Raw genomic sequence first — 56405 nt, 5'->3', positions numbered from 1 at the left:
AGCCAGGCCGGCGGCCGGCTGCGGATGTCCCCGGGCTCCAGCGCACCACCGCGCCGCCCGGCCAGCAGGCCCATGGCCAGCGGGCTGCGGTTGACGCTCGCCAGCTCCAGCCGCTCGCACAGTGCCACGAGCTCCGGGGCGTCCTGCAGGACGTTGAGGGCGTGCTGGACGGCGGTGCAGTGCGGGCCCTCGGCGAAGACGGCGGCCCGCGCGGGGTCGTCGGTGCTCCAGCCGTAGGCGCGTACGAGCCCCTCGCGCACGAACTCCTCGCAGGCGTCGCGGAGTTCGGCGGCGCGTGCCGGGTCGGCGTCGGAGAGGTGCAGCTGGTACAGGTCGACGCGGTCGGTGCCGAGGCGGCGCAGGGAGGCGGTGAGGGCCCGGCGGGCGTACTCCGGGGTGTCGTCGGTGCCGGTGAGGGTGCGGGTGCCGGCGTCGAAGACGTTGCCCCACTTGGTGGCGAGGACGACCTCGTCGCGCCGCTTGCCGAGGGCCCGGCCGAGGATCTCCTCGCTGTGCCCGGTCCCGTAGGAGTCGGCCGTGTCGAAGAAGGTGACGCCCAGGTCGAGCGCCCGGCGGACGGCCCGTACGGACTCGTCGTCGTCCACCTTCCCCCAGCCGACGGGCTGCCCGTCGGCGGTCCGGTGCTCGCCCCCGACGGCCCAGCACCCGAAGCCGAGCGCGCTCACCTCGATGCCACCGCGTCCCAACGTCCGTGTCGTCATGGCGGGGACGCTAGGGGTTGGAGTGCACGCGAGCACAAGCCCCGCAAACGCCCGTTACGCCTGCCCGGTCTCGAACCGTGTGATCCGCCCGTCGTCGTCGACGGTGAAGTTCCACTTGGTCCGCATCTCGCCCCAGGCGTCGTTGCTGTAGCGGGCCAGCAGGGTCCGGCCGCCGTCGGACTCGTTGTCGACCTCCATGTGGCCGTGCGAGGAGAAGATCTCCCGGTCGATCCACTCGGCGAGGTCCCGGTCGGAGCCGTCGTCGGCCATCGTCGCGCCGGGCGCGAGCAGGGACATGAAGCCCTCGCGGTCGTGCGAGTTGACGGCGTGCACGAACGCCCGGACGGCCGGGTCGCTGAGCTTGGCTGGCTGAATCGTCATGGCGTCAGGCTCACACCGCTCCCCCGGTCCCGCCACCCGAACGGCAGCCAGGACGAGCCGCCCGGCGCCGGCGGTGCGAGGGTGGGAACGCGGGAGGGGACCTGTCCGCCTGTCTGCTGGGGAGTCACCGTGACCTGTTACGACCGACGTGATCTGGGCCTGCTGCTGCTCCGGCTGGGCACCGGCGGAGTGCTGGCGGCACACGGTACGCAGAAGCTGTTCGGCTGGTTCGGCGGGCACGGCATCGAGGGCACCGGCCAGTTCATGGAGTCCGTCGGCTACACGCCCGGCAAGGCCAGCGCCACGGCCGCGGGGCTGGCGGAGACGGGCGGCGGCGTGCTGCTGGCGCTGGGCCTCGCCACCCCGGCGGCGGGCGCAGCGGCGGCCGGGGCGATGGCGGGGGCCGCCGCGGTCCACATGCCGAACGGCTTCTTCGCCCAGGAGGGCGGCTACGAGCACGCGGCGAGCCTGGGCCTGACCGCCGCCGGACTCGCCGTCACCGGCCCGGGCCGGCTCTCCCTCGACCACGCCCTCGGGCACGTCCTCGACCGCGGCTGGATGGTCCCGGCCGCCCTCGGCGCGACGGCGGCGGCGACGGCCGTGGTGGTGGGGGTGCGGAACCGGCGGGTGCGGCGCCGGCAGGAGGGCGAGCAGGAGGTCCTGTTCGAGGAGTGACGGGGCGCCAGGGAGCCCTGTCCGCGGAGGACTGATCGACATGGCCGCCGCCCGCACCCCCTTCCTCGACCAGGGGCAGTCGCTCAACCTCTTCCTGGAGACGCCGACGATCGGCAAGCTCTCCTCCATGTACGCCTACGCCTGGAAGTCCGGGCTGAAGACGACGTACTACCTGCGCTCGCGCCCCGCCACGCGCATCGCCCGCGCCGCCCAGGCCACCGTCCCCGCCCAGATCGCACCGGACCCGGACGCGATCGCCTGCTCCCTGGAGAACCCCGAGGCCTGCGAGGCCTGCCAGTAGGTGCCGCGCCCGCCCGTCGTCCGCCGCCCGTCGTCAGGAGGCGAGGCTGCCGCGGTCCTCGCGGGCCTCGGCGGCGTGGGCGAGGGCGTCGAGGAGGCCGGCCAGAGCCGCACGGGTCGGCTCGTCGGTGACCCGGCCGTCGGTGATCCTCAGGGTGGCCTGTGGGATGCGCAGCTCCCGCGGGATCACCCGGGCGTCCATCGCGGCGAGCGTCTCGGCGAGCCAGGCACGCGCCCGGTCGCCTCCGGTGATCGCGGGGGACGCACTGGCCAGGGCCACCGGCTTGCCGGCGATCTCGCCCCCGCCGACCAGCCACTCCAGGGCGTTCTTCAGTACGCCCGAGGTGCCGTGGGCGTACTCCGGGGTGACGATCAGCAGTGCGTCGGCCGCCCCGACCGCGGCCCGCAGCCCGGCCACGACCGCCGGGAGCGCGGTCTGCTCGACGTCGGCGTCGAAGAAGGGCAGGCGGTCAAGTCCCGGGTCGACGGCGAGTTCGCGCGGCGGCAACGTCAGTTCCGCCGCCGAGCGCAGCACGGCCGCGTTCAGCGACCCGGACCGCAGACTTCCGCACAGACCGAGGATCTTCACGCCGGCCAGCCTACGTTCCCGCAGCCAAGGGCGGCCGGGGCGGCGGCAGACGAGTCGGGCTGTACGCCGGGTTCTCCAGAAGCACCCTTCCGACTCCTTCCCGGTCTCCCCGGTCGAGCCGCGGTGGGGATGCCTGCCTCCATCGGAGCCAGGTACACGAAAGCCAGCGGGCCCAGGTGGCGTCCATGTCCTTCACGAGACGACCCCACGTGCCACAGCAGACCCATCACCCAGACTCACCCCGACGACCGGTCGGACCCAGCGCACGGCTGGGCCTTCGCAGGCCCCCGGCTGCGGCAGATCTCATGGCCAGCGCCAGCCGCAGTCACCAGCACCGCGTCCCCGGAGTCACGCCGGCACGCGCGCGAGGTGCTCGCCGCGGATCCGCCGCTACAACGCCGACACGGACGTACCGCACGGCGACATCGTGGCTCTTGCCCTCGACACACGGCTCCTGCCAAGGGCTACCCAGGACTGGCGCGTCTGGCGGTAAGCGGCCTTGGGGAGTCATCGGTTGTCTGTGGGCGGGACGGTGATCAGCGGTCGATAGTGACCGGCGGGATAGGGTTCACCGATCATTTCACCCTCTGCTTCCACCCACGCGTGGGCAGCGAAGGGACTGGTACGGACGCCGGTGCACCAGGTTGGCCACACGCCCCTGCTACGACAGAGCAGAGCGGTGGCGATGGAACGCTGGAGGCAGGCTTGCCCTGCGCAGCGCATGCTCACAGCAACTACGTCTCGGAGCGCCTTCCCCGTTTGTTCGGCCGTCGCGGGCTCGGCACCGCGCCGTGCATGCTCCAGAACCCATCGAAGGCGGCTCGGACGCAACCTCGCCAGCAGCCTGGAGATCGCGACGATGAATAGCGGCCACAGACGTCGATGCAGCGGCAGGCGTGGGCGCCGCGAAAGAGCCACGGGGATACTCATGGGCCCGTTTCGAGTAGGCGGGCCGCAGTCAGCTGCTCAGCGAGCCGAACGACGTCACGACTGGCTCGATCTTTTTCGATTTGATACCGGCCGGACAGGACAGAGGCGATGTGATCGACGTTGCTTCCCTCCAGCAGGCTCTGTAGAACGTATGCTCCTGAGGAGTTGAGCTGCCAATACCGTCCAGTTCGCTGATGGAGCAGGACAACACCGTCATCCGTGTCGGTGGTAGCTACATCAGGATTTAGGCGCAAGGCCATCGGTGCTCCTGAGGGTGATGCGTCGTCGGGTGGATCGGAACCAGATTTCACAGCCGAGGAGGTGCTCGACGGCGATATACATCGTGTTGTCGGCCTGAGGTGTCAGTAATGCCGTTCGCAGCCCGTCCGCGTCGATCAGGCCATGCGCGGCCAAAGCTGAATCGGAGAAGATCTCCAGAATCGCCGGGAGGTTTCGACGCCAGCCGGTGTACATGTCCCTACTGAACTCGCCTTTGGTGGAGCGGTCCAGCACCGCATCGGGCACAAGTCCACGCATGGCATCGGCCAACAACGGCTTGTAACGCCACGGCATGGCTCGTTCATGAAGCCGGACGGCCAGAGCTGCCTCTACGACACGATCGTCCAAGTAAGGCATGTGCAGGGGAACACGGGCCTCGGAGTACAGGTGCGCCAATTGTTGGTATGCGACCCCTGTGGTGCGCAGCGCGACGAGGAACTGATGCTGGCCTCGGTCCGGCGCCAAGGGGCGAGCGCTCGCCGCTGCGCGGCGCAATCCGTCACGCGCAGCGGCTACAGCGCCCTCGGTCACCCAGTCGGCGGCGCGCAAAGGCGTGAAGCCCCAGCCCAGAGGGGGATATCTCGGTGACGACAGTGGCTGCCGGAGGTTGTCCGCCTGAGCCGACCACCATGCCGAGACATCACCGCTGTCGGCCAGTTCGGCGACTGTTGCACCAAAAGGCCAACGACTCAAGGCGTAATGACCGCGCAGGTGCCGAAGCCCAGTCCAGGGCCTTCGCCTCAGCAGTCTGTGCAGGTAGCCGGGAAATTTGAAGAAAAGCTCGTCGCCGCCATGTCCGGCGATGTGCAATCGCGATCCGTGCTCGGCCAGCAGGTCGGCCGTATAGCGCATTCTGGCAGTAGTGCGCGCGAAGAGGTAGGGCTGCTCCGTGTCAACCAGTGCCTCCGGGTCAGCGAAGACATCCGGGAGCTGGCTCTGCGGCACGATCAGATGCTGCGCCTGTGGCAAAGACTGTGCGGCATGCCCGGCAAAGAAGGCGTCGTCGTTCCCCGCGTCAGCCTCACCCCAGCGAAACGTGATCAGGTCCGGGGTCCGCCTGGACGCCAGAAAGCACAGTGACGTCGAATCCATCCCACCGGACAGGTCTGCGCTCAGCCGGCCACTGGCGGGACGGCGAGTCATGGTTGCCGTGATCAATGCCTCCCGCACTGCTTCGGCTCCCTGCTCCAGCGACTGCTGCGGAACCGGGGGCCGCCACCAGCGGACTTCACGGGCGCCACGAGACTCCATGACCAGGTAGTGATCCGGGGGCACCGTCGCGATGCTCTCCCACATGCTCCGCTCACCCAGTGGCGGCGGCAACAGGCCACCACAAGCCACGCGGACTGCAAGAGCCTGGTCGTCAACCTTGGCACCCGTCATCGCAGCCAGAGTCGCGGCGGAATCGGAGGCGATCGGCAGCCCACCGAACCGTGCATGAAAAACACGCCGCAAACCGGTGACGGCACCTTGAACTCGTACGTGTCGTCGAACTGCGGCGATGAGGTGAAAACTTCCTGGTAGCGCTCGAGCCAAAGCGTCGATGTCCGCAACATCACCTACTCGCCCGGCCAGTTCGGCCAGCCGGGCCGTGGTGACCGGGCAGAACCCGATCACCACGACTTGCACTGAGCCGACCTTTGCAACGAGCACCTCACCAGGCGACCACTGACCGATGAGCCATGGCCGCCCGGAAGGATACGCCAACACTTGTGGCGCCTCGAACGGAACCGAGACACCGGAAGTCCGCGCATCAGTCACGTCCGGCAGAACGATAAACCCAGTGCGCACCGACATGAATCGGCCTTACGAGAACAGCTGGCCAGCTGCGTCCGGGTAGCGGAACCCGAAGCCCAACGTGTCCTCGGAAAACTCGCCGACTTCCACGAGGGCCGGAGGCTCATACAGGTCCACAATGACCTGCTCTTCCGTCTTCTCCATTACACACCTCCTGTTGTGAAAACACACTCCGAACGTGAGTGCGCTTTCACAACAATCTACCGGCATAAGCGTCTCGGAAAACCATCTTTTCGGTCGGCCGCCATGGGGAATCAGCCAGGAAATCAGCCCACATTCTCGGCAGTGCGGGCCGGCAGGCGCCGACCGGGATGAAAAGAAGTGCGGAACTCGAGCAGCTGGCGGGTCATCACGGTCAGCTGGTCCTGGACATGGGGGTCGTCGCACCGTCCGTCCGGGCCGAACGACGTCGCCGTGCTGTTGACCGCGACGCCGATCGGCGTCGGCCAGCCGCGCAGGGCGTGGGTGATGTCGCGCAGCGTCGCCAGGGTGGCGACGGCGCCCTGCCAGCCCTGGCCTACGGCGATACAGCCCACGGCCCGCCCGCTGAGGTACGGGCGGCTGTCGTGGCGCAACTCCTCCAAGTGGTCGAGGGCGTTCTTCACCAGCCCGGAGACGGTCCCGTGGTAGGCGGGGCTGGCGATCACCAGGGCGTCCGACTCGGCCACCTCGCGGATCAGCGCGCAGGCACGCCGGTCCGTCACCGCCGCGCCCGGCTGGTACAGCGGCATGGCGAGCTCCGGGCCGCTGATCAGCCGTACGTCGGCGCCCATGTCCTTCGCTGCGTCCAGGCAGACATGCAGGGCCCGTTCCACCGTCGACCGGACACCGGACGAACCGCCGATCCCCACGATCCTGATTCCCTGTTGCACGCGACACCTCTCGACATGGTTGGCAGCTGCTGCACGCCCTGCGGCGGCGGTGGGGGCGTCCGGCACCGGTCTGCGCGCCCGCGGGTGACGGGGTGCCCCACCCGCTGTTCGGTGAACGGGTCAGAGCTGTGGCTGCAGGAACTCCGAGAAGCGGAGGGTGATCCCTTCGAGCTGGTCGGTCACCCGCGGCGGAGGCTGCGTGGCGTCGGCCGTCACCAGGCAGTGGACGAAGACGGGGGCGGGCGGGTTCGCCAACTCCTCACGGAGCGTTCTCGCCAGCTCTTCCTCCGAGTCCACGGTGTGGATGCGGGTGAATCCGCTCGCCCGTGCCCACCCGGACAGGTCCACGCAGCGGCCGGGCGAGCGCTGGCCGCCGGTCGAGGCGTACACACCGTCGTCCAGCACGAGCTGGATCAGCGGCAGGTCCGGCTGCGCACCCGCCATCACGAGTCCGACGGGGTTCATCAGAAGGCTCCCGTCCCCGTCCACCACCAGCGTGGTCCGGCGGGAGGACATGGCGACACCGGTGCCGAGCGACAGGGCCAGCCCCATCGAGCCCGTCATGTAGAAGTGGTTGCGGCGCTCGGCTGCGGCCCCGATGCGGGAGATGTACCCGGTGGTGAACACGGTCGGCAGGTCGGGAGCGGCGGCCAACGCGACCGTGACGGCCGCGGTCTTGGTGAGGGCCATCGGGCTACACCTTCCAGGCGAACTCGTCCGGACGGACCAGGAGCGCGAAGGGCAGGCGCTTGTCGCGCACCACCGTCGCGGCCTGTTCCACCTGCCGGGCGGCGCCCTCGCCGGTCAAGTACTCGTAGCCGATGCCGAGGCCGTCCAGGACGGGCTCGGTGAGCCGGCCCATCGCCAGGTTCTCGGTGGTCGTGTCCGGCGCCGTCCCCCGCATGCTGACCACCAGCAGCAGGGGGATCCGGTACGGCACGACCAGTGAGCCGAGCGCGTTGACCGACTGCCCGAAGCCGGAGTTCTGCATCAGCACGACCGGGAGGGCGCCCGCCAGGCTGGCCCCGGCGGCGACGCCGACGGCGTTGTCCTCGCGTGCCACGACGTGGTAGTCGGCGCCGGCCTCCAGCAACGACAGCAGGGGGGCCAGTACGCCGCACGGCGTACCGAAGTACGGGCCGAAGCCGTTCGCCGTCAGCGCGTCGTACACCGCGGCCTCCGTACCGGCCGGGCGCTCGGCCCGGAGTGTTTCCGTTGGCATGTGCGTCTCCTTGGAACTAGTCACGTGTCCGTCATGCCGAGCCGCTCGGCCACCCCGGCGCCCAGCCGCCGCGCCTCGTCCAGGTGGTCGCTGGTGCCGAGGACCTCCCAGCGTTGCAGCGCCAGCGGCACGTTCCCCTCCCGCCACAGCCGGCCGTGGAAGGCGGCGAGGTCGAAGGCCGCCCCCTCGCGCCGGGCGCAGGCGGTCAGCAGGTCGAGCACCTGGGCCTTGCCCGCCAGATAGCTCAGACCCAGCCCCGGCCGGCCCGCGTAGAAGGCGGTCTCCTCCCACGCCGTACGGCGATCCACCGGGACCAGGTCGGCGAGGCGGTCGGCGGCCTGGTCGAGCGTCAGCTCCCCCAGCGCGAGTCCGAGATCGACCTCCACCCGCAGCGCGCGCAGCCGCATCGCGTTCACCACGAACCGCCGGCTGGCCGGGGCGTCGTCGAAGAGGCCGGCGAGCAGGGCGAGTTCCTCGGTGTGGAAGGCGACGCCCTCGTTCGCGGCCGAGTCGTAGTAGTGGCGTCGCACCGGGTTCTCGTGCCGCTCGGACAGCGCGAGCTGCCAGGCGTGGACGCCCTCGTGGACGATGCCCACTCGCGGGTCCCGGGCCTCGGCGAGCTGGAAGTAGGGCAGGTCCGGCCGGGGTTCGGGGAGGTAGCGCACCGCGTCCCGGCCGTCTTCTGCCCGGGCGGCCGTATAGTGCTGGACGCCGAGCCACGTCAGCGGCTCCAGGTGGGCCGGCAACGGCAGATTGCGGTAGTGCCGGAGGTCTTCGGGCAGGTTCACGATGCGTTCCTTTCGCAGGAACGCCCGGACGTCGAGCTCGTCCGCCCGCTGCCGGCGGATCTGTGCCGCCGTGTCGGCCGGCAACGGCCGGGCGGCCGGTTCGCCGTTGCGGTGCAGTACGGCCTCGGCCGCCGCCGCGCGGGCGTACTCCCGGCGGCCGAGGTCGCGCAGCTGCTCCACCGACCAGGGCAGGAGCGCGACCCGGTGCAGGAAGAAGCGGAACGCCTCGGGGCCCGGACTGAACGCCTCGGTGCAGGTGGGCAGCGTCTCCCGCAACCACTGCCGGTAGTCGGCCAGAGCTCGCCGCGCGGCGCCCGACGCGGCGGCCAGGTCGGCTGCCAGGGCCGGGGGCTGCGGCCCGGCGAGCGCGGCGATCGCCGTGCCCAGCGCCTGGTCGGCGGAGCCGAGCAGCCCCAAGGTGTGCTCGGCGAGCGGCGCGGCGGCGTGCCCGGCCAGGTTGAGCCGGCCCTGGGCGAGGATCTCGGGCACCCGGGCCAGCCGGGCCGCCACCACCCGTGCCTGCGGTTCCTCGGCGGCGTCCGGCCGCAGCAGGTGGTGGTAGACCGGCAGCAGGGCCTGGTCGAGGTAGAACCCCGGGTTGCGCTGCCAGTCCCGCAGGAGGTGCAGCTCCCAGTGGACGCGGGCCAGCGCCGAGCCGATCAGCTCGCCGTCCACCCGCACCGGTACGGTCTGTGCCGACAGGTCGAGGGCGCGGTGGCGGCGGGCGAACCCGGCCAGTGCCCGGCTCCGCTCGGCGACCGCCTCCGGTGACCAGTCGGGCAGCCAGCCGTCCGGGCGCTCGACCCGGTTGAGGTCGTCGTAACAGTCGGGCTGGGTGACCTCGCGCCACGCCCAGAACTCCTCGGCCAGCCCTCGCAGAGCGGCCGCTGCGCTGCTCATCAGTGGTCTCCCCGGACGGTGGTCAGGACGTCAGCGTCACGTCGTAGGCGCGCATCCAGCGGTCGACCTCGATGAGCGGCAGCAACAGGTGCAGGTTGTCCGCCATCGTCATCATCTCGGTCCGGCCCTGGGCGAGTGCGCGCACCTTCGGCAGGTCCAGCAGGGCGGCCAGTGGCGAGGAGCCGTCGTCGAGGACCCGGTCGAGCGCGGCGCGTACGGCCTTGGCGTGGGCCGGTGAGAAGGTGGCGGGATAGGCACTCTTGCGGCGCCGCAGCACCTCCTGCGGGAGCAGGTCGGCGACGGCGGCACGCAGCAGGCTCTTCTCCCGCCCGTCCGCCACCTTCATCTTCCACGGCACGTTCCAGACGTATTCCAACAGCGTGTGGTCGCAGAAGGGCACCCGTACCTCCAGCCCGAGCGCCATGCTCATGCGGTCCTTGCGGTCCAGCAGGTACAGCAGCGGGCCTTGCAGGCTGAGGTAGAGGACCTCGCGCATCCGGGCCTGGAGGCCGGATTCGCCGGTCAGCCGCGGCACCCTGGCGCGCAGCGTGGCGTAGCGGTCCCGCTCGTCCTCCTCCGGGCGGATCCGGGCCCGGACGTCCGCTGCCAGGCAGTCGGTCAGCCGGGGCGCGTTGCCGAGCCATGGGAAGGTGTCGCCCCACACGGTGGCCTGGTCGAAGAACCAGGGGTATCCCCCGAAGACCTCGTCGGCGGCCTCGCCGGAGAGCGCGACCGTGGAGCGCTCCCTGACCGCCTGGAACAGCAGGTACATGGAGGCGTCGAACTGGCCGAGGCTGGGCAGGTCGCGGGCGGCCAGCGCGGCCGGGACGACGTCGGCGAGCGCCTCCGGGTCCAGGTCGATCGACGTGTGGTCGACGCCGATGTGCGCGGCGGCGGCCAGCGCGAACGGGGTGTCCTGCTCCGGGCGCAGCGCCGTGGCGCGGAAGTCGTCGGCGGCACCCTGGAAGTCCACCGAGAAGGAGCGCAGTCCCGGCGCGTGGTGCCGGGCCGCCAGGGCCGTCACGGCCGAGGAGTCCAGGCCGCCGGAGAGCAGGGTGCACAGCGGCACGTCCGCGACCAGCTGACGGGCGACGGTGTCCTCCAGGATGTCGCGGACGCGGCGCACGGTGGTGTCCTCGTCGTCGTGGTGCTCCTGGCTGACCAGCCGCCAGTACGGCGCCTCGTGCGCCCCCGAGCGGTCCACCCTGACCAGGTGCCCGGGCTGTACCTGGCGCAGGTCGGTGTAGGGGGTCTCCCAGGGCATGGAGAGCCTGGGGTTGAACAGGATGGGGAGTTTGTCCTCGCTGGTGCGCGCGGTGAACAGCGGGTTGGCCAGGATCGCCTTGGGCTCGGAGGCGAAGAGGACGCCGCCCCGGTAGGCGTGGTAGTAGAGCGGTTTGACGCCCAGCCGGTCGCGGACGAGGAGCAGTTCCTCGCGGGCGGCGTCCCAGATCGCGAAGGCGAACATGCCGGTGAGCCGGTCGACGAAGCCCGTCCCCCACTCCAGGTAGGCGCGCAGGACGACCTCGGTGTCGGAGGCGGTACGGAAGTGGTGGCCCCGGGCCCGCAGCTGGTCCCGCAGCTCGCGGAAGTTGTAGACCTCGCCGCTGTAGGTCAGCACCACCGGGGCCTCGCTGCCGCGCCGCTGCGCGGTCATGGGCTGGACGCCGCCTTCCAGGTCGACGATGGCGAGGCGGCGGTGGCCGAGGGCCGCGTGCGCCGAGAGCCAGACGCCGTCGGCGTCGGGTCCACGCCGGTGCAGGGTCGCGGTCATGGCCTCCACGGTCGGGCGTTCGGTGGTGAGATCGCGGGTGAAGTCGATCCAGCCGGCGATGCCGCACATCGTGGCCTCCTTGTTGGCGGGTCGGTGGGGGTCAGGAGAGGGTCGGCTGTCCGGTGAGGCTGCGGCGGGGGGAGCCGGGCAGGCCGGCGAGGAACTCGTCGAGGTCGACGGTCCGGTGACCGCTCACGCCGGGGCATTCCCAGCGCAGGTCGGTCCGGGCCGACCGGTCCTGATCGTGGAAGTAGACGGCCTCCAGGCCCTTCCCGGCGCCGAACGTCAGCGCCGGGTTGGCGGTGAGGAGGTCCCGGACCTGCGGGGTGTCGCGCAAAACCCGCAGCACCAGCCGCTTCTCGCGGAAGTGGTTGCCGGGCAGCGCGACTTCGGGGTGCATCTTGCGCTTGAACTGGAAGATGCCCTTGCTCAGGAAGGGTTCGCAGCCGGAGAGGTCGACGCGGGTCAGTCCGTGCTCGGCGGCCCACTGCAGGATCAGCACGTACATCGCCATGTACGTGCCCGAGCGGTAGGGCTCCTCGCCGCCGGCCTCGACACCGGCCAGTCGGATGACCAGGGTGCTGCCCTCCTGGCGGCACAGCATGCCCGCGACCCGTCGCCCCGACTCGCACAGGAAGAACAGCACCCCGCGCCGGAAGAGGCAGACGAGGGCGCTCTGCCGCTCCTCGGATCGGGCGGCGTCCCGGTGCCGGTTACGCATGGTCGGCCGGTGCATGCCGTCGTAGAAGAAGTGGAAGTCGGCTTCCGAGGTGGCGACCTCCAGGGTGCGGGCGCGGGAGCGGAGCTCGCGGGTGTGCTGCTGGCGGGCCTTGCGGGAGAGCCGCTTGAGGACGTCCTGCGGATCGGGCCCCACCGGCACCGACAGGTTGATCCGGAAGGGCAGCAGCAGGCAGTGGCGCGGTGGCCGTCCGGGGGCGTCGCGGCGCAGCACGCCGACCGCGAGCAGGTCCGCGTCGGGCGTGGCTCGGCCGCTGGCCAGCTCCGCCCAGGTGGTGCGGCGGCGGCTGTGCTGCGAACCGGTGCCGCGGCGCTGTTCGAGGAAGGGCAGCACGTGGGTGAGGCCGTGCGCCAGCCCGCCGTAGGCAAGGACCGGACCCTGGTCCGTCGGCCGGGAGACGGTGACGGACGGACGGGCGATCGTGGCGGCCAGGCCGTGCGCGCGGACGAGGAGCGGATCGGCGCTGTTGTTCCAGGTGTAGCGCCAGTTCGGTGGAATCACCCGTGCCTCGCCCCGCTTCCGGGGAGCAGGCGGTGGGCGGGCGGGGCCGGTCGGGGCGCGCGGTCGCGCGGCGCTCCCGCGGCCCCGCGGACGGCGGGCTTCGACGTCGTGGTGTGCATCGCTGTCGGCTCCGAATCCGGCGGCTACGCGTGCGCGGCCGCGAGGACGGCCCGTGCGAGGCCGTCGACGGTGTCGGCACGCGTGAGGTGCTCCTCGCGCAGCGCGGGCAGCAGCTCGTCGCTGTAGTAGCCGGAGGCGTGCACCACGACCTCGGTGTCCGGCGCCAGCAGGCCCCGCTCCCGGGAGAGCAGCACCCCGGTGAGCGCCTTGACCAGCGACCATTCGCGGATCAGGGCCGGGTCGGCGGCGATCTCGATGCCGGCGGCGGCGGCCAGCGCCCGCACGCGGTCGAAGTGCTCCAGGCACTCACGGCGGGAGACGACGATCCCGCCGCCGCCGTGACGGGCGACGATCTCGTTGACCTGCGCGCGGGTGGGCGGCTCCTTGGTGTAGAAGGTCGGGTCGATCACCTCCCGGGGGTCGTCGGTGACGGCCGGGAACTCCGCCGCCGCGTCCTGGCGCCACGCGCCGGCCGTCTCGTCGTACGAGTAGTCCGGGAGCTTGGTGCCGAGCAGGCTGGTCACCATGTCGGCTGTGGCGAGCTGCTGGACCAGGTAGAAGCCGGGGTGCCAGGCGGGCGCGGGGCGCCCCGGCAGTCCCTCGGTGAGCAGCTGGTGCCCGAGGTGGTATCCGAGCAGCCCGAAGGCGCTGGACACGGCGTGCACATGCACCCGGGGCGCGGAGTCGGCGGTGATGGGCAGCAGCTCCGCCTCGGCGAAGGCGCGCGCGGCATCGGCGATCCGGTAGTTGTCGAGGTCCAGGGTGTACCAGACGCGGAAGCCGGTGGTGTCCAGGATCTCGGCGGCATGCCGCCGTACCACCTCGTTGCTGAGCTGCTTGACGTCGGCCGGCTGTCCGACCCGGGCCAGGACCACCGGGTTGGCCGCGCGCAGCGCCTGCTCCCCGGTCAGCGCGCAGTCGCGCAGCTTGCTGCGCGAGGCCTCGGGGGCGAGCATCACGATGCGCAGCTCGTCCGGGGTGGCAAGCCCGGTCGCGTGGGCCCGGGCCACGGCGTCGCGCAGGGCCGTCCCCTTGTTGCCGGAGGTGGGGGTGAACAGCAGGACGCGCTCGCCGGTGCGGCGGATGTGGGCGGCGGCGCGCGCGATCATGAGCAGCGACGCCATGGTCTTGGTGGTCCTGGCGCCCGGGTTGCGCATCAGGTCGAGAATGTGGGTCCGCGACTCCACCTGTGTCAGCCCGATGTCGGTGACCTCGGTGAACGCCGCGAAGGAGGGGTGTTTCCCGGTGAGTTCCAGGGGGATCTCGGCCGCGGTGGTGCGCTCGGCGTCCACCTTGCGGGCGGCGGCACGGATTTCTTCGAAGTACCGGTCGAGCGCGTTGTGCACGACCTGGCCGGCGCCGGCCGTGCGGCCCGTTGCGGACGTGGCGGAGGACATGGCGGATCCACTCCTTCTGGAGAAACTGTCGGGTACGTGTGTCGCTGGGTCGCTCAGGCGCCTGGTCTCCGGGTGCGCGGCAGACGGTCAGAGGTCGGCGGCCGACTGCGCGGTGATCTCCGCGACGACGGCCTCCTCGACCGCCTGCGCGAGTCCGCGCACGGTGGGTGCATCGAACAGGGCGCGGACCTCCAGGTCCACGCCGAAGGCCTGCCGGACGCGGGAGATGATCTGCATCGCCCGCAGCGAGTCGCCGCCGAGGTCGAAGAACGTGTCGTCGATGCCGAGCCGCTCACGCTCCAGTGCCTCCGCCCAGATGCCGTGGATGATCTCCTGCTGGGGGTTCTGCGGGGGGACGAGTCCGGCGCGCGGGTCGAGCAGGTCGTCCGGCGGGGGCAGGGCGGCGCGGTCCACCTTGCCGTTCTTGTTGAGCGGCAGGGCGGCGATCGGGACCATCGTGCCGGGCACCATGTACGACGGCAGCCGCTGCCCGGCGAACTCACGCAGGGCGGCGCGGTCGGGCAGCGCGCGGCCCGGTGCCGGAACCAGGTAGGCCGTCAGCTGCCAGGTGCCCTCGGCGGACTGCCGGGCGACGGTCACCGCGTCCTGTACGTCCGGGTGGAGGGTGAGGACGGCGTCCACCTCGGCCGGCTCCACCCGGTGCCCGCGGATCTTCACCTGGCCGTCGATCCGCCCGATGAACTCCAGCCGGCCGGTTGCGGGGTCGCGCCGGACCAGGTCGCCGGTGCGGTACATACGGCTGCCCGGCGGGCCGTAGGGGTCAGGCAGGAACCGTTCCGCCGTCAGGTCGGGCCGGCCGAGGTAGCCCCGGTTGACCCCGGTGCCGGCGATGTGGAACTCGCCCGGTTCACCGTCCGGGACGGGCTCGAGGTGTTCGTCCAGGACATGGCCGCGCACCCCGGGGACGGGCCGGCCGAGCGGCGGGCTGTCGGGCCAGTCGGCGAGGTCTCCGGTCAGGGTGCAGGCGGTGGCCTGGTGCGTCTCGGAGGGGCCGTACTGGTTCTCCAGGACCGTGCCGTCCAGTGCACCGAGGAACCGCCGCACGTCCGGGGTCAGCCGCAGCGGCTCACCCGCCGCGACGATCTCGGTCAGCACCAGCCGGCCGGCCAGTGCGGGTTCCTGGAGAGCGGCGCGCGCCAGCTGCCGCAGGAACGCCGGTGACAGATAGATCCGCTGGACCTTTTCACGGGCCATCAGGTCGAGCAGCGCCACCGGGTCCTGCCGGTGCTTCTCCTGGACGAGGACCAGCGAGCCGCCGCTCAGCAGCGCGCCGAAGATCTCCTGGAGCGAGACGTCGAACCCGAGCGAGGTGAACTGCAGGAACACCTGAGGCCCGGGCAGCCGGGCGACCGCCCAGTCGGCGACGTTCGCGATCGATGCCGAGGTCAGGCCGATGCCCTTGGGGCGGCCGGTGGATCCGGAGGTGAAGATGACGCAGCGCAGGCCTTGTGCGGGCAGGCGCCGGACGGGCCGGGTCTTCGGGCACGCGGCCAGCTCGGCGGCCAGATCCTCGTACGGCAGTACGGGGAGCCGGGCGTCCTGGAACGTCCGGGCGAGCGCGCGCTCGGTCAGCAGCAGCAGGGCCCCGGAGGCGGCCAGGTTCTCCGTCAGCCGCTGGGCCGGGTGGCCCGGGTCCATCGGCTGGAAGGCGGCGCCGGTCTTCAGGGCCGCGAGCATGGCGACGAACGCCTCCGGGCGGCGGCTCATGCAGATACCGATCACCGTCTCGGGGCCGGCGCCCCGGCGCCGCAGGCAGTGAGCGAGCCGGTTGGCCCGGGCGTCCAGTGCGCCGTAGCCGACGCGGTGTTCACCGGCCACGATCGCGAGGTCGCCGGGCCCGAGTCGGGCCCGTTCTTCGAAACGCTCGATGATGTCCAAGGCGGCTCCTTGTCGCGGATGCGGCGATAGTCCCCGGGGCCTCGCGATCGCGTCCCACTCGATCACCTCCACCGCTCACGGGCGGGGTTGATCGTTTTCAGCATCAGCACCGCGGGGTGCCGGAGGCAACGCCAACTGAACGAAGTCAGCGGCACTTTCTCCGCCGCGCCGCTGCCTGCCGCGGCCGTCGCGGGTGGTGGAAGCCGGACTGCACGAAGTGTTCCCGGGCTTGCCCGAAGATGCTTGCCCGTACGGCGCACGGCTGTTGATGATCTTTCAGAGGCAGCGGCCGCCGGCGCGGCCGGATGCCGACACCACCGGTCGCGGGAGGACGCCATGTTCAAGGTCGTGGTCAATCACGAGGAGCAGCACTCCATCTGGCCCCAGGACAGGGAGACTCCGGCCGGCTGGACCGAGGTCGGGGTGGCCGGCAGCAAGGAGGAGTGCCTGGAGTACATCCGCGGCGCCTGGCCCGACATCACCCCGCTGAGCGTCCGCCGGGCCCTCGCCGACTCCTGAGCACGGCCCGGGTCCCCCCGGGGAAAGACAGGCCCCAGCCGCCGTATCCAGTCCACAGGGACCGTGTCCCGGTCGTACGTTCGGAGAGGCAATGACCGTCGAGCACCCACCGCGGCTCTCCGCCGCCCAGGCCGAGCTGCTGGCCCGCCGGCTGCGCGGCGCGGCCGGGGGCGGCGCGAGCGAACCGACCGCCCTCACCCGGCGAGCCCGCGACGAGCGCCCCGTGCTGTCGTTCGCGCAGCAGCGGCTCTGGTTCCTGGAGCAGATGCACCCGGGCTCGATCGCCTACATCACGGCCGACACCGTCTACCGCGTCCGGGGACCGCTGGACGTGCCCGCCCTGCGTCAGGCGCTGCGGTCGGTGGCCGAGCGCCACGTCACGCTCCGCTCGCACTTCGCCGACGACGCAGGGCAGCCCTACGTCGTGGTCGGCGCGGCGGACCGCATCACCCTCCGGGTGGTCGACCTGGCCGGCCGCGCCGACCCGGCGGCCGCCGCCGAGGCGTACCTCGCGGACGAGCTGCGCACCCCCTTCGACCTGGCCACCGGACCGCTGCTGCGCACCACCCTGCTGCGTCTCGGCGAGGACGACCACATCCTGGCCGCCGTCGTCCACCACATCGCCTTCGACGGATGGTCGATCGGGGTCTTCGAACGCGACCTGGCCACCGCGTACAGGGCCGTCCGCACGGGCGAGGCACCCGGCTGGGCCCCGCTGCCCGTGGACTACACCGACTACGCGGCCTGGCAGCACGAGATGCTCACCGGCCGCCGGGCCGAGGGTCAGCTGGAGCACTGGCGGCAGGCCCTGCGTGGTGCGCCCACCACCCTCCAGCTGCCCACCGACCGTCCGCGTCCGGCAGCCCCCGGCTACCGGGGCTCCGTGGTGGCCTTCACGGTGGGCGAGGAGACCGCCGACCGCCTGCGGGCCCTCTCCCGTGCGCAGGGCGCGACGCTGTTCATGACCGCGCTGGCCGCGTACCAGGTCCTGTTGTCCCGTCACACGCACAGCACCGACTTCCTCGTCGGCTGCCCGTCCGCGGGCCGCACCCGGCCCGAGGTAGAGGAACTGGTCGGCTTCTTCGTCAACACCCTGCCGGTCCGGGCGGATCTGACCGGTGACCCGACCGTCCGCCAGCTGGTCGACCGGGCGCGCGCGGCCGCTCTGGACGCGTTCGCGCACCAGGAGCTGCCCTTCCAACGCATCATCGAGGAGGTCGCCCCGCCCCGGGAGACCAGCCACAACCCGCTGGTCCAGGTCTGGTTCGACGTGTCCGCCCCCGGTGCCGGCCTCCGGCTCGACGGCGCCGAGGTGGAGAGTGTCCGGCCTCGCCGCCCCTCGACCAACTTCGACCTCGCGCTGCACCTGACGGAGTCCGGGTCGGGGCCGCTCACCGGCGAACTCGTCTACGCCACCGACCTCTTCGACGAGGCGACCGGACGCTCGCTCGCCGCGCAGTACGTCCATGTGCTGGAGGAGGCCGCCCGGCACCCGGACCGCCCGGTGGCGGACCTGCCGCTGGTCGACGCCGGGCGGCTGGCCGAGCTGCTCGACACCTGGAACGACACCGCGCGGCCCGTCCCCGAGGGCACGGTCACGGACGCCTTCGAACGCCAGGTCCGCCACACCCCCGACGCCACCGCCCTGGTCGAGGGCGACCGGCGGCTGACGTACCGCGAACTCAACGCCCGGGCCAACCGGCTCGCCCACGAACTGCGCGCCCACGGCGTCCGGCCGGAGCGGACCGTCGGTCTGCTGCTGCCGCGTGGCACGGATTTCGTGGTGGCCCTCCTCGCCGTGCTCAAGGCCGGGGGCGGCTACCTGCCGCTCGACCCGGCGTACCCGGCTGACCGGATCGCCTACCTGCTGCGCGACGCCTCGGCCGGGACGGTCGTCACCGACCAGCGGCTCGCCGGCCTGCTGCCGGCCGGCGTCCCCGCCGTGCTGCTGGAGCCGGACGGCTTCGGGCAGCACCCGTCGACCGACCCCACGCCGCTCGCCACCGGCGGCAGCCTCTGCTACGTGATCTACACCTCGGGCTCCACCGGCCGTCCGAAGGGCGTCGCCATGGCCCACGCGCCGCTGCGCAATCTGATCCAGTGGCAGATCGAGCGGACCACCGTCACGGGGCCCACCCTCCAGTTCTCCTCCCTGTACTTCGACGCCTCCTTCCAGGAGCTGTTCACCACCTTCCTCACCGGCGGCTCGCTGGTACTGATCAGCGAGGAGCAGCGCCGCGACCCCCGCCAGGTGCTGGCCGCCGTCCGGGCGCACGGCGTCCGGCGGCTGTTCTGCCCGCCGATGGTGCTGGAGCAGCTCGCCGTCCAGGACGCCGCGGAGGCGGCGGCGCCACCGCCGCTGAAGGAGATCGTGACGGCGGGCGAACGGCTCACCCTCAGCAAGGAGATCCGCGCGTTCCTGGCCCGGATGCCCGGTGTCGTCCTGGAGAACCAGTGCGGCCCCACCGAGACGCACGCGGTCGTCGCTCACCTGATGACCGGGCCGCCGGAGGACTGGCCGACGAACCCGCCGATCGGCCGGCCGATCGCCAACACCCGCGTAGATGTGCTGGACGAGCGCATGAGGCCGGTGCCGGTGGGGGTGCCCGGCGAGCTGTACGTGACCCGGCCCTGGCTCGCCCGGGGCTACGTCGGCCGGCCGGACCTCACCGCCGAGCGGTTCCTGCCCTCCCCGTACGCGACCGGACCCGGGCAGCTGATGTACCGGACCGGTGACCTGGTCCGGTGGCGCCCGGACGGCACGGTGGAGTTCCTGGGCCGGGCGGACGACCAGGTGAAGATCCGCGGCTACCGGGTCGAGCCGGCCGAGGTGGAGGCCCGGCTGCGCGAACTCCCCGAGGTCGGCGAGGTCGCGGTGCTCCCGGTCGAGGTGGCTCCCGGCGACCGTCGGCTGGTCGCCTACCTCACCACGATCGGTGGCTCCGCGCCCGGACCGGCCGGGCTGCGGGCCCTGCTGGCGAAATCCCTCCCGGACTACCTGATCCCCTCCCACTTCGTGACCGTTCCCCGGCTGCCGCTCACGGCGACCGGCAAGCTCGACCGCCATGCCCTGCTGCGCACGGAGCTGCCCGCCCCGGAGCAGGGCACGGAGGCCGGTTCCCGGGCGCCGCGCGACCCCCGGGAGGAAATCCTCGCGGGACTGTTCGCGGAGGTCCTGGGGCTGCCGAAGATCGGCGCCGAGGACGACTTCTTCGCGCTCGGCGGGCACTCGCTGCTGGCGACCCGGCTGATCGCCCGGATCCGCTCCGCCTTCGGGGCCGAGCTTGCGATCCGCGACCTGTTCCGGACGCCGACCGTGGCCGGTCTGGTGCACCTGCTGGAGGCGTCCCGGCCCGCCCGGCCGGCGCTCGTCCCGGCCGCACGGCCCGCCGTACTGCCGCTGTCCCCCGCACAGCGGCGGATCTGGTTCCTGAGCCGGACCGGCCAGAGCGCCGACTACAACTCGCCGTTCGCGCTGCGGCTGCGCGGCCGGCTCGACGCCGACGCCCTGGCCGCGGCCCTCGCGGACGTGGTCGCCCGGCACGAGGCGCTGCGGACGGTCTTCCCCGACCACGACGGCGACCCGCGCCAGCACATCCTCCCGGCAGGTTCCGTGCCGTCGCTGCTGGAGCACGCCGAGTGCCCGCCCGGCGATCTCGACCGGCTCCTCGCCACCTTCGCGGAACGGGAGTTCGACCTGGCCGCGGAGCCTCCGCTGCGCGCGGCCCTGTACCGGGCGGGCCCCGAGGAGCACGTCCTGGCGCTGGTGGTGCACCACATCGCCACCGACGGCTGGTCCCTGGGCGTCCTTCTGCGGGACCTGTCCACCGCGTACACCGCGCGCGTCGTGGGTGAGGAGCCCCGGCTGCCGGCGCTGCCCGTGCAGTACGCGGACTTCGCGCTCTGGCAGCTCGGCCTGCTGGCCGAGGAGCAGGACCCGGACTCCTCCGCCGCCCGGCAGTTGTCGTTCTGGCGGGAGCGGCTGGCCGGCCTGCCGACCGAGCTGGAGCTGCCGTACGACCGGCCCCGGCCCGAAACGGCCGACAACTGCGGTGGCATCGTGCCGCTGACGCTGGACGGCGAGCTGCACGCCCGGCTGCTGCGACTGGCCGGCGCCCACGGCTGCACGCTCCTGATGGTGCTGCACGCGGCCCTGGCCGCGCTGCTGTCGCGTCTCGGGGCCGGCACCGACATCCCGATCGGGGTTCCCGCGGCGGGCCGCGGCGACGAGGCCCTGGACGACCTGGTCGGTGTCTTCGTCAACACCCTCGTGCTGCGCACAGACGTCTCCGCGAACCCGACCTTCGCCGAGCTGCTGAGCCGGGTGCGGGATGCCGACCTGGCCGCGTACGAGCACGCCGACCTGCCGTTCGAGCGGGTGGTCGAGGCGGTCAACCCGGACCGTGCGCTGGCCCGCCATCCGCTGTTCCAGGTCGTTCTCCAGCTGGACGGGAGCGTGACCGACGGCCTGGTGCTGCCCGGTCTGGAGGTCGTCGAGGAGCCGGTCCGCTTCGAGGTGTCCAAGTTCGACCTGCGCATCGCCCTGACCGACAGCGTCGACGCCGACGGGGCCCCGGGGGGCCTGCACGGCGTGCTGGAGTACGCCGAGGCACTGTTCGACCGGGTCACCGCCGAGGCCTTGGCCGGCCGGCTGCGCCGGATGCTGGAGCAGCTGGCGGCCGACCCGGACCGCCGGATCGGCTCGGTCGACCTGCTGACGGCACAGGAGCGCCGGCGCATCCTGGTCGACTGGAACGACACCGCCGCGGACGTGCCGGAACGGACGGTGCCGGAGCTGTTCGAGCAGTGCGCACGCGAGACCCCGGACGCCCCGGCCGTGCGCGGTGGCACCACGGTCCTCAGCTATGCCGAGCTGAACGAGCGGGCCAACCGCTTCGCCCGCCATCTGGCGAGCCTGGGCATCGGGCCGGAGCGGCTCGTCGCGGTGGCCCTGCCACGCACCCCGGAGCTGGTGGCGGTGCTGCTGGGCGTGCTCAAGGCCGGGGCGGGCTATCTGCCGCTCGACCCCGAGCAGCCGCCCGAGCGGCTGGCCCGCATCGTCACCTCGGCGGCGCCCGCGCTGGCAGTGACCACCACCGCGCTCGCGGAGCGCCTCCCCCCGCTGACCCGGCTGCTCCTGGACGAGCCGGACAGTGCGGCCGCCGTGGACCGGCATCCGGCGGCCGACCTGGACCCGGCGGAGCGCACCGCTGAGCTGACCGCGGCGACCACCGCGTACGTCATCTACACCTCCGGCTCGACCGGCGAGCCCAAGGGCGTGGTGATCGAGCACGGATCGCTCAACCTGTACCTGGCATGGGCCCGGCACGCCTACCCGGCGATGGCCGGGCGGGCGCTGGTCCACTCCCCCGTCGCCTTCGACCTCACCGTCACCGGACTGTGGGGGCCGCTGACCTGCGGCGGCTCGCTCGAACTCGTGACGCTCGACGACGAGCCGGCCGCGGTGGAGCAGCCGACCTTCGTCAAGGCGACCCCCTCGCACCTCGGCCTGTTCCAGATCCTGCCCGAGACGTACGCTCCCACCGGTCAGCTCGTGCTCGGCGGCGAGTTGCTGCTGGGCGCGGCGCTGGACGAATGGCGCGCCGACCACCCCGGGGTGACCGTGGTCAACGAGTACGGGCCGACCGAGACGACGGTGGGGTGCGCCGAGTACCGCATCGAGCCGGGCGACCGCGTACCGGCCGGCGGCGTCACCATCGGCCACCCGATCTGGAACACCCGGTGGTACGTGCTGGACGACGCGCTGTCCCCGGTCCCGGCGGGCGTGGTCGGCGAGCTCTACATCGGCGGAGGGCTGCTTGCCCGGGGTTACCTGAACCAGCCCGATCTGACGGCGGCCCGGTTCCTGCCGGACCCGTACGGCCCGCCGGGCGCCCGGATGTATCGCACCGGGGACCTGGTGCGCTGGCGCCACGACGGGCAGGCGGAGTTCGTCGGGCGGGTGGACGACCAGGTCAAGGTGCGGGGCTTCCGGGTGGAGCTGGGCGAGGTCGAGGCGGTGCTGTCGACACTGCCCGGGGTGGCGGCCGCGGCCGCGACCGTGCTCGGCGGCGACCGGCTGGTGGCCTATCTGGTGCCGGCCGCGCCCGAGGGCCTGGACACCGAGTCGGTGCGAGCGGCCGCCGCCGGTCTGCTGCCCGCGTACATGCTGCCCTCGGCGTACGTCCTGCTCGACCGTCTGCCGCTCACCGCGAACGGGAAGCTGGACCGCCGGCGGCTGCCCGCACCGAAGACACCCACGGCCGGCGCCGGCCGGGCCCCGGAGACGGAGCTGGAGAAGGCGCTCTGCGGCCTGTTCGCCGAGGTACTCGGCCTGCCACACGTGGGCGTGGACGACGGGTTCTTCGCCCTGGGCGGGCACTCCCTGCTCGCCGCCCGGCTGGTCACCCGGATCCGCTCCGCTCTCGGCCTGCGCGTCGGCGTCCAGGACCTCTTCACCGCGCCCTCCGTGGCCGCGCTGGCGGCCCGCCTCGCGGCCGGCGTCCACCAGGATTCACTGGCACCCCTGCTGACGCTGCGTGCCGGCCGCCCGGAGCAGCGGCCCCCGCTGTTCTGCATCCATCCGGGGGCCGGCATCGGCTGGGTGTACGCGGCGCTCCTCGACCGGCTCGACCCGGACCAGCCGGTGTACGCGGTGCAGGCACCCACACTGCGGCCGGACGGGACGGCGGCCGCGAGCGTCGCCGAGCTGGCCGCCGGTTACCTCGTGCTGATCCGGCAGGTCCAGCCGTCCGGCCCCTACCGGCTGCTCGGCTGGTCGTTCGGCGCGCTCGTCGCCCACGCCATGGCTGTCGGCCTCCAGGAGCAGGGTGAGGAGGTCGAGCTGCTCGCGATGCTCGACGGCTACCCGCCGGAACCGGACGCCACAGCGACGGAGCCGGCCGACGGGCCCGATCCGCTCGCCGAACTGCTGCGCTCACTGGGGCAGTCGGTGGCCGAGTCGCCCGGCGAGCGGTTGACGGTGGCCGAGTTCATCCGGCTGACCGGGCAGGGGGACGGCCCGCTCGCCGGCCTGGACGGAGAGACCATCTCCGCCATGGCCCGTACGTTCATCCACCACGCGACGCTGGGACGGGCCCACCGGCCGGGCGTGTTCCGGGGCGGCGCGGTTTTCTTCCACGCGGCGGCCGACCCGGACTCGGGGGACCCCCGGGCCTGGCGCCGCTTCCTGTCCGAGGACCTGGAAGTCCACCCGGTCGACTGCGTGCACGGCGTGATGATGCACCGGCGTCCGGCGGAGCGGATCGGCGCCGTGCTCGCGGACGAACTACGCCGGCCGCGGGCCTGACGCCCACTCGTACTCGCTTTCCGGCTATTGCGGAGGAGAGGAAGCATGTCCAAGACAGCACAGGCCACGCCCGCGGAGGCCGTCCGCGCGATCCCCGCCGCGGCGGCCGCGGAGATGGCCGACGTCAGCCGGCAGCTGGTGTCGGCGGCCGACCGGATCGACGACGTCGAGTGGGTGGCTGCGGCCCGGTCCGCGTGGGCGGAGCTGCCGGCCCTGTACCGCCGTGAGATCGGTGCCTTCCGCCGGGACTCGGGGCCGGCCGGCGCCGTCGTCCTGCGCGGGCTTCCGGTGGACGAGCAGGAGCTGCCGGCCACCCCCACGGTGAGCGGCTCGATCCAGCGGACGGCCACCGTCCCGGCCGCGCTCCTGGTCATGACGGCGTGCGGGCTCGGTGATCCGGCCGCCTTCCTGGCCGAGAAGTCCGGCGCGCTGGTGCAGGACGTCGTGCCGGTGCCGGGCCAGGAGTACTTCCAGGGCAACGCCGGCTCCGTCGACCTGATGATGCACAACGAGAACGCCTTTCACGAGCACCGCCCGGACTTCGTGATGCTGCTCTGCCTGCGGGCGGACCACGAGGGGGTCGCCGGGCTGTCCACCGCCTCGATCCGCGAGGCGCTGCCGAATCTCCCGGACCGGACCCGCGAGTGCCTCCGGCAGCCCGAGTTCAGCACCCAGCCGCCGCCGTCCTTCGGCTCGCCCGACGGCGGGGCGGTCCGGCACCCCGTGCTGACCGGGGCACCCGACGATCCCGACATCCAGGTGGACTTCGCGGCCACGTCCGGCCTGACCCCGGCCGCCCGGGAGGCGCTGACGGACCTGTCGGACGCGCTGGCGGCCGTGGCCCGGACCGTCCGGTTACGCGCCGGGGACCTCGCCATCGTCGACAACCGGGTCTGTCTGCACGGCCGCAGCGCGTTCCGCCCGCGCTACGACGGCCGGGACCGCTGGGTCCAGCGCACCTTCGCGCTGGCTGACCTGCGCCGCTCCCGGTCCCACCGCGCGGACGACGGCCATGTGCTCGTCCGCTGAGGCCCCTCGTGGAGAGAGGAACCATGGAATCCCCCGCGACTCCACCCACCCCTTCCGGTCCGCTTGAGCTCACCGAGCTGCTGGCGGCGCTCCGGGCGGAGGTCCACGACGACACCAGTGGCCGCCCCAGCGACACCGTCCTGGCCGCGCTGCACGCGAGCGGTGTGCTGAGACTGCCCGTCCCGGCCGGGTACGGGGGGCTCGGGGCCGACTGGCGTGAAGCCAACACCGTGATCACCGCCCTGGCCCGGGCCGACGCCTCCGTGGGGATCATCGTCTTCCTGCATTACGCGGCTGTCAGCCGCATCGTCGCCTACGGCTGCGAAGAGCAGCGCCGGCGGCTGCTGACGGCGGTCTCCCACGAGGGCCGGATCTTCGCCTCGTCCTGGAGCGAGCCCGGCTCGGATGCGGCCAAGCAGAAGATCGCGACCACCGCGGAGCGACGGGCGGACGGTGCCTGGGTGCTCAACGGCGCGAAGACCTTCACCACGGGCGCGGGGGTGGCCGATTTCTACCTGATCCTGGCCCGCACCGGTGACCAGGGACAGGCGTCCGGAAGTTACGGCCGGACCGACCAGGGCATCTTCGTGGTCGACAGCACCCGGCCCGGCTTCACCGCCGACGGGGTGCTGGACCTGTCCGGCATGCGCCGTTCGGCGACCGGTCTGATCCGCCTGGACGGTTACCTGGCCGAGGACGTGGACGTCCTGATCCGCTCCGGCGACACCCCGGCGGTCATCGGCCATCCGCATGCCCTGGGACTGACCCTCGGCGCCGTCGCGCTGGGTATCGCCGAGGAGGCCCACGACATCGCGCTCGACGTCGGACGCCGGCGTTCCCTCCTGGACAGCCCGCTCTACCGGCACCACGTCTTCGAGCTGGGCTCGCGCCTCGCGGCCGTTCGGGGAGTGGTGGATGCGGCCACCGGGACCCCCGGAGACCGCAGCAGCCCCGCCCTGACGGCCAAGGTGTTCGCCTCCGAGACAGCGGAGTCGATCTGCCGGGGCGCCCAGGAGCTGGCCGGCAGCGCCGCGTTCTCGCGCGGTCACGTGCTCAACCGGCTCGCACAGGACGCCCGCGCGGTCACCCTGATGGGCCCGCCCAACCACCTCTGCCGCGAGCTGGTCGCCTCCCGGCTGGGGGGACGATGAGGGTGCCGCGGCCGGACGGGGTGCGGATCGGCGCCGTCGTGCTCCCGGAACACACCTGGCCGCAGGCCCGGGAGATCTGGCTGGAACTGGAACAGCTGGGCCTGCACCACGCGTGGTCCTTCGACCACCACTCCTGGCGTTCGCTGAGCGACGAGCCCTGGTACGACTCCCTGGCCGTGCTCTCCGCGGTGGCCGCCGTGACCGAGCGGATCCGGCTGGGGACGATGGTGTCCACCCCGAACTTCCGGCACCCGGTCGTGGTGGCCAAGCAGGTGATGACCATCGACGAGCTCTCGGGCGGCCGCTTCGTGTTCGGGATGGGCGCCGGCGCGCCGGGTGCCGACGCCCGCCTGCTCGGCGGCGAGGACCTGTCACCGACGCAGCGCGCCGACCGCTTCGCCGAGTTCGTCGGCCTCTCGGACGAGCTGCTGCGCAACCGGGCGACGACCTACCGAGGCGCGTACTTCAGCGCCGAGGAGGCCCGGATGGTGCCGGGCTGCGTGCAGCGGCCGCGGGTGCCGTTCGCCATCGCGGCGGCGGGGCCGCGCGGCATGCGGCTCGCGGCCCGGCACGGCCAGTGGTGGGTGACCATCGGCGACGCCGGCCGCCCCGGCGAGAGGCCGGAGGAGGAGGCCTGGCAGCTGCTGGCCCGGCAGGTGGCCCGGCTCGCGGAGACCTGCGAGAAGACCGGGCGGGAATTCTCGGATATCAGGCGTCTGGTGAACGTGAGCCGGATCGTGAAATCACCCTATTCGTCGCCCGAGCAATTCGTGGACCTCGTAGGGAGGTGCCAAGAAATCGGATTCACCGATGTCGTGGTGAACCATCCGCGTCCCAGCGGTGTCTTCAGTGGAAGCAGGCCAGATTTCCTCCGCGCGGCCTCCGCCGCCTTGAGCGCCTTCGAGTCCTAGCCGAACGAGGGGGCGGCCGCGACCCGGCTGCCCCCGTCCGCGTGTACTCCCCGAAGCGGACACCTGCGACAACGGCCGAGTGTATCGAACGGATGACACAGATCCGGTTCCCGTCGGCCGGATGTCCTGAACACGACCATGACGCCTTAAACCCCGTTGATTTTCGCTGACAGGGCTACCTAGGGTGCGGATCGTTTCAGTGGTCAAGCAGTTGCCGCCCGTACGCGTGCCGGAGTTGCCGGCCCACCGGCGGCGACCCGGCACGGGGAGGCGCGACCTTTGCACGTCGAAATCTTAGGACCGCTCTACATGGGGAACTCCGGGCAAGGCCCCGATTGCGCGCCCAGCGCGCCGAAACCGCGCCAGCTGCTCGCACTGCTGGCACTGAACGCCAATCAGTTCGTCCCCACCACCACGTGCATCGACGAACTCTGGGGGGCGGACCCGCCGCGCAGCGCCGTCACCACGCTGCGCACCTACGTCATGCGGATCCGCCGCGCCCTGCAGACGGCCGGCACAGGGGAACGGCCGCCGCACGGCATCCTGCGCACCCGGCAGCACGGGTACCAACTGCTCCTCGGCCGTACCGGTCTCGACCTGTTCCGGTTCGCCGACCAGGTGGACGAGGGCAAGCGCGCACTGCTGAGCGGGGACCACTGCCGGGGAGCCGAGACGCTGCGCGACGCCCTCACCCTGTGGAAGGGCTCACCTGTCGTCGACGTGCAGGCCGGCCCGTTCATCACGGCCCACCAGGCCCGGCTCCAGGAACAACGGCTCAGCTGTGTCGAGTTGCACATCGAAGCCGAGCTCCAGCTCGGCCTGCACCACGAGTTGATCAGCGAACTGACCGGCCTGACCGCCGAATTCCCCACCCACGAGAACCTGCACGCCCAGCTCATGCTGGCCCTGTTCAGGTCGGGGCGACAAGCCCAGGCACTCACGGTCTACCGGCAGCTGTGCGCCGTGCTCGCCGAGGAGCTCGGCATCGAACCGTCCCGACGCCTGCGCCAGCTGCACAGGGCCATCCTGCTCGCGGACCCCGCTCTCGACCCGCCTCACCGGCCCTCGGACGGGCTACCGCAGACACTCGACCTAGCGGGTTGCCGCCTCGACTGACGCCGGCAACCCCGCGTCGGCGCCCGGCAGCCGCCTGAGCAGCCCGTAGGCGTGCGCCGCCGAGACCAGCGTGACATGGTGGTGCCAGCCCCGGAACGACCGCCCCTCGAAGTGACGCAGGCCCGACAGCTCACTCAGGCGCTGGAGGTCCCGGCCGGCCCGGGAGCTCAGCCCCAGCAGTTCCAGCAGGTCGGCGGACCGAGTGCTCTCCACATTGGTGACCCACGCCGACTCCACGCGATCCGACTCCGCGCCCCAGCCCACCACGACCTTCCGAGTGCGGCGCGGCAGACCGACACTTCGCACGGCGCCCGTCCCCACGGGATCGGGCAGCAGGACGGTGCTGTAGCGCGAGCGATGGCCCAGGCCGCTGCGCCAGTGCTGGGCCGGGGTCCGGGCGCTCCCGGCGCAGGCCAACCGCTCCCCCACCGTGACCACCTCGCCGGAGGGCAGCCGCGCCAGCGGCGTGGCGCTGTCGACCCGGACCACGTACCGCAACCCGCGGTTCTCCAGGCCGCGTATCAGCGCGGTCGCCGACGGGCTGCGGCTCGCGTCCACGACGACGGGCAGCGGCCGCGCGTGCCAGCCGACGGCCAGCTCGTCCAGCGCGTCGAACAGGTGCTCCCAACGGGAGCGGTGACGCTCCTCGTCGGGCACTCGGCTGCGGGCCCGGCGCTCACGATCGGTGTCCCACGAACGCGGCAGCATCAGCCGCCAGTTGACCGGTACGGTGCCGGCCGGCCCGACCGCCAGCACCGCCAGCCCCAGCTGGCAGTTGAGCACCCGCCCCAGCGTCTGGGAGAACTGCTTGTCCACCCCCACCGAGCTGCGCCCGCTCTTCGGCAGCACGGTCTCCTCCACCACCCAGGCTCGGGGCGCCAGCGTCGCGTCGACCACCTCGGCGATGCGCTCGCGCACCGGCTGCCAGTCCCAGGAACTCTGATTCACGAACTGCTGGAGACTCTGGTCGGCACGCCGCCCGAGCAGCCGCTCGGAGATCCGGCGCACCGACTTCCGGCCGGGTACCTCGACCAGGCCGCGCACGTACACCTCACCCCAACGGCGCTGGTCGGCACGGGACATCGAAGTGAACAGGAAGGCACAGAACCGAGACAAGTCATCGCTCGAAGTCAGCACCTGCCCAGGCTGCGCGGTCCGGATGGAAGCCGGATGGAAGCGATGTTGAAGCTTCGTGCACTGCCTACTGCCGGGCGGGAACGGCGTCCTGGTCCCGGTTCTTCCCCCCGCCCGCCGTCGTCCCCCTGCGCAGTCCGGGCGCCAGCAGCAGGGTCGTGGCCAGCGATGCCGCCGCCGTCACCACGATCCCGGTGGCCGGTGACGTCAGCTCGGCCACCGAACCGGCCACCGCCGCTCCGAGCCCTTGCATGGTGAGCATCCCTGAGCTGTGCAGGCCCAGAGCCTGCCCGCTCAGCTCGTCGGGTGTCAGTGCCATCAGACGGTCCTGGAGCAGCAGCCCCGACGCGTACCCGAGGGTGGCGACCGTGACCAGCACCAGGGCGACCGGCAGGCCCGGATGCAGCGCGAACAGCAGGTAGGGGGCGGCGAGCAGGACGCAGAGCGGGACGGCCAGCCGGTCCCGCCACCGAGCGGACAGGAAGCGGCCCGCGACGACGTCGCCGGCCAGCATTCCGACAGCGCCGAGGGCGAAGAGCAGGCCGGCGTCGTCGGGCGAGTACGGGACGTAGAGCGACTCCACTCCCACGATCAGGCCGTTGGGCACCCACAGCGCGAGGTAGACGTACCGCCGGGGAAGCGAGGACCAGAGCCGTGCGTTGGTGCGCCAGGTCTCGGCGACCGACGTCCGCCCGGCTCCCCGCGGCGGCCGACTGCTGAGCCCCCAGCGCGCCACCACGGCGGCCAGCAGATACAGGGCCGCGGACAGGAGCAGCGTGCCGCGCGCCGAGAGCACCGTCACCAGTGCGCCGCCGGCCGCGAATCCGCAGATCTGGATGATCCCGAACGACATGTTGAGCATGGACCGCCCGATCAGGTAACCGTCCCGGGTCAGGATCTCGTTGAGCAACCCGTACCGCACCCCGCCGCTGACCGACCCCGCGACGCCAAGCCCCAGCAGCACCACGAACATCGCCCAGACCGGCAGGCCGGGGATCGCCTGCAGGGCCGTACCGGCACCGAAGAGCAGACTGAGGCCGGTCATGGCTGCGCGCGGCGGCAGCCGGTCCGCCCCGGACAGCACGGTGGCCGCTCCCACCATGTGGGCGAGCGCGGGGGCGAACATGGCCAGGGAGGACAGGAGAGCCGAGCCGGTCCGTTCGTACACCAGGATGCCGAGGGCCAGACCGCTCACCGTCTGGGCTGCCGTCTGCCCGGCCGCGGCGAGGAAGAGCGGAGTGAACTCCTTGGTGACGAAGAGCTCCCGATAAGTACGCATGGCGCAGAGTCTCTCCGGCATCATCGACGAGTCGTTAGACTTTCGCGGGGAGGCGAAACGATGAGCTGGTGGCGGGTCGACACGGACACTCTCGCCGGGAGCCGGTTCGCCACTTCTCCCCTGGCTGAGGCGCTGGCTGCTCTGAAGACCCTGCACCGCGGCCACGCGGCCCACCTCGGCGAGCGCCAGTGGCTCGACACCCACCTCGCCGGTTACCGGGCCCGCCTGGCCGATGACCCGGTCACGGCCGCCTTGGTCGAGGCGGCGCTCAGACGCCGGTGGAACGCGACTTTCCTGACCCCCACACCCCTCGGCGGAAGCGATCCCGCTTTCGCCGAGGAGTTGGAGCAGATCCGCAGCGTTCCGCCCGCCGTGGTCCTGGCCGACCTGGCGGAGTCGCTGAACGGCTCGCTGCCGGCCCTCCTGCGCCGCGACGACCTGGCCCAGCGGGCCGCAGACCTGCTGGAGTGGGTGTGGGCGGAGACCATCCAGCCCTCCTGGCCCCGCCGCAGGCGGATCATCGAAGCCGATATCGTGGCCCGCACCGCCCGCGCCGCCCTGCACGGGTGGGCCACCGCGTTGAACGAGATGCGCCCGGGAATGCGCTGGCTCGGGGACGACCGTCTTCAGACCACCGTCTGCGACAGCCCGCCGCTGGAGCTCTCCAGGGTGCAGCTGATGTTCGTCCCAGTCACCTTGAACCAGACCTGGGTCTGTTGGGACGTCCCTGCGGCCGGCGGTCGCAACGCGTATCCCGTCAGGCGGTACGCGGTCGTCTATCCCTGCTCGGGAGTCCTGGCCGACGACGAGCGCCGTGCGGCTCCGAAGGCCCTGGCCGCGCTGCTCGGCCCTGCCCGGGCCGAACTGCTCACCCTGCTCGACGCACCGAAGACCACCACCCAGCTGGTGGCTCTCACCGGCCTGCCTCTGGGGTCGGTGGGCCGGCATCTGCGGATCCTGCGCGAGGCCAACCTGACCCAGCGGCGGCGCGCGGGCCGCTCGGTCCTCTACTTCCGCACCGGGGCGGCCCAGGTCCTCATGGCGGCACAGTTCTCCGGGGCCGGCGGTCTCTGACGGAGAGGATTCTCCTACTGCAGGTCGATTTCTCGATTCCTGGCCGCCGGCCCGGATGCGACCCGGCCGATCTCTCCACACCGAGGAAGGGGCACCTGACCTGCGAAAACGTAGTGTGGCAGACGAGTCGGGCTGTACGCCGGGTTCTGTTCCCCGGGTTCCTCGCGGAGCCCGGGGCGACGGCCATCCATCCAGGGCCGGCGTCGCCGCCGGCCTCGTAGGGTCTGCCCGTGGACTCGGGCGGGCAGCCCTCGATCGTCGCCGTGCCCACCGCCGTCCGCCGACGGTATGACATACCGTCACTTGTGCGGCCCCAGCCACCCGTTGACGCTTCCCGACCCCTCACGCACCTCCCCGCAGGCGACCGCGTGGCCCTACGGCCAGACGTGCCGCACCGGCCGTCGCGCACCACCCCGCCCCTGCACGGCATCAGCCCTTCAGGCCGGCCCCGTCTCCGTCCCGGTCACCGCGGCCCCGGCCTCCGGCATGCTCAGGGCCTTGCGGACGACATCGTCGTGGAAGCCGCGGATGTGCTGCTCCACCAGGTCACCGGCGCGCTCCACGTCGCCCGCCGCGATGGCGTCGTAGATCGCGTGGTGGTCCGCCCGCAGCCGGGCGGCGATCGGCTCCCAGTCGGCGATCCGGTGGAACGCGGTGAGCAGGGTGCGCCGTACGGCGTTGCGGACGGCGACGGTCATGTCCGCCATCAGCCGGTTGCCCCCGGCCTCGGCGATGGCGACGTGGAAAGCGGTGTCGTGGTCGTTGAACAGCTCGCGGGTCAGGGCCTTGTCGTCCATGCGGATGAGCGGTTCCCGGATCCGGGCCAGGTCCTCCTGGCTGGCGTGGCCGGCGGCGAGACGGGCGCTGGAGCGTTCGAGCGTGGCGCGGGCCTCCACCACGTCGTCGAGGGGGAAGTTCGCCAGCGCCATGTGCAGGCGGAGCAACTGGGTGAGGCCGTTGCTCGGCATGGCGGTGATCACGCTGCCGGAATCCGGCCCGGTACCCACGCGGGAGCGCAGCACCCCCTGCGCCTCCAGGATCCGCAGGGCCTCCCGGACGGCCGCCCGGCTCACTCCGAGCAGCTCGACGAGCTCCCGCTCCGGCGGCAACCGGTCGCCGACGCTCAGGTTGCCCGCCAGGATCTGGTCCTCGATCCGGGCCAGCACGAGCTCGAAAGTGCGGGAACGCGGTACCGGCTCCCAGGCCGCACTCGGCTCCGCCATGGAAAGCCCTTTCATCCCGTTGAGGCAACACCCTTCCTTCTGATCATAGCTTGAGGCGCCCGATCTTTGGTCTGACCACAGCAATTTTCTGCCTTCCACCCTCTGGACACCGGTGACGGAATGGTGTCAGCGTGGAGGAGCCAAAGCATGGTCTGACCAAGCTCCGATGTGTTGCGAGGACTGCATGTACCAGCCGGATCTCTCCCCTCTCATGGACAGCCTGGCGCTCTCCGCTCTCGTCGCCGCCCTGCCCCTGCTCACCCTCTTCCTGCTCCTCGGCGGGCTGCGACTCAAGGCGCACTGGGCCGGACTCGCCTCCCTGGCCGTGGCGCTCATCGTCGCCGTGGCGTGCTACGGCATGCCCGTCAAGCTCGCGCTGCTGTCGACCGGTGAAGGCGCGGCCTTCGGTCTCTTCCCCATCATGTGGATCGTGGTCGCGGCGATCTGGCTCTACCAACTCACCGTCGTCACCGGCCGTTTCGAGGACCTGCGCCGCGCCTTCGGACTGATCAGCGACGATCCCCGGGTCCAGGCCGTCATCATCGCCTTCTGCTTCGGCGCCCTGCTCGAAGCCCTGGCGGGATTCGGCGCCCCCGTGGCGATCACCGGCGTCATGCTCATGGCCGTCGGCTTCGCGCCCGTACGGGCTGCGCTCACCGTGCTGGTCGCCAACACCGCGCCCGTCGCCTTCGGCGCGATCGCCATTCCCATCATCACGGCGGGCAACCTCACCAAGATCCCCTACACGGACATCGGTGCCTACGTCGGCCGGCAGACCCCCGTCGTCGCCCTGTTCGTGCCGCTGCTGCTCGTCCTGCTCGTCGACGGCCGCCGCGGACTGCGTCAGACCTGGCCCGTGGCGCTGGTGTGCGGCGCGGTCTTCGCAGCCACCCAGTTCGTCACCTCGAACTACATCTCGGTGGAGCTGACCGACATCATCGCCTCGCTCGCGGCCCTGGCGGCGGTCGTCCTCTTCCTGCGCGTGTGGCAGCCCGCCGGTGGCGAGCAGGCCAGAGCCGCCCTGCTGCGGGAGCGCGACGCGGAGCGGGGCGACGGCGCAGGCCCGGACGACGCTGTGCCGTCGGGCGCCCCGCGCGAGGAGGGCGGGGCCGGCGCCACGCGTCCGGTGCCCACCGCCACGGCCACCATCGAGCGACCGGACAGCGGAGCCCGGGTGGTCATGGCCTTCCTGCCCTACCTGATCGTGATCGCCGTCTTCTCCCTGGCGAAGCTGTGGACCCCCGCCAAGGAGTACCTGGCCACGACCGATCTCAAGCTCGGCTGGCCGGGTCTGGACGGGCACGTCCTCACGGCGGCGGGGCAGCCCTCCACCGCCACCGTCTACACCTTCCCCTGGCTGTCCTCCCCGGGCACGCTGCTGCTGCTGTCCGGTGTGCTGGTCACCGCTGTGTACCGGGTGAGCCCCCTCGTCGCGGTCCGGGAGTTCGGCGCCACGGTGGTCAGGCTGCGCTGGGCCCTGCTCACCGTCGCCTCCGTGCTGGCCCTCGCCTACGTGATGAACCTGTCCGGCCAGACCATCACGATCGGCACCTGGATCGCCGGTGCGGGCGCCGCCTTCGCCTTCCTCTCGCCGATCCTCGGCTGGCTGGGCACCGCCGTCACCGGCTCGGACACCTCGGCCAACGCGCTGTTCGCCACGCTCCAGCAGACCGCCGGGCACAAGGCCGGGCTCGACCCGACCCTGCTCGTCGCGGCCAACACCTCCGGCGGGGTCGTCGGCAAGATGATCAGCCCGCAGAACCTCACCATCGCGGCCACCGCGGTCGGCCTCGTCGGCCGGGAGTCGGTGCTGTTCCGGGCCGCCATCAAGTGGAGCCTGCTGCTCCTGCTGGCCCTGTGCGTCCTGGTCCTGCTGCAGTCCAGCCTGCTCGCCGGGATGCTCCCGTGAGCGCCGCCGCGCCCTCGTCGACCGGAGGAACCATGCGGATCGCCCTGTTCGTCACCTGCCTGACCGACACGCTCTATCCGGAGACCGGCCAGGCGGTCGTGAGGCTGCTGGAGCGCCTGGGCTGCGCGGTGGAGTTCCCCGCCGGCCAGACCTGCTGCGGCCAGATGCACTTCAACACCGGCTACCAGCGGGAGTGCGTGCCTCTCGTGCGCCGTTTCGCCGAGACCTTCGCCGGCTACGACGCGGTCGTCACCCCCTCGGGCTCCTGCGCGGCCATGGTGCGCGAGTACCACGGGCGGGTCGCCGAGGTGGCCGGGGACACCGGGCTGGCCGCGGCGGTGCGGGACACGCCGGCCGTCCACGAGCTGTCGGAGTTCATCATCGACGTCCTCGGCGTCACCGATGTCGGCGCCTACTTCCCGCACCGGGTCACCTTCCATCCGACGTGCCACTCACAGCGCATGCTCGGCGTGGGCGACAGGCCGCTCAGGCTGTTGCGGGCGGTACGCGGCATCGATCTGGTCGAGCTGCCGGCCGCCGAGCAGTGCTGCGGGTTCGGCGGCACCTTCGCCCTGAAGAACCACGACACCTCGGTGGCCATGTGCGCGGACAAGGCGCGGCATGTGCTGAGCACCGGAGCCGAGGTGCTGTGCGCGGGCGACAACTCCTGCCTCATGCACATCGGCGGCGTCCTGTCCCGGCTGCGTACCGGGGTACGCACCCTGCACCTGGCCGAGATTCTCGCCGCCACCGAGGAGGACCAGGCAGCGGCCGCCCCCTCCCGGTCGCGGCTCGCCCCGCACTCCGGGAAGCCCCGGCAGTCCCCTCGTACCGCGGAAAGGAACACCCCATGAGCGGCCCCACCTTCCTGGGCACGCCCGCCTTCCCGTCGGCGGCACGCACCGCGCTCGCCGACACCCGGCTGCGGCACAACCTCGCCCACGCCACCACCACCATCCGCCACAAGCGCGAGGAGGCGGTGACCGAGGTGGACGACTGGGAGGCGCTCCGCGAGGCCGGACGTGCCGTCAAGGAGCGCACCCTGCGCCACCTGGACCACTACCTGCTGCAGTTGGAGGAGCGGGTCACCGCGGCGGGCGGCCAGGTGCACTGGGCGCGCGACGGCCAGGAGGCGGCACGGATCGTCGTCGACCTCGTCCAGGCCACGGGCGAACGGGAGGTCGTCAAGGTCAAGTCGATGGCCACGCAGGAGATCGGCCTGAACGAGGCACTGGCCGACGCGGGCATCGCCGCGTACGAGACCGACCTGGCCGAACTGGTCGTCCAGCTGGGCGAGGACCGGCCCTCACACATCCTGGTGCCGGCCATCCACCGCAACCGGGCGGAGATCAGGGAGATCTTCCTGCGCACCATGGGGGAGCACGGCCGTGCGGCGCCGGCCGATCTGGGCGACGATCCGCGGGAGCTGGCCGAGGCGGCCCGCCGGCATCTGCGGGAGAAGTTCCTGCGCGCCAAGGTCGGGGTGTCCGGGGCGAACTTCCTGGTGGCCGAGACCGGCACCGCGGTCGTCGTGGAGTCCGAGGGCAACGGGCGGATGTGCCTCACCCTGCCCGAGACCCTCATCTCCGTCGTCGGCATCGAGAAGGTCGTTCCCACCTGGCAGGACCTGGAGGTCTTCCTCCAGCTGCTGCCCCGCTCCTCCACCGGCGAGCGGATGAACCCCTACACCTCGTCGTGGACCGGCACCACCGCGGACGACGGGCCGCGCGCCTTCCACCTGGTGCTCCTGGACGGCGGCCGTACCGACACGCTCGCCGACCCGGTCGGACGCCAGACGCTCAACTGCATCCGCTGCTCGGCCTGTCTGAACGTCTGCCCCGTCTACGAACGCGTCGGCGGGCACGCCTACGGCTCGGTCTACCCCGGCCCGATCGGTGCCATCCTCACCCCGCAACTGCGCGGCACCGCGGCCGAGGCCGACCGCTCGCTGCCGTACGCCTCGACGCTGTGCGGAGCGTGCTACGAGGTCTGCCCCGTCAAGATCAACATTCCGGAGGTCCTGGTTCACCTGCGGGCCCGAGTGGTCGACGAGGGCCGTACCCGAAAGGTGCCGAGTCCCGAGCGGCTGGCCATGGCCGCGGCGCGCTCGGTGCTCTCCAGCCCGTCCCGGCTGGCGGCGGCGCAGCGCGCCGCGGCCGCTGCCGGGCGGCTGGCCAGCCACGACGGCCGGATCAGCCGGCTGCCCGGCCCCGCCTCGGCGTGGACCGAGGCACGTGACGTACCGGCCCCGGCCCGGGAGAGCTTCCGGGCCTGGTGGAGGAGGACACACCGGTGAACGCGCGGACAGAAGTGCTCAGTCGTATCCGCCGGGCGCTCGCGGACGTCCCCGAAGGGGAGCGCCCCGAGGACGTACCCGTCACCCGTACCTACGCACGAGGCGGTACGGCGGCCGCCGGTTCCCCGGAGGTGCTGGAACTGCTCACCACGCGGCTCGCCGACTACGGCGCCTCGGTGCGACTGCTGACCGAAGAGGAGGCCCCCACGGCCATCGCACAGATGCTGAGCGCCCGCGGTGCCGCATGCGTCGTGGTGCCACAGGGCTTCCCCCCTGCCTGGTTGGCCGCACTCGGCCCGCACCGGGTGCTGGACGACCGTCCGCAGGTGCCCGTCCGCGAACTGGACCGGGTCGACAGTGTGGTCACGACCGCAGCCGTCGCGATCGCCGAGACCGGCACCCTCGTCCTGGACGGCGGTCCCGGACAGGGACGACGCGCTCTGACCCTGGTGCCCGACCACCATGTGTGCGTGCTGCGAGCCGAACAGGTCGTGGCCTGCGTTCCCGAGGCGCTGGCCCGCCTGGATCCCGTCCGGCCGCTGACGTTCGTCTCCGGACCCTCGGCGACCAGCGACATCGAACTCGACCGGGTGGAGGGTGTGCACGGACCGCGCACGCTCCACGCCCTCGTCGTCGTGTGACCCTGCGTCCGTCATGACAGGAGTTGTCATGCCTGCCCGAAACCGAGAACCGCGCCACCACGCTGCAGTGCCGTCCGACGTCACGGAGCCGCGCCCGCAGCACCCCAGCGCCCTCGCCGTCTGTGCCCTGCCGGCCGAAGAGGAGGCGGTGTCGCAGGCGAGAGCCTTCGTGGGGATGCAGTTGACGGCATGGCGGATCGGCGAGGAGGTGGTCGACGCGGCACGCCTCGTCGTCTCCGAGTTCGTGACCAACACGGTCCGGCACAGCCCCTCCGCCGACGTCAGCCTCCGGCTCACGCGTGCCCGGGCCGGCGTGTGGATCGAGGTCTTCGACAGCGGCACATGGCGCCCTCCGGCCACCGGTGGCCCGTACGACGATCTGTCGGAGGGCGGCCGGGGACTGATGCTGGTGCAGGCGCTGAGCCGGCAGTGCGGTGTGCACCGCACGGCGTACGGCACGTGTGCCTGGGCGACCATGTCGGAGCATCCGCCGGGGGGACGGCGGGCCCGCACAGGGGGCCGCCGCGCTCCGCGAACCACACCGGCACCACCACCGCCCCGAACGCCGGCCCGGCCGTGACGTCCACCGCCCGGCCACACCGCTCCGGGCCACGGCCGCCTCCCGCGAGAGCCGAGGGGCAGACGAGTCGGGCTGTACGCCGGGTTCTGTTCCCCGGGTTCCTCGCGGAGCCCGGGGCGACGGCCATCCATCTAGGGCCGGCGTTGCCGCCGGCCTCGTGCGGTCTACCCGCGGACTCGGGCGGGCAGCCCTCGATCGTCCGCGCAGGGACACCGGGGTGTCCCCTCTTGACCTTGCTCCGGGTGGGGTTTACCTAGCTGCCCAGGTCACCCTGGGCACTGGTGGTCTCTTACACCACCGTTTCACCCTTACCAGGGGCCGGAGCCCCGGGCGGTCTGCTTTCTGTGGCACTGTCCCGCGGGTCACCCCGGGTGGCCGTTAGCCACCACCCTGCCCTGTGGAGCCCGGACGTTCCTCGGGAAGCCCCCTAGGGGGACTCCACGCGGCCGTCCGCCCGGCTCGTCTGCCGTGCCGACCATGGTACCCGGCGGGAACCGGGCCGCGGACCGGCGGCGGTGGCCAGGACCGAGCCGGCCAGGATGAGCGCGAACGCGGCCAGCACCGGCAGGGTCAGCGGCTCGTGCAGGAACAGCGCGCCCGCGGCCACCGCGACCGCCGGGTTGACGTAGGTGATCACCGTGGCCCGGGTGGGGCCGGCCTCCCGGATCAGCTCCAGGAACGCGACGAAGGCCACCGCGGTGCAGATCACGCCCAGTCCGGCCAGCGCGGCCAGCACGGTGGGCGCGGGCACGGCGGACGGGCGGGTCAGCGCGGCGGCGGGGGCGTAGACCAGGGCGGCCAGGGACAGGCAGGCGGCGGTCAGGTGGAGGGAGGGGACCTCCTTGAGGCGGCGGGCCGCGATCAGCGGCGCGGTGGCGTAGCCCAGGACCGTCAGCAGGACCTCCAGCAGGGAGCGGGCGTCGCCGCCGGTGAGGTGCGGCAGGGTGAGGACCGCCACCCCGGCGAGGCCCAGGGCCAGGCCCGTCACGCGGCGGGCGCCGAGGTGTTCGGTGTCGCCGAGGAGCCGGGCCAGGACCACGCCGACGATCGGCACACCCGCGATCAGCAGGCCCGCCGTCGAGCTGGACAGGTGCCGCTCGGCGTCGGTGAGGGTGAACCAGGGGATCATGATCTCCAGGACCGCGAAGGCCAGCAGGGGCCGCCAATGGGTCCGTACCGCCGTGCCGAAGCCGCCTTGGCGCAGGGCGAACGGGAGCAGCAGGAGCGCCCCGAGCGCGCACCGCGTGAACACCACCACCGGCGGGGACACCGCGTCCACCGCCACCTTGATCATCAGATAGGGGATGCCCCAGACCACTCCCATCAGGGAGAACAGGAACCAGCCGCGTGCAGTCATGCGGCCGAGTGTCGGCCCGCCGGTCCGGGCCTGTCTTGAACGCTGTTGCGATAGGCCGCCGGGGTCACCCCGAGCACCCGGCGGAACCAGCGGGTCAGGTGCGCCTGGTCGGCGAAGCCGACGAGGGGGGCCACCTCGGCGGGGCGCAGGCCGCTCTCCAGCAGGACCCGCGCCTTGGTCACCCGGTGCTGGGCGAGCCAGGCGTAGGGGGGTATGCCCATCGTCGTACGGAAGGCGCGCAGCAGCTGGTAGCGGGAGAGGCCGAGGTCGGTGGCGAGCAGGGCCAGGGAGGGCGGGTCGGTGAGTTCGTCGGCGAGGCGGTCGCGGACCGTGCGGGCTATGGCGTCGGCGCCGGGGACGCGGTCGGGGGCCGGTCGCGCGGTGGAGTGGCGCCGGGCGAGGGCGGTCAGCAGCCAGGGCAGGACGGACTCGGCCTGCAGGGGGTCGGGGCAGGCGCTCAGTTCCGTGTGGGCGGTGCGCAGGACCGTGGCCAGCGCGGGGTCGTCGACGAGGGGTTCGCGGAAGTGCGGCAGGCCGCCGAGGGTGCCGTCCGCCAGCAGGGACGGCTCGGCGTACAGGGCCCGGTAGGCGTAGCCGTCGGTGGCGTTGCCGGGGCCGCCGGTGTGCATCTCGCCGGGTTCGAGGACGACGATCCGCCCCGGTCCGGTGCGGATGTGGCCGCCCCGGTAGTCGATGATCTCGGAACCGCCGACGCAGACCCCGATGGTGTACTCGTCGTGGGCGTGCGGGGCGTAGACGTGCCGGCGGAAGCTCGCGGTGAGCAGGTCGAGCGGGGGCCCGCAGCGGCCCAGCCGGGCCCGTGTCCACCGTGCCTGTTCCCCCATCGGACCCTCTCCTCCGTGCCGCCTCCGCCCAGGGTGCAACGCCGTACGACCCCGCTTCCATGCCCAGGGGCCGGACCTGCGGCTTCCGGCAGGCGCGGGTCGGAACGGGGCGGGCGGTACGCCGTACCCTGGCGCGGAGGTCAACGTGAGGAGTACGTGGTGCTGGTCCTGCTGCCGCCCTCGGAAGGCAAGGCGAACTCGGGCGAGGGCGCCCCGCTGGAGCTCGGGTCGCTGTCCCTGCCGGGGCTGACCGCCGCCCGGGAGGCGGTGCTCGGGGAGCTGGTGGAGCTGTGCTCCAGCGACGAGGAGAAGGCCCGCGAGGTGCTGGGGCTGAGCGAGGGCCTGCGCGGTGAGGTCGCGAAGAACGCCGGGCTGCGCACGGCCGGCGCCCGTCCCGCCGGGGAGATCTACACCGGTGTCCTCTACGACGCCCTGGGCCTGGCCACGCTGGACGCGGACGCCCGCCGGCGCGCGGCGGACTCGCTGCTGGTGTTCTCCGGGCTGTGGGGCGCCGTGCGGGTGACGGACCGGATCCCCTCCTATCGCTGCTCGATGGGCGTGAAGCTGCCGGGGCTCGGTGCGCTGGCCGGGCACTGGCGGGCACCGATGGCCGAGGTGCTGCCGGCGGCGGCCGGGGCGGGGCTGGTGCTGGACCTGCGCTCCTCGGCGTACGCGGCGGCCTGGCGGCCGAAGGGCGAGGTGGCCGGGCGGACGGCGACGGTGCGGGTGCTGCACGCGCCGACCCGGAAGGTGGTCAGCCACTTCAACAAGGCGACGAAAGGCCGGATCGTCCGCAGCCTGCTGACCGCCGGCGCCGTGCCGGAGGACCCCGCCGCACTGGTGGCGGCGCTGCGGGACCTGGGGTACGCCGTGGAGGCGGAGGCACCCGGGAAGGCGGGGAAGGCGTGGGCGCTGGACGTGCTGGTGGACGAGATCCACTGAGCCGCCCCCGCTTGCGTTGCAGCATGCGCAACGCTCATTGCGGGTGATGCAGCCGCTGGGCACGATGAGGTCATGACCTCGCCGCTGCCCTCCTCCTCGGCTGCCTCCGTCCTGGATCTCGCCCCCGTCGTGCCCGTCGTGGTGCTCGCCGACGCCGCCGACGCCGTACCGCTCGCGCGGGCACTGGTGGCGGGCGGGCTGCCGGCGATCGAGGTGACCCTGCGGACCCCGGCGGCGCTGGACGCGATCCGGGCGATCGCCGAGGGGGTCCCGGAGGCCGTGGTCGGGGCGGGCACGGTGATCACACCGGAGCAGGTGGGCGCGGGTACGGCGGCCGGGGCGCGGTTCCTGGTCAGTCCCGGCTGGACGGAGGCGCTGCTGGCGGCGATGCGCGGGTCCGGGGTGCCGTTCCTGCCCGGGGTGTCGACCACCTCGGAGGTGGTCGCGCTGCTGGAGCGCGGGGTGCGGGAGATGAAGTTCTTCCCGGCGCAGGCGGCGGGCGGTACGGCGTACCTGAGGTCGCTCGCGGGGCCGTTGCCGCAGGCCCGGTTCTGCCCCACCGGCGGGATCGGCCCGCAGACCGCGCCGGAGTACCTGGCCCTGCCCAACGTCGGCTGCGTGGGCGGGAGTTGGATGATCCCGGCGGATGCGGTGGCCGCCGGGGACTGGGGCCGGATCGAGCGGCTGGCGCGGACCGCGGCCGGGCTCAGGGACGCAGGTGAGAGGTGTCGTTGAACAGCCGTACGCTCGCGTTGCCGTCCGCGTAGTACGCCACCGCCGACAGGGAGGCCGCCGAGAGCTCCATCCGGAACAGCGACTCGGGCGGGGCGCCGAGGGCGAGCCGGATCAATGTCTTGATCGGGGTGACGTGCGTGACCAGCAGGACCGTACGGCCCGCGTGGGCCGCGACCAGCTTGTCCCGGGTGGCGGCGATCCGGGTGGCCGTCTCGGCGAAGCTCTCGCCGCCACCGGTGGGGTGGGCCTCCGGGTCGGCGAGCCAGGCGTTCAGGTCGTCCGGGTGGCGCTCGCGGACCTCGCCGAAGGTCAGGCCCTCCCACGCGCCGAAGTCCGTCTCGCGCAGGCCGTCCTCGACCGTGACGTCCAGGTTCAGCCGGGCGGCGACGATGCCGGCGGTCTCGCGGGTGCGGGCGAGGGGTGAGGCGACGATCGCCTGGATCGTGCCGCGCCGGGCGAGCGCCTCCGCGACCCGGTGCGCCTGTTCCCGGCCGGCGACGGAGAGCGAGGGGTCGCTGCCGCCGCTGCCGGAGAAACGCTTCTGGGGGGTCAGCGGGGTCTCGCCGTGCCGGAGGAGGACGAGCGTGGCGGGGGCGCCGAGGTCGGGGGCGGCGCTCCAGCCGGGGGTGCTGGGGAGGCGCTGCTCGCCGCGGGGTGCCGCCGCGGCGGTCTCCGTCTGTCGTACCGCTTCCGCTTCGACGTCGTCCTCGGCCGGAGCCGCCACCGGCCTCTCCTGGCCGGCGGTGCGACCCTCCGCCAGCGCCGCGCGGGCCTTCGCCGCACCCGCCGCCGCGTCCCCGGGCGGGCCCGACGGCTCGGGGACGGCGGGCGGGATGTCCAAGGCCGCCCTGGACTCGGACGGGGACCATTGCCAGCCCTTCGCGCCCGCGTCCATCGCCTCGTTGGCCAGGCGGTCCGCGTGCTTGTTCTGCTCGCGCGGGATCCACTCGTACGTGACCCGGTCCGGCGGGAAGACCGACCTCGCCTCCGCGGCCAGGGGCTTCATGCCGGGGTGCTTGATCTTCCAGCGGCCCGACATCTGCTCGATGACGAGCTTGGAGTCCATGCGGACGTGGACCCGCGCGGTGGGGTCGAGCGCGTGGGCGGCGCGGAGGCCGGCCAGAAGGCCGCGGTACTCGGCGACGTTGTTCGTGGCGACGCCGAGGTACTCGGCCACCTCCGCCAGGGTCTGCCCCGTCGCCGCGTCGCAGACCACGGCCCCGTAGCCCGCGGGCCCGGGGTTGCCCCGCGAGCCGCCGTCGGCCTCGACGATGAACTCCCGCACCGGCCCCACCCCTTGCCTACAGACCCGACTCCGCCGTACGCACCAGGATGCGGCGGCAGTTCTCGCAGCGGACGACCGTGTCCGGCGCCGCCGAGCGGATCTCGTTCAGCTCGGTGATGGCCAGCTCCTGCCGGCAGCCCTGGCAGGTGCGGGCGTACAGCTTGGCCGCGCCGATGCCGCCCTGCTGCGCGCGCAGTTTGTCGTACAGCTTGAGCAGGTCGGCGGGGACGGAGGCGGCGACGACCTCGCGCTCCTTGGTCACCGAGGCCACCTCGCCGTCGATCTCCTCGAACGCCGCGTCCCGGCGGCCGGTCGCGTCGTCGATCTTCGACTGCACGGAGGCGACCCGCCCGGTCAGCTCGCTCACCCGCTCCTGCGCGGCCTCGCGGCGCTCCATGACCTCCAGGACGACGTCCTCCAGGTCGCCCTGCCGCTTGGCGAGGGAGGCGATCTCGTGCTGGAGGTTGGACAGGTCCTTGGGCGAGGTGACCGCGCCGGAGTCCAGGCGCTGCTGGTCGCGGGCGGCGCGCTGGCGCACCTGGTCGACGTCCTGCTCGGCCTTGGTCTGCTCGCGGGCGCAGTCGCTCTCCTCGGTCTGCGCGGCCACGAGCAGGTCGCGCAGCTGCGTGAGGTCCTTCGTCAGCGACTCGATCTCGGCGTGCTCGGGCAGGGACTTCCGCTTGTGCGCGAGCTGCTGCAGGCGGACGTCGAGGGCCTGGACGTCGAGGAGGCGGATCTGGTCGGCGGGCGCGGCGTTCAGTTGGGGGCTCCTGTTAGCTAGAGGGGGTGGTGGACGCCGCGTGGGCGGTCCAGGGGTCGGTGACCGTCTTGGAGACGTGGACGCGCAGGTCCCAGCCGTGGCGGTCGGAGATCTCGTCGAGCTGGCTCGCGGCCAGCTCGCACCAGGGCCACTCGGTGGCCCAGTGCGCCGCGTCGAGCAGCGCGAGGGGGCCGTGGGCCACCGCCTCGGACGCGGGGTGGTGGCGCAGGTCGGCGGTGAGGAAGGCGTCGACGCCCGCCGCGCGGACCTGCTCGAAGAGGCTGTCGCCGGAGCCGCCGCTGACGGCGACCGTGCGGACGACCGCGTCGGGGTCGCCGGCCACCCGGATGCCCTGCGCGGTGGCGGGCAGCCGCTCGGCGGCGCGGGCGGCCAGTTCGCGGACGGTGAGGGGGTGGTCGAGTTCGCACACGCGGCCGAGGCCCCGGCACCCGTGCGGGTCGGTGGGGTCCGGCACGAGGGGCCGTACGACGCGGAGGTCGAGGGCTCCGGCGAGGGCGTCGGAGACCCCCGGGTCGGCGGTGTCGGCGTTGGTGTGGGCGACGTGCAGCGCGATGTCGTTCTTGATGAGGGTGTGCACGACCCGGCCCTTGAAGTGCGTGGCCGCGACCGTGGTCGTCCCGCGGAGGTAGAGCGGGTGGTGGGTGACGAGCAGGTCGGCGCCGAGCTTCACGGCCTCGTCGACGATCTCCTGGACCGGGTCGACGGCGAACAGGACCCGGGTGACCTCCTGGTCGGGGTCGCCCACCACCGTGCCGACCGCGTCCCAGGACTCGGCCCGCTCGGCGGGCCACAGGTTCTCCAGCGCGGCGATGACTTCAGACAGACGGGGCACGGCCCAAGGCTACCTGGCTGCTCGGCGCGGCTGTACCGCATGCGTCCGGTCTGTCCCCGGTCAGCACAGACGCCCCGGTTTCCTCAGGTGAATCGCTTCTGCGCCACCCGTACGTGTGAAGACGGGAGACAGGGGGTCCCCCGCCTGTGCGTGCGAAAACTAGCTTCGTCGCCGGAGGTGACCGAACGATGACGGCCTGTGCTATCGAATCACCGTCCACGGGCGGGGCCGACGGCGTGCCGGGAGCGGGGTGCGCGATCACGGCGGACGGCGCGTACGCCGCCCGGCTCGCGCGGGACGGTGACTCCTGGTTCCCGGAGCGCTGGACCCTGGACGGCCCGGAGCCGTACGCGGTGCCGCTGCCCGGCGGCCGGCCGGAGGAGCCCGGCACCGAGGTGCAGCCGATGGGCGACGGGCGGGTGCTGATCCACCGGCCGGCGGAGCCGCGGCACGCGTTCGCGCTGCTGTACCCGACCGGACCCGGCACCGGTGAACTGCCGCTGGGCGCGGTGGAGTGCCCCGAGCCCGGCACCCGGCTCACCCTGCTGCCGCCGGCGCCGGGGGGCGTGCGGGCGTACGCCCTCGCCGTCGGGCCGCGCTCCAGCGCGGTGTGGCTGGTGGCGGGCGGGGCGTTCGGCCCCGAGCGGCTCGCCGAGGTGCCGGGGCGCTGCTCGGGCGGGGTCTGGCTGGACGGCGCCGGGCGGCTGCTGGCGCTCGACCGGGAGCTGGGCGGGCGCACCAAGACGGTGGTGCTGGACCTGGCGCGCGCGGAGGTCTCGCCGCTGCTGCAGATCACGGAGGGCAGCGACGACCGGCTGCTGCTCGCCGACCCGGACAGCGGCCTGCTGCTGATCGCCTCCGACGCGCCCTGCCCGGGGCAGGAACGATTGGGCTGGGGCGTGCTCGGCAGCACCCTGCCGGTGCGGTTCCCGGAGTGCCTGCGGGTACCGGACTGCGTGGTGACGCCGTTCGCGATCCAGCCGGGGCAGGTGCTGATGCCGGAGAACTGCGCGGTGGGCCTGCGGTTCGACGGCGCGCTCGGCACCTGGGTGGGTACCTGGCGGCCGGCCGAGCGCCGGGTCCGGCACCTTCCGGCGCCCGAGGGCTGGCTGGCGGGGGCCGGGGTGTGGACGCGGGAGGGGCTGCTGCGGCTGCCGTACGCGACGCAGGAGACGCCGTGCGGTGTGGCGGACCTGACGGCGCCGGCGGAGCCCGTCCGGGACAGCGGTGCCGAGCCGGTGCCCGCGCCGGTCCCGCGGGAGGCCGAACCGGAGCCCGCGGTACGGGCGGTGACCCGGCCCGTGCCCCTGCAGCAGGCACCTCTGGGACGTCTTGTAACGAACTAGTGCCGGTTGGCGTGTGCGCCTGGATTCGGGCCGCGGTGTGCCGGTTAGACTCGCCCGGCTGTACGAAAGATCATGGTTGACGGGGTGAATACGTCCGATGAGCGACACCAGCACGACCGAGCAGCTGTCTGCCGGCTCCGAGACCGCCGGCCACGGCCGGCACCGCGGCCCGGTCGCGGCCCAGGAGAGCGACACGACTCCGCACGGCCGGCACCGCAAGCCGGTCCAGGAGACGGTCGAGGCGGCTGCCTGACGGCAGGGAAGAAGAGGGGGCGTCCGCTCGGCGGGCGCCCCCTTCGCCGTCTCCCCTCACCCGGACCCGGGTGCCCTAGCCTCGCCTGAGCCCGAGCACCTCCGCCGCCGCGAAGGTCTCCCCGGGCGGCCGGGCCGCGTAGTGCGGGGTGAGCAGTGCGTCGAGTTCGTCGTAGGTGAACGTCTCCTGCTTGCTGTCGAATGTGGCCCGCACCCGCGGCCGTTCGATCACGGCCACCATGCCGCCGTGCACGACGAGCAGCTGGCCGTTGACCCCGGCGGCGGCCGGTGCGGCCAGGTAGCCGACCAGTGGGGCGACATGCTCGGGAGCGAGCGGGTCCAGGCCCTCGTCCGGCTTCCGCAGGCCCGCGAAGACGTCCTCGGTCATCCGGGTCCGGGCGCGCGGGCAGATGGCGTTGGCGGTGACGCCGTACTTGGCGAGGGCGAGGGCGGTGGAGGTGGTCAGGCCGACGATTCCGCCTTTTGCCGCAGCGTAGTTGGGCTGGCCTGCCGATCCGGCCAGGAACGCCTCCGAGGAGGTGTTCACGATCCGCCCGTACACCGTCCCGCCGGCCGCCTTGGCCCGCTCCCGCCAGTGCGCGGCGGCGAAGCGGGTGGTGTTGAAGTGGCCTTTGAGGTGGACGCGGATCACCGAGTCCCACTCGTCCTCCGTCATGGAGAAAACCATGCGGTCGCGCAGGATGCCGGCGTTGTTGACGAGGATGTCCAGCTTGCCGAACGTGGCGATCGCCGACTCGACCAGTCCACGGGCGTCTTCGAAGTCGGAGACGTCGCCGGTGTGCGGTACGGCGGTGCCGCCGGCCACCCGGATCTCCGCCGCGACCTGCTCGGCGGGCCCCGCCGACGCGGCGCCCGAGCCGTCCCGTCCGGGCTGCCCGTAGTCGTTGACGACGACCGCCGCGCCGAGCCGGGCCAGTTCCAGGGCCTCGGCACGGCCGAGGCCGCGTCCGGCGCCGGTGACGATCGCGCAGAGGCCCGCGAGTGGCAGTGACATGCCCCGTCCTCAGATCTCGATGCAGGTGCGCAGGGCGGTCCCGGTGCGCATCTGGTCCAGCGCCTCGTTGATCCCGGCGAGCGGCACCCGGTGGGTGATCAGGCCCGCGAGGTCGACGCGGCCGGCCCGCCACAGGGCGATCGTGCGCTCGTAGGAACGCAGCACGTCACCGCCGCCGTACAGGGACGGCAGGATGCGCTTCTCGTCGAAGAACAGCTCGAACATGGTGAGCCGGAGGTGGTCGTCCACGGCGCCGGCGCCGACCACGACGAGGGTGCCGCCGCGCCGGGTGGCGTCGTAGGCGGTGCGGGCGGTGGCGGACCTGCCGACGACCTCGAAGACGTAGTCGAAGCCCTCGCCGCCGGTCACCTGCTGCTTGACGTCGGCCAGTTCCTCCGGCGAGACGGCCCTGGTGGCGCCGAACCGGAGGGCCGACTCGCGCCGGGAGGCGACCGGGTCGACGGCGACGATCTCGGCGGCGCCCTTCAGCCGTGCCCCCTGTACGGCGGAGATGCCGACGCCTCCGCACCCGATGACGGCGACCGACGAACCGGCGGCCACGTCGGCGGTGTTGAGGGCGGCGCCGAGGCCGGTGGTGACCCCGCAGCCGATCAGGGCGGCGATGTCGAAGGGCACGTCCTCGGGGATCGGCACGGCGCAGCCGGCGTCGACCACGACCTCCTCGGCGAAGGTGCCGGTGCCCGCGAAGCCGAACACGTCGCCGCCGGAGCGCCGGAAGTTGGGGGTGCCCGCGTTCACGAACCCGGCCAGGCAGAGCTGGGTCTGCCCGCGCCTGCAGGCGGGACAGGCACCGCAGGCCGGCAGCCAGCACAGGACGACCCGGTCCCCGGGCTTCAGGTGCCGTACGCCGTCGCCCATGTCGAGGATCTCGCCGGCGCCCTCGTGACCGGGGACGAAGGGGGCCGGCTGGGGCAGCACGCCGTTCATCGCGGACAGGTCCGAGTGGCACAGCCCGGTGGCGCGCACCCGGACCCTGACCTTGCCGGGGCCGAAGCCCACCGCTTCGACGTCGTCGAGGACCTCCAGCTTTTCCTGGCCGATCTCGTGCAGTACGGCTGCGCGCATGGTGCGGCTCCCCTCACAGGCTTCTCAGGAGTGCTGAACGATGGTGTCGGCGAGCACCGGAGCGTCCCCGCGCTCCACGGCACCCACCGTGACCCGCACCCGCCCCTCCTCGCGCCACATCCGCACGCGCAGGGTCTCCCCCGGGAACACGACCCCGGCGAACCGGGTGGCGTAGCCGCGCACCCGGGTCACGTCGCCGCCGAGCAGCGTGTCCACGACCGCCTTGAGGGTGATGCCGTAGGTGCACAGGCCGTGCAGGATCGGCCGGTCGAAGCCGGCGAGCTTGGCGAACTCGGGGTCGGCGTGCAGGGGGTTGTAGTCGCCGGAGAGGCGGTAGAGGAGGGCCTGGTCGGCGCGGACGGGCCGGTCCACGGTCCGGTCGGGATCGCCGGCGGGCGGGTCCGGGCGGGCGGAGGGTCCGCGGTCGCCACCCCAGCCGCCCTCGCCGCGTACGAAGATCCGGGCGTCGTTGGTCCACAGCGGGCCGTCCGCGTCGGCGACTTCGGTGCGCATGACGAGGACGGCGGCCTTGCCCTTGTCGTACACGGCGGCGATCCGGCTGGTGGCGGTGGCGGTGCCGGCGACCGGGATCGGCCGGTGCAGGGTCAGCTCCTGGCCGCCGTGCAGGACCTTGGCCAGGTCGACGTCGACGCCTGGCATGGACAGTCCGCTGATCACCCCGGGGGAGCCGGCGCCCGCGACGGTGGCGAAGCTCGGCAGGACGTGCAGCCGGGTCTCCAGGGTGTAGCGCAGCTCGTCCGGATCGGTGGCGGGGCTGTCCTTGTCCGGGTTGGCGCCCGCGCCGATGCCGAGGTGGTAGAGCTGGACGTCCTTGGCGGTCCAGCCGATCTCGCCGGAGCGGGGTTCGGCGGCGAGGGCCTGGGCTGCGTCGATGGGCATGGGGCTCCTGACGGGTCTCAAGACCTCGGTGCGGACGTCCGCACCGTCGGCCGCACCGAGGTCGTCCACGTGCGGACCTAGAACGCGTTCCAGTCCGGCGCCCTCTGTATAGCCCAGCGCTCCGCAGTTGTGAAGGCTCCTGACGTCGTGTCAGCTCTGGTGGCGCGGCTGTGACATTTGTCCCGCCCGGGTCGGTACATGTGTGTCTGCCGGGGGCGGGGCGGTTGTTCGTACGCTGTGCTGTCGTACCGCCGTCGGCGGGGACCATCTGACCGGGGGAAACACCAGACATGACGTGGATGCGGAGAGCGCGCTGCCACATACGGGGCCTGCGGACCGAGCGCCGTCGGTGGCGGGCCGACATGGAGCGGGCCAGGGCCGCTCGACGCGCCGCCCGCAAGCGGGACGCGGATCCCGCCACCGCGGACCATCCGGGCCCGCCGCCCACCGGGTTCTCCCTGCTGCCCTGGCTGCTGATGGGCATGGGCTCCTTCTCGAACCTGCTGCAGGGCCGGACCCCGAACCCGTGGATCGGCGGCCTGGGCCTGCTGGCCTTCAACTCGCTCTACGTCTACATCACCTTCCGCGCCTTCGACCGGGCCAAGCGGGAGTCGGCGTCCACCCGGGTGGCGCTGGGCCTGCTCGCCCTGCTCACCACGGGCCTGGCCCTCGGCTACGGCGGCAGCTGGCTGATGTTCTTCCCGCTGCTGGGCCTGGCCACCGGTGCCGTCCTGCGCGGGCCCTGGCTGGGCCGCACCGGCATCCTGCTGGCGGTGTACGCGGGGGCCGTCTCCGCCGTCCGCGACGACTGGGCGAACGCGACGAGCATGGCCTACGGCACCTTCATCTCCGCCATGGTGACCGCGGCGATCCTCAGCCTCTCCGAGGCCGTGCGGGAACTGCGGGCCGCCCGCGAGGAGCTGGCGCGGCGCGCGGTGGAGCAGGAGCGGCTGCGCTTCTCCCGCGATCTGCACGATCTGCTCGGGCACACCCTGTCGGTGGTCGTGGTGAAGTCCGAGGCGGCCCGCCGGCTGGCCCCGCGCGATCTGGCCGCGGCGCTGGCGCAGATCTCGGACATCGAGTCGGTGGGCCGGCAGGCGCTCACCGAGATCCGGGAGGCGGTGACCGGCTACCGCGAGGGCAGCCTGGCCACCGAGCTGACCCGGGCCCGGTCGGCGCTGTCCGCGGCGAGCGTGCAGCCGGTGGTCCGCCAGTCCGGGGCACCGCTCGCCCCGCAGACCGAGGCACTGCTCGGCTGGGTGGTGCGCGAGGCGGTCACCAACGTCGTCCGGCACAGCCGCGCGAGCCGCTGCGAGATCACCGTGGAGGGAGCAGCCGAACGGGTCCGGCTGACGGTCACGGACGACGGCACCGGCACCGGCACCCCCGGAGGTGTCGGCGGCACCGGGCTGAAGGGGCTGACCGAGCGCCTCGCGGCGGCGGGCGGCTCCCTCACGGCCGGCCCGGCGCCGCGCGGCGGCTTCGCGGTCACCGCCGACCTCCCGGCCGGCGGTGCGGAGCCGGTGCCGCCCGCGGCTACGGCGCCCACGGCGAACCGACCGCCCAGCTGACGTCGTTCACCCAGGACGTGGCGCTGTCCAAGGCGTTGGACCCGCCATTTGGGGGCCGCCCGGAGCCGTCAACCCCACCGAACCGGACCATGCCGATTCTTTACGGCCGGCTTCCTGCGGCCGGCGCCTTCACAAGCCGGCGAACAGGCCGTCGAGCGGGGCCGGGACGCGGGCGGGGTCGAGCGCCTCGACCAGGACGCGGCCGTAGTGGATCTTGCGCCCCTTCTTCGTGCCGAGGAAGCGCCGCAACTGCTGCTGCGGGCTGCGGCCTTGTTGCGCGGGCTGGCGCAGGAAGGTGTCCAGGGCGCGCTCGTCGCCCTCCGCCCGGACCAGTTCCGCCACCCGGGTCACGCCCAGCGCCCGGATCAGCTCGTCCTCCAGGTCCGCCGCGCAGACGAAGAACCCGTGCCGCACCGCGCCGGCCCGCTCCCAGCCGCGGGCGTAGTAGCCGCGCTCGCGCTCGTCGCACAGCCCCGTGAGGCGCAGGTCCAGCCCGGACGGCCCGAGGAGGCGGGCGAAGCGGCCGACGTTCATCGCCCCGCCCATCGACAGGACGCAGACCCCCTCGGCCGCCAGGTCCCGGCCCCGGCGCGCGGCCAGCGCGCCGACCGCCGCGGCGTCGCTCGGTCCTTCCAGCAGGACGACCGTCCGGACGGGCAGCCGCGCGGCCAGCTCCCGCGCGGGGGCCTCGGACCCCCCGGCCGCCCACGCGGTGACCGCCTCCCCGAACGCGCCCATGTCAGCCATGGGAAGAGTCTCCGCCCTTCCCTGACGCTCGGGTAGCCGATTTCCACCACCGGGCCCGCGGCGGCCTGGGCGACGGCGGTGAGGAGGCCTCCTGTTCCGGGCGGCCGGGGGCGCTCCGGCCGGGGCGCGGACGGCGGCACCGAACCCGGCGTCGGCGCGGGGCACTTGCCGCCCGCTCGCGGGCCGCAGGCAGGACCCGGGCCCAGCCCGGACGGCCCCGGCCCGCCACGGGCGGCCACCCCCAGGACACGGAGGGCCGCCCCCGTGCCGGTGCAGGACGCCGGTGCCCTGGCGTGCCGGGGCAGCAGCCCGGTGCCGGCCCGGTCCCCTCGCCCCCGCGCCGCCGTAACCTGGCTCCATGAACGAGATGCCCCGGGACCGCCGGCCCGCCCCGTGCATCCGGGTGCTGCTCGCCGAGGACCAGGGCATGATGCGCGGCGCTCTCGCCCTGCTGCTCGGCATGGAGGAGGACATCGAGGTCGTGGCCCAGCTGGCGGCGGGGGACGGCATCGTGGACGCCGTGCTCACGCACCGGCCGGACGTGGCCCTGCTGGACATCGAACTGCCGGGCAGGAGCGGGCTGGACGCGGCCGCCGAGCTGCGGGACCGGGCGCCCGACTGCCGGGTGCTGATCCTCACCACCTTCGGCCGGCCCGGCTATCTGCGCCGGGCCATGGAGGCCGGCGCGGCCGGGTTCCTCGTCAAGGACGGGCCGGTGGAGGAGCTGGCCGCGGCGATCCGGCGGGTGCTCACCGGGGAGACCGTGGTCGATCCGGCGCTGGCCGCCGCCGCGCTCAGCGCCGGGCCGAATCCGCTGACGGCCCGTGAGTGCGAGGTGCTCCAGGCGTCGGTGGACGGGGCGACCGTCGCCGACATCGCCGGAAAGCTGCACCTGTCCGAGTCCACCGTCCGCAACTACCTCTCCTCCGCGATCGGCAAGACCGGCACCCGCAACCGGGCCGAGGCGGTCCGGGAGGCCCGGCAGCAGGGCTGGCTGTGAGCGGTGTCTCCCGCGCCCCGGGTCACTCCGTCACGTCCGCCTTCTCGTAGGCCGTCCCCTCCGGGGCGAGGCACACGAACCAGTTCCCTCCCGGGTAGCCCGCCACCGGGCGGATCAGCGAGGTGCCGTCGGTGGCGGCGGGCGCGGATCCCGCCGGCCGGGCCACGGTGGAGCGGCCGTCCTTCCAGTGGCAGGTGACCTCACGGGCGGTCTTCGCCACATGGCCGACCACCAGCCGTTCCGGGGCCGTGGGGCCGGGCTCCTCCAGGCTGACGGCCGCGGCCTGGAGGTCGGTGCCCGAGAGGCGGTCGACCCTCTTGTGCGTGTCGAACATGACCACCAGGGAAAGGCCGTCGCCGTAGGACCGCATCGAGAAGTACGACGTCTTCCCGACCAGATCGGCGGCCTTGTCCACCTCCGGCCCCAGGCCCCTGCGCTTCATGGCGTCGAACTGCCGGTCCGCCTCCCACGTGTCGCGCGGCGCGCCCCACACCTCGACCCAGACGCGCCACCGCTCGCCGTGCTCGGTCCCCCGCGCCAACTCCGTCCGCTGCGGCTCGTACACATGTCTCTCCTCGGCGGACGCCGGGCCGGACGCCGTCGGCGTCCCCCGGTCGGCGCGCTCCCCGGGCAGCGCGCCCAGGGCCAGCGTCGCGCCCGTCGAGCCCGCCAGTACCAGGGCCGTGGCCGCCGCCACCGCCCAGCGCCGCGCCTTGCGGCGCCGGCCACCGCGGATGACCGCCTGGACCGGGGCTATGCCGATCTCGACCTCGTCCGCCGCGTCCGCGAGCAGGAGCGCGATGTCCGTCTGCGTCATGTCGTGGTTCTCCCGGTCCGCGCTCGTCACTTCCGTCCTCCGTACGTCACCGTGTCGGCCAGTCCCGGTATGGCGCGGAGTTTCGCGATCCCCTTGGCCGCGTTGCTCTTCACCGTGCCGACCGAGCAGCCCATCGCCTCCGCCGCCTGGGTCTCCGTCAGGTCCTCCCAGTAGCGCAGGACGACCGCCTCCCGCTGCCGCGGGGGCAGTTGGGCGAGCGCCTCGAGCAGGGCGCTGCGGTCGTCGGCCTGGGCGATCCGGTCCCCCGTGTCGGCCACCTCGCGCACCAGGCCGGAGTCGTCCTTCGGAGCCAGGAACTCCCGGAGCCTCCGGCGGTGTCTGCGCGCATGCGCGTTGATCATCACCCGCCGTACGTACGCCTCCGGGTCGTCGGCGGCTCCGACCCGGCGCCAGGCCGCGTAGACCTGTTCGAGCGTCGACTGGACCAGGTCCTCGGCGGCGTGCTGCTCCCCCGTGAGGAGAAATGCCGTGCGCATCAACCGCGGCCAGCGGCCGACCACGAAGCTCTGGAACTCCTCGTTCCGAGTCTGCTTCCCGTCCCCCATGGGCACCTCCTAGATATTCAAAGGAGTCCATGGGCCGCCCGGACCGTTGCCCCGGTCCGCGGAACTCGAAGATTTTCTTCCAGCCGCCGTCCTCTACGCCTTCACCGCTGCTACACCTCCACCGCCCGCAGCACCGTCACCACCGCCGCACCGCCCAGCCCGATGTTGTGCGCGAGCCCGACCCGCGCCGCCGGCACCTGCCGTGCGCCCGCCTCGCCGCGCAGCTGCCCCACCAGCTCGGCCGTCTGCGCCAGACCGGTCGCGCCCAGCGGATGGCCTTTGGAGATCAGCCCGCCGGACGGGTTCACCACCCACCGCCCGCCGTACGTCGTCGCCCCCGACTCCACCAACGCACCAGGCCCTGACACTGGGTCAGAATCCCATGGAACGGTCAAGAATTCGTTAGAGGCCCGAAGCAACGGAATAGTTGCCTGTGCATACGAGGTTTACCCCGCACTTATGACACGCGGAAGGCCTCACCCCATGCCAGACACGACGACCGACCAGCCCACCCGGAGAGCGGGCGGCGCCGTTGTCCCCGTGCTCGCCTTCGCGGGCATCGTGGTCGCGGTGATGCAGACGCTGCTCGTGCCGGTCATCAAGGACCTGCCGCAGCTGCTGGACACCGCCCCCAGCAACGCCACCTGGGTGCTCACCTCGACCCTGCTGTCCGGCGCCGTCGCCACCCCGATCATGGGCCGGCTCGGCGACCTCTACGGCAAGCGCCGCATGCTGATCCTCAGCCTCGCCGTGATGGTGGCCGGCGCCCTGGTCAGCGCGGTCACCAGCCAGCTGCTCGTCATGATCGCGGGCCGTACCCTGCAGGGCTTCGCCATGGGCGCGATCCCGCTTGGCATCGGCCTGATGCGCGACATGCTCCCCCGCGAGAAGCTCGGCTCGGCCATGGCCCTGATGAGCTCCTCGATCGGCGTCGGCGGCGGCCTCGCGCTGCCCGCCGCGGCCCTGGTCGCCCAGCACACGGACTGGCACGCCCTGTTCTACGGCGCCGCCGGCCTCGGCGCGCTCGCCATCGCCCTCACCCTCCTCGCCGTACCGGAGTCCCCGATGCGCGCCGAGGGCTCCTTCGACCTGCTCGGCGCGCTGGGCCTGTCCGCCGGCCTGGTCCTGCTCCTGCTGCCCATCACCAAGGGCAGCGACTGGGGCTGGTCGTCGGGTACGACGCTCGGCCTGTTCGCCGGCGCCGTCGTGGTCCTGCTGCTGTGGGGCGTGTTCGAGCTGCGCGTCCAGGCTCCCCTGGTCGACCTGCGCACCACCGCCCGCCGCGAGGTGCTGCTCACCAACCTCGCCTCGATCATGGTCGGCGTCAGCTTCTACGTCGTCTCCCTCGTCCTGCCCCAGCTGCTCCAGCTGCCCACCGCCACCGGCTACGGCCTGGGCCGGTCCATGGTCGTCGCGGGCCTGTGCGTGGCCCCGCTGGGCCTGACGATGATGTTCACCGCACCGGTCTACGCCCGGCTGTCCGCCCGCTACGGCCCCAAGGTCACCCTGATCACCGGCCTGCTGATCATCGCGATCGGCTACGGCGGCGGCCTCGGCCTGATGGACGCGGCCTGGCAGACGGTCGTCACCTCCGTGGTGCTCGGCGCGGGCATCGGCCTGGCCTACTCCTCGCTGCCCGCGCTGATCGTCGGCGCGGTCCCGGCCTCGGAGACCGGCGCGGCCAACGGCCTGAACACCCTGATGCGGTCCATCGGCACGTCGGTGTCCAGCGCCGTCATCGGCATGGTGCTGGCCGACACCGCGAACGACGTGGGCGGTGTCGCGGTCCCGACGATGCACGGCTTCCGGGTCTCCTTCCTGATCGCCACGGCCGCCGTCGCGGTGGGCCTGCTGCTCGCGCTGTGCCTGCCGAAGGCCGCCCGGCCGGCCCGGCAGCACACGCAGCTGCGGGCGAGCAGCGAGGAGGAGGCCAACCTGGAGCGGGCCGAGGAGGTGCTGCGCGGGTTCCGGGGACGGGTCCTGGACGCCGGCGGCGCGCCCGTCGCCCGGGCCAAGGTCACCCTGATCGACCGCCGGGGGCGGCAGGCCGGTGCGGCCCTCTCCGAGGCGGACGGCAGCTATGTGCTGGCGGTGCCAGGTGAGGGGGCGTACGTGCTGGCCGCGCGGGCCTCCGGCCACGGGCCGCTGGCCTCCTCCGTGACGCATTCCGGTGCGGAGCGGGCTGTCGATCTGGATCTTTCGCTGCCGGGGGAGACGGTGAGCGCCTAGGGTCTTTCGTTTGGATCAGGCCTCGCGCGGTTCCCCGCGCCCC

The 56405-nt window shown here is 72.8% G+C and carries 47 protein-coding genes, 1 other RNA gene and 4 pseudogenes (1 of these 52 only partly in view); 21 read left to right on the top strand and 31 right to left on the bottom strand.

The genetic code is table 11. The features are described 5' to 3' along the window. Positions 1 to 722, bottom strand: the 5' portion of a protein-coding gene (locus ABZ923_RS04830) for an aldo/keto reductase (protein WP_361466827.1). Its footprint begins 259 nt before the window's first position; only the first 722 of its 981 coding nucleotides appear in the window; the start codon lies at positions 720 to 722; the stop codon falls past the left edge of the window. A 54-nt stretch (positions 723 to 776) separates the two neighbouring features. After that, positions 777 to 1103, bottom strand: coding sequence for a nuclear transport factor 2 family protein (locus ABZ923_RS04825; RefSeq protein ID WP_361466825.1), 327 nt, complete (start codon positions 1101 to 1103; stop codon positions 777 to 779). A gap of 129 nt (positions 1104 to 1232) precedes the next feature. Here ABZ923_RS04825 and ABZ923_RS04820 point away from each other — a divergent pair, with 129 nt between their 5' ends. Both ABZ923_RS04820 and ABZ923_RS04815 read left to right on the top strand, forming a co-directional pair. Next, positions 1233 to 1778, top strand: coding sequence for a DoxX family protein (locus ABZ923_RS04820; protein ID WP_361466822.1), 546 nt, complete (start codon positions 1233 to 1235; stop codon positions 1776 to 1778). 28 nt (positions 1779 to 1806) lie between these two features. Then, positions 1807 to 2079, top strand: a pseudogene (locus ABZ923_RS04815) (ribonucleoside-diphosphate reductase subunit alpha); the annotation flags it as partial. 33 nt (positions 2080 to 2112) lie between these two features. Here ABZ923_RS04815 and ABZ923_RS04810 read toward each other — a convergent pair. The 13 genes from ABZ923_RS04810 to ABZ923_RS04750 all read right to left on the bottom strand — a co-directional run bounded on the left by ABZ923_RS04810 (position 2113) and on the right by ABZ923_RS04750 (position 15885). Beyond that, entirely contained in the window at positions 2113 to 2667 is a 555-nt protein-coding gene (locus ABZ923_RS04810; RefSeq protein WP_361466820.1) for an NADPH-dependent FMN reductase, read from the bottom strand. A gap of 507 nt (positions 2668 to 3174) precedes the next feature. Then, on the bottom strand, positions 3175 to 3597 hold the full coding sequence (locus tag ABZ923_RS04805) for a lasso peptide biosynthesis B2 protein (RefSeq protein ID WP_361466817.1): 423 nt from the start codon (positions 3595 to 3597) through the stop codon (positions 3175 to 3177). Continuing rightward, the gene (locus tag ABZ923_RS04800) at positions 3594 to 3857 is read right to left on the bottom strand and encodes a lasso peptide biosynthesis PqqD family chaperone (RefSeq protein WP_361466814.1); all 264 of its coding nucleotides are present in this window, start codon (positions 3855 to 3857) and stop codon (positions 3594 to 3596) included. The genes ABZ923_RS04805 and ABZ923_RS04800 overlap by 4 nt, the downstream gene beginning before the upstream one ends. Next, on the bottom strand, positions 3835 to 5673 hold the full coding sequence (locus ABZ923_RS04795) for a lasso peptide isopeptide bond-forming cyclase (protein ID WP_361466812.1): 1839 nt from the start codon (positions 5671 to 5673) through the stop codon (positions 3835 to 3837). The genes ABZ923_RS04800 and ABZ923_RS04795 overlap by 23 nt, the downstream gene beginning before the upstream one ends. Before the next feature lie 9 nt (positions 5674 to 5682). After that, positions 5683 to 5817, bottom strand: coding sequence for a lasso RiPP family leader peptide-containing protein (locus tag ABZ923_RS04790; protein ID WP_361466809.1), 135 nt, complete (start codon positions 5815 to 5817; stop codon positions 5683 to 5685). A 122-nt stretch (positions 5818 to 5939) separates the two neighbouring features. Further along, positions 5940 to 6545 (bottom strand): NAD(P)H-dependent oxidoreductase, encoded by a 606-nt coding sequence (locus ABZ923_RS04785; protein WP_361466807.1) that lies wholly within the window; start codon positions 6543 to 6545, stop codon positions 5940 to 5942. A 120-nt stretch (positions 6546 to 6665) separates the two neighbouring features. Continuing rightward, complete coding sequence (locus ABZ923_RS04780) at positions 6666 to 7235, bottom strand: thiamine pyrophosphate-dependent enzyme (protein WP_361466805.1); 570 nt, start codon at positions 7233 to 7235, stop codon at positions 6666 to 6668. Positions 7236 to 7239: 4 nt separating this feature from the next. After that, a complete protein-coding gene (locus tag ABZ923_RS04775; protein WP_361466802.1) occupies positions 7240 to 7767 on the bottom strand; it encodes a thiamine pyrophosphate-binding protein in 528 nt (175 codons plus the stop codon). Positions 7768 to 7787: 20 nt separating this feature from the next. After that, the gene (locus ABZ923_RS04770; RefSeq protein WP_361466799.1) at positions 7788 to 9455 is read right to left on the bottom strand and encodes a DUF885 family protein; all 1668 of its coding nucleotides are present in this window, start codon (positions 9453 to 9455) and stop codon (positions 7788 to 7790) included. Positions 9456 to 9477: 22 nt separating this feature from the next. Then, a complete protein-coding gene (asnB, locus tag ABZ923_RS04765; protein WP_361466796.1) occupies positions 9478 to 11298 on the bottom strand; it encodes an asparagine synthase (glutamine-hydrolyzing) in 1821 nt (606 codons plus the stop codon). Positions 11299 to 11329: 31 nt separating this feature from the next. Beyond that, entirely contained in the window at positions 11330 to 12469 is a 1140-nt protein-coding gene (locus tag ABZ923_RS04760; protein ID WP_361466793.1) for a GNAT family N-acetyltransferase, read from the bottom strand. A 143-nt stretch (positions 12470 to 12612) separates the two neighbouring features. Further along, a complete protein-coding gene (locus tag ABZ923_RS04755; RefSeq protein ID WP_361466790.1) occupies positions 12613 to 13986 on the bottom strand; it encodes a DUF6002 family protein in 1374 nt (457 codons plus the stop codon). An 87-nt stretch (positions 13987 to 14073) separates the two neighbouring features. Next, positions 14074 to 15885 carry a non-ribosomal peptide synthetase gene (locus ABZ923_RS04750; RefSeq protein WP_361466789.1) on the bottom strand — a complete coding sequence of 604 codons (1812 nt, stop codon included), beginning with the start codon at positions 15883 to 15885 and terminating at the stop codon, positions 14074 to 14076. A gap of 324 nt (positions 15886 to 16209) precedes the next feature. Between ABZ923_RS04750 and ABZ923_RS04745 the strand changes: the two are divergent. The 6 genes and pseudogenes from ABZ923_RS04745 to ABZ923_RS04720 all read left to right on the top strand — a co-directional run. Beyond that, positions 16210 to 16404, top strand: a pseudogene (locus ABZ923_RS04745) (MbtH family protein); the annotation flags it as partial. A 91-nt stretch (positions 16405 to 16495) separates the two neighbouring features. Continuing rightward, entirely contained in the window at positions 16496 to 23713 is a 7218-nt protein-coding gene (locus ABZ923_RS04740; RefSeq protein WP_361466786.1) for an amino acid adenylation domain-containing protein, read from the top strand. Between the two features lie 114 nt (positions 23714 to 23827). Continuing rightward, positions 23828 to 24742 carry a clavaminate synthase family protein gene (locus ABZ923_RS04735; RefSeq protein WP_361466935.1) on the top strand — a complete coding sequence of 305 codons (915 nt, stop codon included), beginning with the start codon at positions 23828 to 23830 and terminating at the stop codon, positions 24740 to 24742. 23 nt (positions 24743 to 24765) lie between these two features. After that, a complete protein-coding gene (locus ABZ923_RS04730; protein ID WP_361466785.1) occupies positions 24766 to 25893 on the top strand; it encodes an acyl-CoA dehydrogenase family protein in 1128 nt (375 codons plus the stop codon). Next, positions 25890 to 26804, top strand: a complete 915-nt coding sequence (locus ABZ923_RS04725; protein WP_361466782.1) for an LLM class flavin-dependent oxidoreductase — start codon at positions 25890 to 25892, stop codon at positions 26802 to 26804. The genes ABZ923_RS04730 and ABZ923_RS04725 overlap by 4 nt, the downstream gene beginning before the upstream one ends. A 309-nt stretch (positions 26805 to 27113) precedes the next feature. Then, positions 27114 to 27920 carry an AfsR/SARP family transcriptional regulator gene (locus tag ABZ923_RS04720; protein WP_361466779.1) on the top strand — a complete coding sequence of 269 codons (807 nt, stop codon included), beginning with the start codon at positions 27114 to 27116 and terminating at the stop codon, positions 27918 to 27920. Here ABZ923_RS04720 and ABZ923_RS04715 read toward each other — a convergent pair. Next, positions 27897 to 29003, bottom strand: a complete 1107-nt coding sequence (locus tag ABZ923_RS04715; RefSeq protein ID WP_361466777.1) for an IS701 family transposase — start codon at positions 29001 to 29003, stop codon at positions 27897 to 27899. The genes ABZ923_RS04720 and ABZ923_RS04715 overlap by 24 nt on opposite strands. A gap of 118 nt (positions 29004 to 29121) precedes the next feature. Continuing rightward, complete coding sequence (locus ABZ923_RS04710) at positions 29122 to 30333, bottom strand: MFS transporter (RefSeq protein WP_361466774.1); 1212 nt, start codon at positions 30331 to 30333, stop codon at positions 29122 to 29124. Positions 30334 to 30393: 60 nt separating this feature from the next. Between ABZ923_RS04710 and ABZ923_RS04705 the strand changes: the two genes are divergently transcribed. Beyond that, positions 30394 to 31407 carry an ArsR family transcriptional regulator gene (locus ABZ923_RS04705; protein WP_361466772.1) on the top strand — a complete coding sequence of 338 codons (1014 nt, stop codon included), beginning with the start codon at positions 30394 to 30396 and terminating at the stop codon, positions 31405 to 31407. A 437-nt stretch (positions 31408 to 31844) separates the two neighbouring features. On the opposite strand, the gene ABZ923_RS04700 is transcribed toward ABZ923_RS04705, so the two are convergent. Continuing rightward, entirely contained in the window at positions 31845 to 32630 is a 786-nt protein-coding gene (locus tag ABZ923_RS04700) for a FadR/GntR family transcriptional regulator (protein ID WP_361466770.1), read from the bottom strand. 184 nt (positions 32631 to 32814) lie between these two features. Here ABZ923_RS04700 and ABZ923_RS04695 point away from each other — a divergent pair, with 184 nt between their 5' ends. The 5 genes from ABZ923_RS04695 (at position 32815) to ABZ923_RS04675 (ending at position 38056) form a co-directional block, all read left to right on the top strand. Then, positions 32815 to 34539 (top strand): L-lactate permease, encoded by a 1725-nt coding sequence (locus tag ABZ923_RS04695; RefSeq protein WP_361466768.1) that lies wholly within the window; start codon positions 32815 to 32817, stop codon positions 34537 to 34539. Positions 34540 to 34571: 32 nt separating this feature from the next. Beyond that, entirely contained in the window at positions 34572 to 35393 is an 822-nt protein-coding gene (locus ABZ923_RS04690) for a (Fe-S)-binding protein (RefSeq protein ID WP_361466766.1), read from the top strand. Next, entirely contained in the window at positions 35390 to 36835 is a 1446-nt protein-coding gene (locus ABZ923_RS04685; protein WP_361466763.1) for a LutB/LldF family L-lactate oxidation iron-sulfur protein, read from the top strand. The genes ABZ923_RS04690 and ABZ923_RS04685 overlap by 4 nt, the downstream gene beginning before the upstream one ends. Then, positions 36832 to 37476 (top strand): LUD domain-containing protein, encoded by a 645-nt coding sequence (locus tag ABZ923_RS04680; protein WP_361466760.1) that lies wholly within the window; start codon positions 36832 to 36834, stop codon positions 37474 to 37476. Before ABZ923_RS04685 ends, ABZ923_RS04680 begins: the two co-directional genes overlap by 4 nt. A 67-nt stretch (positions 37477 to 37543) precedes the next feature. Then, positions 37544 to 38056: an ATP-binding protein gene (locus ABZ923_RS04675; RefSeq protein WP_361466758.1), complete on the top strand. Its 513-nt coding sequence runs from the start codon at positions 37544 to 37546 to the stop codon at positions 38054 to 38056. A 59-nt stretch (positions 38057 to 38115) separates the two neighbouring features. Here the strand turns inward: ABZ923_RS04675 and rnpB are convergent. The 3 genes and pseudogenes from rnpB to ABZ923_RS04660 form a co-directional block, all read right to left on the bottom strand. Then, an RNA gene (gene rnpB / locus ABZ923_RS04670) (RNase P RNA component class A) lies at positions 38116 to 38518 on the bottom strand. Positions 38519 to 38633: 115 nt separating this feature from the next. Continuing rightward, a pseudogene (locus tag ABZ923_RS04665) lies at positions 38634 to 39350 on the bottom strand (DMT family transporter); the annotation flags it as partial. A 59-nt stretch (positions 39351 to 39409) separates the two neighbouring features. Next, positions 39410 to 40258, bottom strand: a complete 849-nt coding sequence (locus tag ABZ923_RS04660; RefSeq protein WP_361466755.1) for an AraC family transcriptional regulator — start codon at positions 40256 to 40258, stop codon at positions 39410 to 39412. Positions 40259 to 40417: 159 nt separating this feature from the next. On the opposite strand from ABZ923_RS04660, the gene yaaA reads away from it, so the two are divergent. After that, positions 40418 to 41200 carry a peroxide stress protein YaaA gene (gene yaaA, locus ABZ923_RS04655; RefSeq protein WP_361466753.1) on the top strand — a complete coding sequence of 261 codons (783 nt, stop codon included), beginning with the start codon at positions 40418 to 40420 and terminating at the stop codon, positions 41198 to 41200. 72 nt (positions 41201 to 41272) lie between these two features. Next, positions 41273 to 41935: a bifunctional 4-hydroxy-2-oxoglutarate aldolase/2-dehydro-3-deoxy-phosphogluconate aldolase gene (gene eda / locus ABZ923_RS04650; protein WP_361466750.1), complete on the top strand. Its 663-nt coding sequence runs from the start codon at positions 41273 to 41275 to the stop codon at positions 41933 to 41935. Here eda and ABZ923_RS04645 read toward each other — a convergent pair. From ABZ923_RS04645 to ABZ923_RS04635, 3 genes are read right to left on the bottom strand one after another with little or no spacing between them, the layout of a single operon-like run. Further along, positions 41907 to 43220 (bottom strand): bifunctional RNase H/acid phosphatase, encoded by a 1314-nt coding sequence (locus tag ABZ923_RS04645; RefSeq protein WP_361466747.1) that lies wholly within the window; start codon positions 43218 to 43220, stop codon positions 41907 to 41909. The two genes, eda and ABZ923_RS04645, sit on opposite strands and share 29 nt — an antisense overlap. Positions 43221 to 43236: 16 nt before the next feature. Then, positions 43237 to 43980 (bottom strand): C4-type zinc ribbon domain-containing protein, encoded by a 744-nt coding sequence (locus tag ABZ923_RS04640; RefSeq protein ID WP_361466932.1) that lies wholly within the window; start codon positions 43978 to 43980, stop codon positions 43237 to 43239. A gap of 13 nt (positions 43981 to 43993) precedes the next feature. Continuing rightward, positions 43994 to 44833 (bottom strand): Nif3-like dinuclear metal center hexameric protein, encoded by an 840-nt coding sequence (locus ABZ923_RS04635; RefSeq protein ID WP_361466744.1) that lies wholly within the window; start codon positions 44831 to 44833, stop codon positions 43994 to 43996. 188 nt (positions 44834 to 45021) lie between these two features. On the opposite strand from ABZ923_RS04635, the gene ABZ923_RS04630 reads away from it, so the two are divergent. Next, a complete protein-coding gene (locus tag ABZ923_RS04630; protein WP_361466742.1) occupies positions 45022 to 46179 on the top strand; it encodes a hypothetical protein in 1158 nt (385 codons plus the stop codon). Positions 46180 to 46276: 97 nt separating this feature from the next. Next, on the top strand, positions 46277 to 46432 hold the full coding sequence (locus tag ABZ923_RS04625) for a hypothetical protein (protein ID WP_361466739.1): 156 nt from the start codon (positions 46277 to 46279) through the stop codon (positions 46430 to 46432). Positions 46433 to 46507: 75 nt separating this feature from the next. On the opposite strand, the gene ABZ923_RS04620 is transcribed toward ABZ923_RS04625, so the two are convergent. Genes ABZ923_RS04620 through ABZ923_RS04610 form a run of 3 tightly spaced genes read right to left on the bottom strand, consistent with a single transcriptional unit; the run spans position 46508 to position 49432 of the window. Next, entirely contained in the window at positions 46508 to 47446 is a 939-nt protein-coding gene (locus ABZ923_RS04620) for a 3-oxoacyl-ACP reductase (RefSeq protein ID WP_361466736.1), read from the bottom strand. Between the two features lie 9 nt (positions 47447 to 47455). Continuing rightward, complete coding sequence (locus ABZ923_RS04615) at positions 47456 to 48532, bottom strand: Zn-dependent alcohol dehydrogenase (RefSeq protein ID WP_361466733.1); 1077 nt, start codon at positions 48530 to 48532, stop codon at positions 47456 to 47458. A 24-nt stretch (positions 48533 to 48556) separates the two neighbouring features. After that, entirely contained in the window at positions 48557 to 49432 is an 876-nt protein-coding gene (locus ABZ923_RS04610; protein WP_361466730.1) for a MaoC/PaaZ C-terminal domain-containing protein, read from the bottom strand. Between the two features lie 290 nt (positions 49433 to 49722). Between ABZ923_RS04610 and ABZ923_RS04605 the strand changes: the two genes are divergently transcribed. Next, a complete protein-coding gene (locus ABZ923_RS04605) occupies positions 49723 to 51003 on the top strand; it encodes a histidine kinase (protein ID WP_361466727.1) in 1281 nt (426 codons plus the stop codon). 129 nt (positions 51004 to 51132) lie between these two features. Here ABZ923_RS04605 and ABZ923_RS04600 read toward each other — a convergent pair whose 3' ends face one another. Next, on the bottom strand, positions 51133 to 51750 hold the full coding sequence (locus tag ABZ923_RS04600; protein ID WP_361466725.1) for a TOPRIM nucleotidyl transferase/hydrolase domain-containing protein: 618 nt from the start codon (positions 51748 to 51750) through the stop codon (positions 51133 to 51135). Positions 51751 to 52108: 358 nt separating this feature from the next. Between ABZ923_RS04600 and ABZ923_RS04595 the strand changes: the two genes are divergently transcribed. Next, positions 52109 to 52750, top strand: coding sequence for a response regulator transcription factor (locus tag ABZ923_RS04595; protein ID WP_361466722.1), 642 nt, complete (start codon positions 52109 to 52111; stop codon positions 52748 to 52750). A 22-nt stretch (positions 52751 to 52772) separates the two neighbouring features. Here ABZ923_RS04595 and ABZ923_RS04590 read toward each other — a convergent pair whose 3' ends face one another. The 3 genes and pseudogenes from ABZ923_RS04590 to ABZ923_RS04580 form a co-directional block, all read right to left on the bottom strand. Continuing rightward, complete coding sequence (locus ABZ923_RS04590; protein ID WP_361466719.1) at positions 52773 to 53597, bottom strand: hypothetical protein; 825 nt, start codon at positions 53595 to 53597, stop codon at positions 52773 to 52775. After that, the gene (locus ABZ923_RS04585) at positions 53594 to 54133 is read right to left on the bottom strand and encodes a SigE family RNA polymerase sigma factor (protein ID WP_361466716.1); all 540 of its coding nucleotides are present in this window, start codon (positions 54131 to 54133) and stop codon (positions 53594 to 53596) included. Before ABZ923_RS04585 ends, ABZ923_RS04590 begins: the two co-directional genes overlap by 4 nt. A gap of 110 nt (positions 54134 to 54243) precedes the next feature. Continuing rightward, positions 54244 to 54483 (bottom strand): annotated as a pseudogene (locus ABZ923_RS04580) (Nonspecific lipid-transfer protein); the annotation flags it as partial. Positions 54484 to 54616: 133 nt separating this feature from the next. Between ABZ923_RS04580 and ABZ923_RS04575 the strand changes: the two are divergent. Then, positions 54617 to 56362, top strand: coding sequence for an MFS transporter (locus tag ABZ923_RS04575; RefSeq protein WP_361466713.1), 1746 nt, complete (start codon positions 54617 to 54619; stop codon positions 56360 to 56362). Positions 56363 to 56405 lie beyond the last annotated feature (43 nt).

This window comes from Streptomyces sp. NPDC046881, from assembly GCF_040645015.1.
Classification (GTDB): Bacteria; Actinomycetota; Actinomycetes; order Streptomycetales; family Streptomycetaceae; genus Streptomyces.
The sequence above is the reverse complement of the archived record's forward strand: the minus strand, read 5'-3'. Positions and strand labels throughout refer to the sequence as shown.

Excerpts from the sequence above, each read along its gene's own strand:
- ABZ923_RS04825 (WP_361466825.1), bottom strand. The coding sequence starts at position 1,103 with ATGACGATTCAGCCAGCCAAGCTCAGCGACCCGGCCGTCCGGGCGTTC.
- ABZ923_RS04805 (WP_361466817.1), bottom strand. The coding sequence starts at position 3,597 with ATGAGTATCCCCGTGGCTCTTTCGCGGCGCCCACGCCTGCCGCTGCAT.
- ABZ923_RS04800 (WP_361466814.1), bottom strand. The coding sequence starts at position 3,857 with ATGGCCTTGCGCCTAAATCCTGATGTAGCTACCACCGACACGGATGAC.
- ABZ923_RS04795 (WP_361466812.1), bottom strand. The coding sequence starts at position 5,673 with ATGTCGGTGCGCACTGGGTTTATCGTTCTGCCGGACGTGACTGATGCG.
- ABZ923_RS04790 (WP_361466809.1), bottom strand. The coding sequence starts at position 5,817 with ATGGAGAAGACGGAAGAGCAGGTCATTGTGGACCTGTATGAGCCTCCG.
- ABZ923_RS04780 (WP_361466805.1), bottom strand. The coding sequence starts at position 7,235 with ATGGCCCTCACCAAGACCGCGGCCGTCACGGTCGCGTTGGCCGCCGCT.
- ABZ923_RS04775 (WP_361466802.1), bottom strand. The coding sequence starts at position 7,767 with ATGCCAACGGAAACACTCCGGGCCGAGCGCCCGGCCGGTACGGAGGCC.
- ABZ923_RS04770 (WP_361466799.1), bottom strand. The coding sequence starts at position 9,455 with ATGAGCAGCGCAGCGGCCGCTCTGCGAGGGCTGGCCGAGGAGTTCTGG.
- asnB (WP_361466796.1), bottom strand. The coding sequence starts at position 11,298 with ATGTGCGGCATCGCCGGCTGGATCGACTTCACCCGCGATCTCACCACC.
- ABZ923_RS04755 (WP_361466790.1), bottom strand. The coding sequence starts at position 13,986 with ATGTCCTCCGCCACGTCCGCAACGGGCCGCACGGCCGGCGCCGGCCAG.
- ABZ923_RS04740 (WP_361466786.1), top strand. The coding sequence starts at position 16,496 with ATGACCGTCGAGCACCCACCGCGGCTCTCCGCCGCCCAGGCCGAGCTG.
- ABZ923_RS04735 (WP_361466935.1), top strand. The coding sequence starts at position 23,828 with ATGGCCGACGTCAGCCGGCAGCTGGTGTCGGCGGCCGACCGGATCGAC.
- ABZ923_RS04730 (WP_361466785.1), top strand. The coding sequence starts at position 24,766 with ATGGAATCCCCCGCGACTCCACCCACCCCTTCCGGTCCGCTTGAGCTC.
- ABZ923_RS04725 (WP_361466782.1), top strand. The coding sequence starts at position 25,890 with ATGAGGGTGCCGCGGCCGGACGGGGTGCGGATCGGCGCCGTCGTGCTC.
- ABZ923_RS04720 (WP_361466779.1), top strand. The coding sequence starts at position 27,114 with ATGGGGAACTCCGGGCAAGGCCCCGATTGCGCGCCCAGCGCGCCGAAA.
- ABZ923_RS04715 (WP_361466777.1), bottom strand. The coding sequence starts at position 29,003 with ATGTCCCGTGCCGACCAGCGCCGTTGGGGTGAGGTGTACGTGCGCGGC.
- ABZ923_RS04710 (WP_361466774.1), bottom strand. The coding sequence starts at position 30,333 with ATGCGTACTTATCGGGAGCTCTTCGTCACCAAGGAGTTCACTCCGCTC.
- ABZ923_RS04705 (WP_361466772.1), top strand. The coding sequence starts at position 30,394 with ATGAGCTGGTGGCGGGTCGACACGGACACTCTCGCCGGGAGCCGGTTC.
- ABZ923_RS04700 (WP_361466770.1), bottom strand. The coding sequence starts at position 32,630 with ATGGCGGAGCCGAGTGCGGCCTGGGAGCCGGTACCGCGTTCCCGCACT.
- ABZ923_RS04695 (WP_361466768.1), top strand. The coding sequence starts at position 32,815 with ATGTACCAGCCGGATCTCTCCCCTCTCATGGACAGCCTGGCGCTCTCC.
- ABZ923_RS04690 (WP_361466766.1), top strand. The coding sequence starts at position 34,572 with ATGCGGATCGCCCTGTTCGTCACCTGCCTGACCGACACGCTCTATCCG.
- ABZ923_RS04685 (WP_361466763.1), top strand. The coding sequence starts at position 35,390 with ATGAGCGGCCCCACCTTCCTGGGCACGCCCGCCTTCCCGTCGGCGGCA.
- ABZ923_RS04660 (WP_361466755.1), bottom strand. The coding sequence starts at position 40,258 with ATGGGGGAACAGGCACGGTGGACACGGGCCCGGCTGGGCCGCTGCGGG.
- eda (WP_361466750.1), top strand. The coding sequence starts at position 41,273 with ATGACCTCGCCGCTGCCCTCCTCCTCGGCTGCCTCCGTCCTGGATCTC.
- ABZ923_RS04630 (WP_361466742.1), top strand. The coding sequence starts at position 45,022 with ATGACGGCCTGTGCTATCGAATCACCGTCCACGGGCGGGGCCGACGGC.
- ABZ923_RS04625 (WP_361466739.1), top strand. The coding sequence starts at position 46,277 with ATGAGCGACACCAGCACGACCGAGCAGCTGTCTGCCGGCTCCGAGACC.
- ABZ923_RS04620 (WP_361466736.1), bottom strand. The coding sequence starts at position 47,446 with ATGTCACTGCCACTCGCGGGCCTCTGCGCGATCGTCACCGGCGCCGGA.
- ABZ923_RS04615 (WP_361466733.1), bottom strand. The coding sequence starts at position 48,532 with ATGCGCGCAGCCGTACTGCACGAGATCGGCCAGGAAAAGCTGGAGGTC.
- ABZ923_RS04610 (WP_361466730.1), bottom strand. The coding sequence starts at position 49,432 with ATGCCCATCGACGCAGCCCAGGCCCTCGCCGCCGAACCCCGCTCCGGC.
- ABZ923_RS04605 (WP_361466727.1), top strand. The coding sequence starts at position 49,723 with ATGACGTGGATGCGGAGAGCGCGCTGCCACATACGGGGCCTGCGGACC.
- ABZ923_RS04600 (WP_361466725.1), bottom strand. The coding sequence starts at position 51,750 with ATGGCTGACATGGGCGCGTTCGGGGAGGCGGTCACCGCGTGGGCGGCC.
- ABZ923_RS04595 (WP_361466722.1), top strand. The coding sequence starts at position 52,109 with ATGAACGAGATGCCCCGGGACCGCCGGCCCGCCCCGTGCATCCGGGTG.
- ABZ923_RS04585 (WP_361466716.1), bottom strand. The coding sequence starts at position 54,133 with ATGGGGGACGGGAAGCAGACTCGGAACGAGGAGTTCCAGAGCTTCGTG.
- ABZ923_RS04575 (WP_361466713.1), top strand. The coding sequence starts at position 54,617 with ATGCCAGACACGACGACCGACCAGCCCACCCGGAGAGCGGGCGGCGCC.